The sequence below is a fragment of the Streptomyces sp. NPDC004561 genome, assembly GCF_053602155.1.
In genome coordinates this window covers 1-55,080 of record NZ_JBSGDB010000003.1, presented here as the reverse complement: position 1 = coordinate 55,080, position 55,080 = coordinate 1, and the positions used below count along the sequence as shown (strand labels likewise).

58 protein-coding genes and 4 pseudogenes (1 of these 62 only partly in view) are annotated in these 55,080 nt (G+C 70.1%); 22 read left to right on the top strand and 40 right to left on the bottom strand.

The window, feature by feature from the left end; all coding sequences use genetic code 11:
• Positions 1–2,968, top strand: the 3' portion of a protein-coding gene (locus ACWEN3_RS00955; RefSeq protein WP_452963983.1) for a phosphorylase family protein. 1,586 nt of this gene lie to the left of the window's left edge; the window shows 2,968 of its 4,554 coding nt (coding positions 1,587–4,554); its start codon lies beyond the left edge, outside the window; the stop codon is at positions 2,966–2,968.
• 699 nt (positions 2,969–3,667) lie between these two features.
• Here the strand turns inward: ACWEN3_RS00955 and ACWEN3_RS00950 are convergent.
• From ACWEN3_RS00950 to ACWEN3_RS00850, 21 genes are all read right to left on the bottom strand, one after another.
• On the bottom strand, positions 3,668–7,069 hold the full coding sequence (locus ACWEN3_RS00950; protein ID WP_452963981.1) for a LysM peptidoglycan-binding domain-containing protein: 3,402 nt from the start codon (positions 7,067–7,069) through the stop codon (positions 3,668–3,670).
• Between the two features lie 6 nt (positions 7,070–7,075).
• Positions 7,076–7,522, bottom strand: coding sequence for a TadE/TadG family type IV pilus assembly protein (locus ACWEN3_RS00945; protein WP_452963980.1), 447 nt, complete (start codon positions 7,520–7,522; stop codon positions 7,076–7,078).
• 8 nt (positions 7,523–7,530) lie between these two features.
• Positions 7,531–7,977, bottom strand: coding sequence for a TadE/TadG family type IV pilus assembly protein (locus tag ACWEN3_RS00940; protein WP_452963978.1), 447 nt, complete (start codon positions 7,975–7,977; stop codon positions 7,531–7,533).
• Entirely contained in the window at positions 7,974–8,393 is a 420-nt protein-coding gene (locus ACWEN3_RS00935; RefSeq protein ID WP_452963976.1) for a TadE/TadG family type IV pilus assembly protein, read from the bottom strand. The genes ACWEN3_RS00940 and ACWEN3_RS00935 overlap by 4 nt, the downstream gene beginning before the upstream one ends.
• A gap of 34 nt (positions 8,394–8,427) precedes the next feature.
• Entirely contained in the window at positions 8,428–8,616 is a 189-nt protein-coding gene (locus ACWEN3_RS00930) for a hypothetical protein (RefSeq protein WP_452963974.1), read from the bottom strand.
• Positions 8,617–8,634: 18 nt separating this feature from the next.
• The gene (locus ACWEN3_RS00925; RefSeq protein ID WP_452963972.1) at positions 8,635–9,528 is read right to left on the bottom strand and encodes a type II secretion system F family protein; all 894 of its coding nucleotides are present in this window, start codon (positions 9,526–9,528) and stop codon (positions 8,635–8,637) included.
• Positions 9,525–10,511: a type II secretion system F family protein gene (locus ACWEN3_RS00920; protein WP_452963970.1), complete on the bottom strand. Its 987-nt coding sequence runs from the start codon at positions 10,509–10,511 to the stop codon at positions 9,525–9,527. Before ACWEN3_RS00920 ends, ACWEN3_RS00925 begins: the two co-directional genes overlap by 4 nt.
• A 40-nt stretch (positions 10,512–10,551) precedes the next feature.
• Complete coding sequence (locus tag ACWEN3_RS00915; protein WP_452963968.1) at positions 10,552–12,159, bottom strand: CpaF family protein; 1,608 nt, start codon at positions 12,157–12,159, stop codon at positions 10,552–10,554.
• On the bottom strand, positions 12,152–13,027 hold the full coding sequence (locus ACWEN3_RS00910; RefSeq protein WP_452963966.1) for a hypothetical protein: 876 nt from the start codon (positions 13,025–13,027) through the stop codon (positions 12,152–12,154). The genes ACWEN3_RS00915 and ACWEN3_RS00910 overlap by 8 nt, the downstream gene beginning before the upstream one ends.
• 3 nt (positions 13,028–13,030) lie before the next feature.
• Positions 13,031–13,714, bottom strand: a complete 684-nt coding sequence (locus ACWEN3_RS00905; RefSeq protein ID WP_452963964.1) for an SAF domain-containing protein — start codon at positions 13,712–13,714, stop codon at positions 13,031–13,033.
• A gap of 47 nt (positions 13,715–13,761) precedes the next feature.
• The gene (locus ACWEN3_RS00900; RefSeq protein WP_452963962.1) at positions 13,762–14,670 is read right to left on the bottom strand and encodes an ATP/GTP-binding protein; all 909 of its coding nucleotides are present in this window, start codon (positions 14,668–14,670) and stop codon (positions 13,762–13,764) included.
• Complete coding sequence (locus tag ACWEN3_RS00895) at positions 14,664–15,275, bottom strand: hypothetical protein (RefSeq protein WP_452963960.1); 612 nt, start codon at positions 15,273–15,275, stop codon at positions 14,664–14,666. Before ACWEN3_RS00895 ends, ACWEN3_RS00900 begins: the two co-directional genes overlap by 7 nt.
• Before the next feature lie 515 nt (positions 15,276–15,790).
• Positions 15,791–18,418 carry an ATP/GTP-binding protein gene (locus ACWEN3_RS00890; protein WP_452963958.1) on the bottom strand — a complete coding sequence of 876 codons (2,628 nt, stop codon included), beginning with the start codon at positions 18,416–18,418 and terminating at the stop codon, positions 15,791–15,793.
• Positions 18,394–19,038, bottom strand: coding sequence for a hypothetical protein (locus ACWEN3_RS00885; protein ID WP_452963957.1), 645 nt, complete (start codon positions 19,036–19,038; stop codon positions 18,394–18,396). Before ACWEN3_RS00885 ends, ACWEN3_RS00890 begins: the two co-directional genes overlap by 25 nt.
• Positions 19,035–20,147, bottom strand: coding sequence for a C40 family peptidase (locus ACWEN3_RS00880; protein WP_452963955.1), 1,113 nt, complete (start codon positions 20,145–20,147; stop codon positions 19,035–19,037). Before ACWEN3_RS00880 ends, ACWEN3_RS00885 begins: the two co-directional genes overlap by 4 nt.
• Positions 20,148–20,182: 35 nt before the next feature.
• Positions 20,183–22,921, bottom strand: a complete 2,739-nt coding sequence (locus tag ACWEN3_RS00875) for a hypothetical protein (protein WP_452963954.1) — start codon at positions 22,919–22,921, stop codon at positions 20,183–20,185.
• Between the two features lies 1 nt (position 22,922).
• Complete coding sequence (locus ACWEN3_RS00870; RefSeq protein WP_452963952.1) at positions 22,923–23,273, bottom strand: hypothetical protein; 351 nt, start codon at positions 23,271–23,273, stop codon at positions 22,923–22,925.
• Positions 23,273–25,969, bottom strand: a complete 2,697-nt coding sequence (locus tag ACWEN3_RS00865) for an ATP-binding protein (RefSeq protein ID WP_452963950.1) — start codon at positions 25,967–25,969, stop codon at positions 23,273–23,275. Before ACWEN3_RS00865 ends, ACWEN3_RS00870 begins: the two co-directional genes overlap by 1 nt.
• Positions 25,966–26,547: a hypothetical protein gene (locus tag ACWEN3_RS00860; protein ID WP_452963948.1), complete on the bottom strand. Its 582-nt coding sequence runs from the start codon at positions 26,545–26,547 to the stop codon at positions 25,966–25,968. The genes ACWEN3_RS00865 and ACWEN3_RS00860 overlap by 4 nt, the downstream gene beginning before the upstream one ends.
• Positions 26,544–26,885 carry a hypothetical protein gene (locus ACWEN3_RS00855; RefSeq protein ID WP_452963946.1) on the bottom strand — a complete coding sequence of 114 codons (342 nt, stop codon included), beginning with the start codon at positions 26,883–26,885 and terminating at the stop codon, positions 26,544–26,546. The genes ACWEN3_RS00860 and ACWEN3_RS00855 overlap by 4 nt, the downstream gene beginning before the upstream one ends.
• Positions 26,882–27,772, bottom strand: a complete 891-nt coding sequence (locus ACWEN3_RS00850) for a conjugal transfer protein (protein ID WP_452963944.1) — start codon at positions 27,770–27,772, stop codon at positions 26,882–26,884. Before ACWEN3_RS00850 ends, ACWEN3_RS00855 begins: the two co-directional genes overlap by 4 nt.
• Before the next feature lie 733 nt (positions 27,773–28,505).
• Here ACWEN3_RS00850 and ACWEN3_RS00845 point away from each other — a divergent pair.
• The 3 genes from ACWEN3_RS00845 to ACWEN3_RS00835 all read left to right on the top strand — a co-directional run bounded on the left by ACWEN3_RS00845 (position 28,506) and on the right by ACWEN3_RS00835 (position 32,748).
• A complete protein-coding gene (locus ACWEN3_RS00845; RefSeq protein ID WP_452963942.1) occupies positions 28,506–29,966 on the top strand; it encodes a hypothetical protein in 1,461 nt (486 codons plus the stop codon).
• 990 nt (positions 29,967–30,956) lie between these two features.
• A complete protein-coding gene (locus tag ACWEN3_RS00840) occupies positions 30,957–31,397 on the top strand; it encodes a hypothetical protein (protein WP_452963941.1) in 441 nt (146 codons plus the stop codon).
• Positions 31,398–31,536: 139 nt separating this feature from the next.
• On the top strand, positions 31,537–32,748 hold the full coding sequence (locus ACWEN3_RS00835; protein ID WP_452963939.1) for a UDP-N-acetylglucosamine--N-acetylmuramyl-(pentapeptide) pyrophosphoryl-undecaprenol N-acetylglucosamine transferase: 1,212 nt from the start codon (positions 31,537–31,539) through the stop codon (positions 32,746–32,748).
• On the opposite strand, the gene ACWEN3_RS00830 is transcribed toward ACWEN3_RS00835, so the two are convergent.
• Positions 32,702–33,076, bottom strand: coding sequence for an arsenate reductase/protein-tyrosine-phosphatase family protein (locus tag ACWEN3_RS00830; RefSeq protein WP_452963993.1), 375 nt, complete (start codon positions 33,074–33,076; stop codon positions 32,702–32,704). The two genes, ACWEN3_RS00835 and ACWEN3_RS00830, sit on opposite strands and share 47 nt — an antisense overlap.
• A gap of 253 nt (positions 33,077–33,329) precedes the next feature.
• On the opposite strand from ACWEN3_RS00830, the gene ACWEN3_RS00825 reads away from it, so the two are divergent.
• Together ACWEN3_RS00825 and ACWEN3_RS00820 are read left to right on the top strand one after the other, a co-directional pair.
• Positions 33,330–34,682 carry an endonuclease domain-containing protein gene (locus ACWEN3_RS00825; protein ID WP_452963937.1) on the top strand — a complete coding sequence of 451 codons (1,353 nt, stop codon included), beginning with the start codon at positions 33,330–33,332 and terminating at the stop codon, positions 34,680–34,682.
• A gap of 342 nt (positions 34,683–35,024) precedes the next feature.
• A pseudogene (locus ACWEN3_RS00820) lies at positions 35,025–35,449 on the top strand (alpha-hydroxy-acid oxidizing protein).
• Here the strand turns inward: ACWEN3_RS00820 and ACWEN3_RS00815 are convergent.
• The 5 genes from ACWEN3_RS00815 to ACWEN3_RS00795 form a co-directional block, all read right to left on the bottom strand.
• Positions 35,389–36,087: an SDR family oxidoreductase gene (locus ACWEN3_RS00815; protein ID WP_452963935.1), complete on the bottom strand. Its 699-nt coding sequence runs from the start codon at positions 36,085–36,087 to the stop codon at positions 35,389–35,391. The pseudogene ACWEN3_RS00820 and the gene ACWEN3_RS00815 overlap by 61 nt on opposite strands.
• Before the next feature lie 693 nt (positions 36,088–36,780).
• Positions 36,781–37,695, bottom strand: a complete 915-nt coding sequence (locus tag ACWEN3_RS00810; protein WP_452963933.1) for a replication-relaxation family protein — start codon at positions 37,693–37,695, stop codon at positions 36,781–36,783.
• A 426-nt stretch (positions 37,696–38,121) separates the two neighbouring features.
• On the bottom strand, positions 38,122–38,826 hold the full coding sequence (locus ACWEN3_RS00805; RefSeq protein WP_452963931.1) for a hypothetical protein: 705 nt from the start codon (positions 38,824–38,826) through the stop codon (positions 38,122–38,124).
• Positions 38,827–38,951: 125 nt separating this feature from the next.
• Positions 38,952–39,299, bottom strand: coding sequence for a hypothetical protein (locus ACWEN3_RS00800; protein ID WP_452963929.1), 348 nt, complete (start codon positions 39,297–39,299; stop codon positions 38,952–38,954).
• Between the two features lie 25 nt (positions 39,300–39,324).
• Positions 39,325–39,573: a hypothetical protein gene (locus ACWEN3_RS00795; RefSeq protein ID WP_452963927.1), complete on the bottom strand. Its 249-nt coding sequence runs from the start codon at positions 39,571–39,573 to the stop codon at positions 39,325–39,327.
• Between the two features lie 223 nt (positions 39,574–39,796).
• Here ACWEN3_RS00795 and ACWEN3_RS00790 point away from each other — a divergent pair, with 223 nt between their 5' ends.
• The 9 genes from ACWEN3_RS00790 (at position 39,797) to ACWEN3_RS00750 (ending at position 44,424) form a co-directional block, all read left to right on the top strand.
• A complete protein-coding gene (locus ACWEN3_RS00790) occupies positions 39,797–40,324 on the top strand; it encodes an SMI1/KNR4 family protein (protein ID WP_452963926.1) in 528 nt (175 codons plus the stop codon).
• A 125-nt stretch (positions 40,325–40,449) separates the two neighbouring features.
• The gene (locus tag ACWEN3_RS00785) at positions 40,450–40,575 is read left to right on the top strand and encodes a DUF397 domain-containing protein (protein ID WP_452963924.1); all 126 of its coding nucleotides are present in this window, start codon (positions 40,450–40,452) and stop codon (positions 40,573–40,575) included.
• Positions 40,576–40,689: 114 nt separating this feature from the next.
• Positions 40,690–41,310, top strand: coding sequence for a hypothetical protein (locus tag ACWEN3_RS00780; RefSeq protein ID WP_452963922.1), 621 nt, complete (start codon positions 40,690–40,692; stop codon positions 41,308–41,310).
• Positions 41,311–41,479: 169 nt separating this feature from the next.
• Entirely contained in the window at positions 41,480–41,689 is a 210-nt protein-coding gene (locus ACWEN3_RS00775) for a hypothetical protein (protein ID WP_452963920.1), read from the top strand.
• Between the two features lie 5 nt (positions 41,690–41,694).
• Complete coding sequence (locus tag ACWEN3_RS00770) at positions 41,695–42,231, top strand: DUF6879 family protein (protein ID WP_452963918.1); 537 nt, start codon at positions 41,695–41,697, stop codon at positions 42,229–42,231.
• Positions 42,228–43,079 (top strand): helix-turn-helix domain-containing protein, encoded by an 852-nt coding sequence (locus tag ACWEN3_RS00765; RefSeq protein WP_452963916.1) that lies wholly within the window; start codon positions 42,228–42,230, stop codon positions 43,077–43,079. Before ACWEN3_RS00770 ends, ACWEN3_RS00765 begins: the two co-directional genes overlap by 4 nt.
• A gap of 86 nt (positions 43,080–43,165) precedes the next feature.
• The gene (locus ACWEN3_RS00760; protein ID WP_452963914.1) at positions 43,166–43,630 is read left to right on the top strand and encodes a hypothetical protein; all 465 of its coding nucleotides are present in this window, start codon (positions 43,166–43,168) and stop codon (positions 43,628–43,630) included.
• The gene (locus ACWEN3_RS00755) at positions 43,627–43,965 is read left to right on the top strand and encodes a hypothetical protein (protein WP_452963912.1); all 339 of its coding nucleotides are present in this window, start codon (positions 43,627–43,629) and stop codon (positions 43,963–43,965) included. Before ACWEN3_RS00760 ends, ACWEN3_RS00755 begins: the two co-directional genes overlap by 4 nt.
• Before the next feature lie 330 nt (positions 43,966–44,295).
• Positions 44,296–44,424 (top strand): hypothetical protein, encoded by a 129-nt coding sequence (locus tag ACWEN3_RS00750; protein ID WP_267133494.1) that lies wholly within the window; start codon positions 44,296–44,298, stop codon positions 44,422–44,424.
• Between the two features lie 97 nt (positions 44,425–44,521).
• On the opposite strand, the gene ACWEN3_RS00745 is transcribed toward ACWEN3_RS00750, so the two are convergent.
• Positions 44,522–44,725: a cold-shock protein gene (locus ACWEN3_RS00745; protein WP_452963910.1), complete on the bottom strand. Its 204-nt coding sequence runs from the start codon at positions 44,723–44,725 to the stop codon at positions 44,522–44,524.
• Positions 44,726–45,006: 281 nt separating this feature from the next.
• Here ACWEN3_RS00745 and ACWEN3_RS00740 point away from each other — a divergent pair, with 281 nt between their 5' ends.
• The 4 genes and pseudogenes from ACWEN3_RS00740 to ACWEN3_RS00725 all read left to right on the top strand — a co-directional run bounded on the left by ACWEN3_RS00740 (position 45,007) and on the right by ACWEN3_RS00725 (position 46,439).
• Complete coding sequence (locus ACWEN3_RS00740; RefSeq protein WP_452963908.1) at positions 45,007–45,219, top strand: hypothetical protein; 213 nt, start codon at positions 45,007–45,009, stop codon at positions 45,217–45,219.
• 137 nt (positions 45,220–45,356) lie between these two features.
• Complete coding sequence (locus tag ACWEN3_RS00735; RefSeq protein ID WP_067045490.1) at positions 45,357–45,548, top strand: hypothetical protein; 192 nt, start codon at positions 45,357–45,359, stop codon at positions 45,546–45,548.
• 176 nt (positions 45,549–45,724) lie between these two features.
• Positions 45,725–46,072 (top strand): annotated as a pseudogene (locus ACWEN3_RS00730) (Tn3 family transposase); the annotation flags it as partial.
• A 148-nt stretch (positions 46,073–46,220) separates the two neighbouring features.
• Entirely contained in the window at positions 46,221–46,439 is a 219-nt protein-coding gene (locus ACWEN3_RS00725) for a hypothetical protein (protein ID WP_452963906.1), read from the top strand.
• A gap of 54 nt (positions 46,440–46,493) precedes the next feature.
• Here the strand turns inward: ACWEN3_RS00725 and ACWEN3_RS00720 are convergent, their stop codons facing one another.
• Positions 46,494–47,411 carry an aminoglycoside phosphotransferase family protein gene (locus ACWEN3_RS00720; protein ID WP_452963905.1) on the bottom strand — a complete coding sequence of 306 codons (918 nt, stop codon included), beginning with the start codon at positions 47,409–47,411 and terminating at the stop codon, positions 46,494–46,496.
• Between the two features lie 202 nt (positions 47,412–47,613).
• Between ACWEN3_RS00720 and ACWEN3_RS00715 the strand changes: the two are divergent.
• Both ACWEN3_RS00715 and murJ read left to right on the top strand, forming a co-directional pair.
• A pseudogene (locus ACWEN3_RS00715) lies at positions 47,614–47,853 on the top strand (Tn3 family transposase); the annotation flags it as partial.
• A 150-nt stretch (positions 47,854–48,003) separates the two neighbouring features.
• Positions 48,004–49,710 carry a murein biosynthesis integral membrane protein MurJ gene (murJ, locus tag ACWEN3_RS00710; protein ID WP_452963903.1) on the top strand — a complete coding sequence of 569 codons (1,707 nt, stop codon included), beginning with the start codon at positions 48,004–48,006 and terminating at the stop codon, positions 49,708–49,710.
• A 74-nt stretch (positions 49,711–49,784) separates the two neighbouring features.
• Here murJ and ACWEN3_RS00705 read toward each other — a convergent pair whose 3' ends face one another.
• On the bottom strand, positions 49,785–50,156 hold the full coding sequence (locus tag ACWEN3_RS00705; protein WP_452963901.1) for a hypothetical protein: 372 nt from the start codon (positions 50,154–50,156) through the stop codon (positions 49,785–49,787).
• Positions 50,157–50,278: 122 nt separating this feature from the next.
• Between ACWEN3_RS00705 and ACWEN3_RS00700 the strand changes: the two genes are divergently transcribed.
• Positions 50,279–50,671: a nuclear transport factor 2 family protein gene (locus ACWEN3_RS00700; RefSeq protein ID WP_452963899.1), complete on the top strand. Its 393-nt coding sequence runs from the start codon at positions 50,279–50,281 to the stop codon at positions 50,669–50,671.
• A 13-nt stretch (positions 50,672–50,684) separates the two neighbouring features.
• Here the strand turns inward: ACWEN3_RS00700 and ACWEN3_RS00695 are convergent, their stop codons facing one another.
• The 10 genes and pseudogenes from ACWEN3_RS00695 to ACWEN3_RS00650 form a co-directional block, all read right to left on the bottom strand.
• Positions 50,685–51,260 carry a hypothetical protein gene (locus ACWEN3_RS00695; protein ID WP_452963898.1) on the bottom strand — a complete coding sequence of 192 codons (576 nt, stop codon included), beginning with the start codon at positions 51,258–51,260 and terminating at the stop codon, positions 50,685–50,687.
• Positions 51,261–51,317: 57 nt separating this feature from the next.
• Positions 51,318–51,497: pseudogene (locus ACWEN3_RS00690) on the bottom strand (site-specific integrase); the annotation flags it as partial.
• Positions 51,498–51,737: 240 nt separating this feature from the next.
• Complete coding sequence (locus tag ACWEN3_RS00685) at positions 51,738–51,872, bottom strand: hypothetical protein (RefSeq protein WP_452963897.1); 135 nt, start codon at positions 51,870–51,872, stop codon at positions 51,738–51,740.
• A 129-nt stretch (positions 51,873–52,001) separates the two neighbouring features.
• On the bottom strand, positions 52,002–52,136 hold the full coding sequence (locus tag ACWEN3_RS00680) for a hypothetical protein (RefSeq protein ID WP_452963895.1): 135 nt from the start codon (positions 52,134–52,136) through the stop codon (positions 52,002–52,004).
• Between the two features lie 156 nt (positions 52,137–52,292).
• Positions 52,293–52,619, bottom strand: coding sequence for a hypothetical protein (locus ACWEN3_RS00675; protein ID WP_452963893.1), 327 nt, complete (start codon positions 52,617–52,619; stop codon positions 52,293–52,295).
• Positions 52,620–52,757: 138 nt separating this feature from the next.
• Positions 52,758–52,997 (bottom strand): hypothetical protein, encoded by a 240-nt coding sequence (locus ACWEN3_RS00670; protein WP_452963891.1) that lies wholly within the window; start codon positions 52,995–52,997, stop codon positions 52,758–52,760.
• 63 nt (positions 52,998–53,060) lie between these two features.
• Complete coding sequence (locus tag ACWEN3_RS00665; RefSeq protein ID WP_452963889.1) at positions 53,061–53,399, bottom strand: hypothetical protein; 339 nt, start codon at positions 53,397–53,399, stop codon at positions 53,061–53,063.
• Positions 53,400–53,709: 310 nt separating this feature from the next.
• Entirely contained in the window at positions 53,710–54,081 is a 372-nt protein-coding gene (locus ACWEN3_RS00660) for a hypothetical protein (RefSeq protein ID WP_452963887.1), read from the bottom strand.
• A gap of 259 nt (positions 54,082–54,340) precedes the next feature.
• Positions 54,341–54,634 carry a hypothetical protein gene (locus ACWEN3_RS00655; RefSeq protein ID WP_452963886.1) on the bottom strand — a complete coding sequence of 98 codons (294 nt, stop codon included), beginning with the start codon at positions 54,632–54,634 and terminating at the stop codon, positions 54,341–54,343.
• Positions 54,635–54,851: 217 nt separating this feature from the next.
• Positions 54,852–54,980, bottom strand: a complete 129-nt coding sequence (locus tag ACWEN3_RS00650) for a hypothetical protein (RefSeq protein ID WP_452963884.1) — start codon at positions 54,978–54,980, stop codon at positions 54,852–54,854.
• Between the last annotated feature and the right edge of the window lie 100 nt (positions 54,981–55,080).

Below are 55,080 nucleotides of genomic sequence, written 5' to 3'. Positions count from 1 at the left end.
GGCGGTGGCCGGGGCGCTGGAGCTGCCGCTGCCGAAGCCGGCCGTGGTGGGCCTGGGGGGAGCCGCCGAGACGCTGCCGGTCGGCGATGACGAGTTCGTCGAGTTCGTCGCGGACTTCGCGGAACGCTACCCGGCCTTCTTGGAGTCGGTGAGGCTGAACGCCGCCCTGACGGCAACCGTTGCGCTGTATCAGACCCCTGGTCAGATCGACGCGGCATTGATCCTGGCGGAGAGCCTCAACGAGGCCTTCGCGCCGTATCGTCCCGGCTCCGCTGGAATGTCGGCGTTGGCGGCCCTGCGCGGACCGCGCTCGTCGGCGATCGCCATGGAGCTGGCGCGGACACTCGTCGTGAAGGCCGCTGACCAGGTCAGCCGCGTCTCCGGCTTCGACAGGGACGCCGCGCTTAGCCGCGCGGAGGGACTCGCCCTCGCGGCCCGCGGCCGCCGGCTGGACTGGAACGGCCCCACGGCCGAGGCCCTCACCCTCGCAGCTCAGGCGCGCGCGCTGACAGGCGATGACCGAGGCGCGTTGGCGATGCTGCTGCCACCCCCCGCAGGCACGGCCGAACCGACTGAGGCCACCTCCGGGCCCGTGGTACTCGTCGCCGCCGGTCTGGCCGCGCAGACCGGAACGGTCGATCTGGCTCTCGAACTCTCCGCGCGGATCGAGGACCCCGTCGAGCGGCGCCTCATGACCGCGCTCGCGCTCGCCCAGCGCGAGGACTCCCGCCGCGAAGCCGCCGCAGAGTTCCGCGCCGTCCTCGGCGAGATCGCGCCCCAGACCGGCACAGACCAGCAACTGCGGGCCCTGCTCGGTCTGTCACTGGTCGACGCACTCGATGAGACCGAACTGTCGCAACTCGAGGCGTTCGACACCGAAATCGCGGACCTCACCCGCGCCCAATCCCTGCTGAGGGTCGGAGACGTCGCCCAGGCTCAGATCCTGGCCCGCCGCTACCCCGACTCCGAGCGCGCCCTGCAGATCCGCGGCACCTGCCTCCTGCGCCAGGGCGACATCGCCGGCGCGGTCGGCGCCCTGGAGCGGTTCGCCGAGCAGCACAACCACGACGAACGGCACCGCCTCAGCGCGGCCCTTCTGGCTCACACGCACGGAATGCTGGACGACGCCGAGCGCCTGGCCACACGCTTGACGTCGAGCGACGACGCTTTCCGCCGCCGGACTGCCCGCGAGATCCTCCTCGACACCGCGGCACGTCGAGAAGCATGGACCGAGGTACTGGCGGAGACACGACGCCTCTTGGCCGACGACGAGATCGCCGAGGCGGACCCGAACCATGAGGCCAGCCGGATCAACTACCGGTGGGCAAGCGTCCACGCCCTGCATCAGCTGCGCCGGATGGACGAGGCCTACCAGGTCATCAGGTCTGATCCCAGGCTGAAACCCACGAACCGCAACCAGGCCCGGCTTCTTGCCTCCGTGCTGCGCACTATCGCGCCCTCGATCACGCAGGCTGACACCGACATCACGCAGGAAGAAGTCCTGTCCGCTGCCACGGAAGCCGCTCAGGCGTTCCCTGACGACGAGGAACTGGTCGCCACCGCGGTCATGACCGGCTTCGCGATGCCCGCCGCCTCGGACAACAACTACCGGCTGATGGCCAAGGCGCGCGACCTGCATCAGGCGTTTTTCGAGCGCTTCCCCGACAGCAACCTTATCGAGCAAGTGCCGGTCGACGACACACTGGACGGGCTGAAGACCTTCTTGCGCACCCGTATCGCGCCGACCGCGGATGCTGCGGCCCAGATGGAGAGCGATGCTGCCGCAGGACAGCTTCCGATCAGTGTTGTCGCCGGTGCGTTCGGCCACAGCTACGCCGACGCCCTGATTCGGAACATCGTCCGCTGCTACGTCGTCCGCGCCCGCGAGGTGGGCATCAGCTCCCAGGAGATCGACGCCGCGCGACAGGCGCGAAACGCGACGGTCGTCGTGGATACCTCAGCCCTGTTCCTGTCCCCGACCGTGCTCGGTGATGCCACGCAACTGCGGGAGCACTTCGAGCAGCTCCTCGTCACCGCGGCGCAGCGCGACGACATTCTGCAGGCGCGTTCCTCGCTGTCGGTGCGGAGCTCCGGATGGCTCGGCTGGGACTCGTACACCCAACGCCCGGTCTTCACGGAGTACTCGGAAAAGGTCACCCAGCGCTGGGCGGACCGGGCCGCAACACTCGCCGCCGCGCTCGGCGGCTGCGACGTCGTCCCTGTCGACCCGCCCTCCGACCACGAGGACGCCCGGCATCGGGTCTGGAGTTCGCCCATCCGGCTCGCTCGTGAACGCGGTGTGAGCCTGGTTGCGGACGACGCCGTGCTGCGAGCTGTGGCCCGCAGCGAGGGAGTCCCCGCGTTCGGCAGCCTGCAACTCCTCGAAGCCCTTGTCCAGGACGGAGCCCTTCCTACTGACGCGATCAGGCAAGCGCATCGCCGCCTGATGGAGCTCCCAGCAGCCGAATTGCCGGTGCTGGACCAACTGCACCAGATCGCCCGCGAGGATGACTGGAAGCCCAGCAGCTACGCCGCCTTCCTTCTCACGCGCGCTTCGACCTGGCAACCGGTCGCGAGCGGATGGTTCAAGTACAAGAAGGTAATCGAGGACCTGCCTGGGAAGGATCCTGAGCTGGCCGCGGAATGGTGCTTGGCTGCTCTGAGCGGCCTGCGCCAGGTAACCGCAGCCGAGACGCTACCGACTCTCGCCGGCGCTCTCATCGCCTGGACCCTGTTTGAAACGCATGGTGGAACGGCTCTGCCCCGTCTGCTCGAAAACGCCCAACGCATGGTCAGACACTCCGTCCCTCAGGCAGACCTCCTCGAGGAGGTGGTACGACAGCTGGTGATGACCGGACGACGCATCGCCCCTGCGGAGCTGGTCGGCTCCATCGTCGTGCCGCTGCTGTCGGGGCTGGAGAACGAGGAGCGCGTCCGTGCACTGAAGCTGTTCTTCACTATGCCGTGAAGCACGTGGCCCGGTGAACCGCTCCGGGCCACACGGCGCCCGCCGCACCCCCGTCCGCGCCGCCCTTGGCGTCTTCGCGAGAGATAGACGGCAGCGCCCGGGCCAGCACGTCCTGCTCGACCCCGCACAGTGCAGCCAGCATCCGCCGGCCGCCCTCGCTGAGCACCAGCTCCGCATCAGCCGGCGTTGGTGTCTGCGTAAACGGTGCTGGAGGGGGTTCCTCCCCTGGTGGGGGAGTGGCGGACGAATCGGACACCCGGCGGCGCGCGGCCCCCCAGACGCCGCCATACCGGCCACCTTCACCGCGAGCACACCGCCGTCGGCGAGGCGGCGAACACGGCCACCCGCTGTGCCACCGACGAGCCCTCCTGCACATCCATGGCGACAGACAGGGGATGGGACTCGCGCAGAACATCACTGCATGGGCCCTGGCGAGTACCGGGCGAGGCATCGTGCTGTACCAGATCCACGGGCCGGTCCTCGTCACCGGGCTCGCCCACGACGGGGGAATGGCCGCCCTGGACGGTGGCCTGGCTCCAGCACGCGCACGCGGTTGCGCAGACCGTACGCGAAACACTGGGGGAGTGGCACACCTGGCCGCCCGCGTCCAACGAGGCGGCCCTGAGCGAACTGCTCGCCTATGCGGCCCGTGACGTGGCCCAGCCGGTAGCGCGCGCTGCGGATCCTGCGCACGTGCCGTCACAGGGCCTTGCGCATGGTCGCACCCTGGCCATGGAGGAGTTCGTTGATCAGCTGTTCTGTCTCCGGTTCCAGGGATGCATCCAGTGCCCTGTTGATCTGTTGGACGCGGGCGATGGCGGTGTGCAGGCCGGAGCGGTTCTGGGCGGCGTGCTCTACCCTCATCCACGCCCTGTAGAGCAACTCGGAACTGTCGTCGACGTCGAGGCCGGTTGCGATGGCCTGCCGTGCTGCGCTGAGGTTGTGGTGGGGGCCCGCCGGGATGCGGTAGGTGGCGACCGTGTGTGCGACGTCGATGATCCTGGTGATCATCTCTTGTTGGAAGGGTTCGGCCCAGGGTAGCGGCCTGGAGCCGAACGGCCGTCCTCGCACCAGGCCGAGGGCTTTCTCCAGGTCTTGGAGGCCGGCCGGCCCCTGGGGCAGTGCGCGCTCGGCGATCTGGAGGAACTTCGTCCAGTCGCACCGCACGGCGGGGGAGAGGCGGTAGGGGTCGTCGCCGGTGCGGCGGCGTGGCACGTACGCGTTGCCGGCCGGGTCGTTGCCCCATGCGCTGCGCAGGCCCCGCAGGCGGGCGTTGAGGGTGCTCGCCTCCCAGGGGGTGAGCGGGTCCATGTCGGAGCACAGCGCATCGGCGCTGCGATTAGGACGGAAGTACATCAACGCGGCGAGCTGGGCGATGCGTGGACCGTGCCCTGAACTGGCCACGCCATCCACCTCGACCGGTCCCAGGACGCGGATCTCCGGTGCATGCAGGTCGTGTGCGTCGCCGGCCGCCGTGCCCCCGGCGCCGTGCGCTCCTGGGACCAAAGAGGCCGGAACTTCTGCTTCTTCGGTCTCTGGCGGGTCGGCGGCGAGGTCCTCTCCGGGATCCTCCTGCCCGGGATGTGACGCGGCAGGCAGCAGGCGCAGGCCGCTTGGATCGGCGGAGGCGGCCAGCAGGGCGGGGAACACCTCGCTGTCGGTCACGTCCCCCGTCACCGGCGCCGCCGCGGGCGCCTGGCTGCCGCTGTCCGAGTCGGCAGCGGGGTCGAGGCCGTCGAAGGCCTCCGCCATGGCGAGGTCGGATTGCCGTCCGGGGCCTGGCTCGTCGGGAACCTCCTGCCACGGTCCCTGGGCCGGTTCGGCCGGTTGCCCGGAGAGGGCGAGTGCCGTGGTGATCTGCTCGTAGGCGGCGTGTTCCAGGCGCTGCACGGTGATGTCGGTACCGATGGAGTCGAGGCGCTGCGGCGTACTGAGGGATGCGTTGAGGATTTCCGCTTCGGGGAAGTACGCCCCGGCGGAGCTGGCCGGGGCGATGAACGTGACCGGCACGCCGCCGGCCCTTGCGATCACGTCGGCGAACTGCCAGGCCGTGTCGGCGTCCAGGGTGGCCGCGCACAGCAGCAGATAGGGCTGGTTGCTGGCATCGGGCATCTGGTGGGCTTCCAGTAGCCGCTCGGTCAGGTCCCTAAGCGCATGGGCGGGCTGCCGCATGTGTGCGATCCGGCAGGTCGGCAGCAGCTGCGGCAGGTCCTCGCCGAAGCCGACGGTGACCACTTCGACCTCACTCGCCCACGGGCTCATCCCCAGCTCCAGGGCCAGCGATGTGCATACCTCCGTGATGTGCAGCGGATCGCCGTCCAGCAGCACGGCGGGCGTTTGCGCGAGGTTGAGCAGCACGAGTTCACCCAAGGCGGTGCTGCCCATGGTGACCAGGCCCGGATACGGGGCCGGCATCTCGCGTGTTTCGTCCTCGTCCAGAAGGTCGGCGTCGGCGGCCAGGCGCCACCATCCGGCCTGCCCTGTCGTGAACGGCGCCCGGGGCTCCTGGCTGCGGTCCTGCGGCAGGACCTCCAGCGAGCGGGCCCCGATCCGCGCGGCCCGCAGCACGGGCGCCTCTTCACCATCCTGGTCGGCCAGGTGCGCGAGGGTGTGCAGCGCCAGGTGCAGGCGGGCGGCACCAGCCGGTTCGGCGGCCGCTGCGAGCTTTGCCTCCGCGGGGGAGGTCTGCGGAGCGATGGCGATGGTCTCGCCGGGCTTGCGGCGGCGGCGCTGCAGCAGCCTGCGTACGGCGAGCGCCCCGGTGACCGCGGCCGCCAGCAGTGCGCCGGCGCCCAGGACCGTGCGCAGCTGCAGCGGGCTGCTCGCCGACGACGTCGGCGCCTGGGAGCCGGTTGCAGCGGGGGAGGAGCCGGGTGCGGACGCGGCGGCCGACGCCGGTGCGGAGGCGCTGGCAGAGGGCCGGGACATCGCGGGCGGCACCTTTTGCTCCAGAGCAGGCTGCGTGCCGGGCATGGAGGACGCCGACGCGCTCGAACTCCGTGCGGGTGCCGGCTGCTTGCCCTCGCTGTGCCCGTCGTCCTGCTGGTCGTGGGGAGTCGCGGTGGACGGGGGCGTGTGCGGGCGGCTGCCGGAGTTGTCGGCACGCCTACCGTCGGCGCGCTCGGTGTCCTGGGCCTGATCGTGCGGGTCGGATGGGGCGCCGGGCACGGTGATCTGTTGCCCCGGGTAGATCACGTTGGGGTTGGTGATGTCCGGAAGGCCGTCGGGTTGCGGTTTGCCCCAACTGGCCTCGTACAGTTGCGGCCAGGCGTTGCCGTCGCCGAGTTCCTTCTGGGCGATCTTCGAAAGGTAGTCGCCGTCCCGCGCGGTGACCGTGTGTTCACTCTTCTCGGAGACGGCTGGCGCACTGGCACTCAGCTGTGTGCGTACTCCTCCGGAGGCAGAGGCTTCGGAGTTGTTGTTGTCCGCTGCGTCGCTGCTGGCGGGGGGCCGGGCGTCGAGGGGCAGCTTGATGACCGCTGCTCTCGGCAAGTACTGGTCGCCGGCGGTCAGTTCGGGGATGTGGGGATTGAGGGCGGCGATGTCTTTCCAGCGCTGACCTTTGCCGAGATAGGTCTCGGCGAGGTCCCACGGGGTCTCGGTGGCCGACGTGACGGTGTGCGTGGGGAAGCGGGCATCGGCACTGGGCGTGCCGCTTGGCGTAGCCGCGGCGTTTGCGGCGGGGTCGGCCACGGTCTGGGTGACGGCGATGGCGGGTGTAGTAGTGGCGGCTGATGCAGCGGTCGGGGCCAGCAGCACGATGCCGCCGACCAGGAAGCCGGCCAGGGACTGCATGCCGCCCAGGCCGCGGATGCGGGGCGCGGAGCGACGACGAGCCACGGCGACGACTTCGAGAGCGACGCTGAAGGTGAACGCGGCCCAGGCGGCCCAGCCGATGCAGGTGAGTGCGACCAGCCACAGGGTGCCGTCGTCCTGCTCAAGCAGCAGGTCGGCCCCACCGGACAGCTCGGTGGGCTGGTGGCCAAGGGTGAGCAGGGCGAGAGGGACGCCGCCGACCAGCGCGATCAGGAGGATCAGGCCGGTCAGGGCACGCAACAGTGCGCCGGCGGCGCGCAGCGGCTTGGGGGTGCGGGGTGCCATAGCGGCTCAGCCTCCGGCTTGGGTCTGCAGGTGGGCCCTCGCGGTGCCGTCCACGTGGATCGTGCCCACGCCGAGCAGGGATGCGAAGTGGGTGGTGTAGGTGTCGTGCACGGTCACCGTCAGGGTCTGGCCTGCGTCGGTGATCTGTACGTCTCCTTGCACATGCGCGGCGGCGAGGTAGTCCAGGGCGGCTGAGCGCGCGGCGTCGGGGTCGATGGTGATGGCGGTGCCCTGGATCGCTTGGGCGGCATCGACTTGCTCGCCGGCGGCGCGGGCGGCTTCTTGCGCGAGGGAGGTGGCCCGGTTGGTGGCGTTGAGGGCGCCGCCGCCGTCGACGAGCAGCCCCATGACCATGAGGATGGCCAGTGCGGACAGCGCCAGGAACAGGGACATGGATCCGCGGTCGCCGCGGAAGGCGGCTTCGGTGCGGCAGCGGGCCAGCAGGTTCCGCACGGCATGGATCATTGCCGCCCCCGGTAGGTGTCGATCGGGCTGGTGAACGATGCCGTGAGGGTCTTGGACCCGGGCAGGCCGGGCAGGGCGATGTCCGACAGCCGCGCGGTGCACGAGATCGTGGCGGTCACGGTGGCGGCCTGGCCGACGTCGAGGGCGTAGCCGGAGGTGTCGACCAAGACGTCGGTGCTCTGGCAGGTGATGCCAGCGCCGCTGAGGCTGTCTTCGGCGGCCGACCTAGCCTGGGCCTGGGCGCTGGCAGCGTCGCGCTCGCGGGAGGCGGCCCGGGCCGCGGCGTGGGCGGCTGCGTCGACGGCGCCGTCGGCGTCGATGACACGGCCGAAGGCGATCATCAGGCCGAGCAGGGCGATGATGGCCGGAGCGATCACCACGACTTCCAGCGAGGCGCTGCCCCGGTCACGGCCCTCGCGGCGGCGCGTGCGGAGGCGGATCATGGGTTCGTCCAGCGTTCGATCGGGCCGTGAGCGTCCTGGCTGACGGTGAGTTCCAGTCCCGGAACGAGGGTGGCGACGTGCCCGGTGACCGTGATGTGGAGCTCCTCGGCCGTGCTGCCGGCGGAGGAGACGGACGCGCCGCGCACGCTGCCACCGAACTTGGCGAGGAAGCCCTGCGCCTGGGCGACGCCGTCGCCCGGGCTGGAGCCGAACTGGCGGCCGGTGTCGACGCCTTGCCTCGCGGCGGACTGCGCGACTTTGCGGGCGTGGTAGTACAAGCCGACCTGGATGATGGTGAAGACGAGCATCAGCACCACGACAGCCAGGACGGCGACCTCCACGCTGCCGTTCCCGCGGTCTGAACGCAGCCGGGCGGCCAGTGCCCGCCAGCGGCCGCTGCGCCTGTGCGCCTTCACCGTTCTTCTTCCCTCCCCTGGTCGGATCCGCTGCTCAGCCGCCGTTGATGATGCCGATCTTCTCCAGCACCTTGGTTCTGATGGCGGCGACCACGAGTCCGGCCACCACGATCAGGACGGCCGCCATGACGGCGAGTTCGGTGGTGGACTGGCCGGTGTCGCCGGCGTTCTTCAGCTGTTCCCATCGGGCCCGCAGCAGGGTCGTGAGGTAGGTGAGGTCCATCGTGCTTTTCCTTCTGTGTCAGCTGCCGAGAATGGTGATCGTCAGGGGGATCATCACGAAGGTGATCATGAGGATGACCCCGAAGGTGACCGGCAGGATCATGGCGGCGGAGGCCTCGTTTGCTTTGGCCTTCTGGTCGGACAGCAGCGCGATGCGGAGCTGGCGGGCCTGTGCCTGCAAGGTGGTGTAGACGGCGGCGCCGTCCCCGGCCAGGGCGAGGGTGTCGGCGGGCCGGGTGAGTTCGGGGATGTCGAGTTCCCCGCCGAGTTGCTTCAACGCGTCCCAGGGAGTGACGCCGGCGAGGTCGGCCTGGTGGAAGACCTGCCGCATCCGCTCGAAGATGAAGTTCTCGCCGACCCGGGCGGTGTCGGTCAGGGCTTGGGCGGCACCGGAGTTGGCGACCCGGGCCAAAGCGACGCGCTCGAGGTAGGAGGCGGCCGCGTGCCGCACGATCAGGCGGGCCTCACCAGCCTCCTTGGCGACCTCGCGCCCCGGCCACAGCCAGAACAAGGCGGCCAGAGCGAGGGAGAGGCCTGCCGGGACAACGTAGGGAAACGGCGCGCCGGCAAGGGCGAGCACGGCTTGCAGCAGCAGCGGAACGATCAGGCCGTACAGGGCGAACAAGAACCGCTTGCCGAGGTGTTCGGCCGGGCTGATGCGCAGCAGGTTCAAATCGCGCATCGGCAGGGCGATGCGCTCCCCGAAGTCGGCCAGAAGCCGGTTGCCGACCCGTTCGGGCAACGATCCGGTGGGGGCCAGAGCGTCGGTGGGCAGGGCAGCGGGCACCTTGCTGGCGTCCAGCCGGTCCAGGACGCTGGTCAGATCGGGCTTTGCGGGCCAGGCGGCGCGCACGCCCAGTCCGAGCAGGACGCCGGCCGCGGCCGCCGGGGCGATGACGTTCAGGGGGATCATCGTGCGTCCTCCGTCCGGGCGGCGGCCGCAGAGGCCCAGGCCTGCGGACGACTGTCGCCGGCGTCGAAGGCGTAGCCGAGAACGATCTCCCGTGTGCGGTGTTTGTCGATCTCGATCAGCCGTGGGTCGGGGGTGGTGCGGGCGATGCGGCGCAGCAGCATCAGCGTCCAGGCGAAGCCACCGCCGAGGAGGGCGAGCACGACCTGTCCGACCGGGGTCTGGTACCAGCCCGACCAGCCCTGGTTCAGCATGCAGCCCAGGACGACGATGAGCACGACGATGGACACCATGCGCGCGCTTTTGCGGACCTTGGCCCGGTCGGCCTCGACGTCGCGGGCGTCAGCGGCCTGCTGATGGATGGTGACGGCCAAGGCATCGAGCGCGTCGGCGAGGCCAGGGCCCTTGTAGACGGCGTGGGACTGGAAGAGCAGCACCACGTGGTCGAAGACGCCGTCGGCCATCTCGTCGGCGAACAGGTCGAAGGCGTCGTGGGCCTCCATGCCGGCGCGCAGCCGCTCGGACAGGGCGCGGACGTTCGCCGCGATCGGCGCGGGCGCGTTCTTCGCCGAGGCACGGATCGTGGCCGGCAGACCAATTCCCGCGGTGTGCACACCGGCGAGGTGGTTGAGCCACTGCGCGAGGGCCTCCAGGCGCTCGATGCGCGCCTGCGCGGACATGCCCGGGTTCAGCACGAACGGCAGGCCGAGGACCGCGGCCCCGGCGAGCAGACCGTGGACGGGCCAGCCCGTGTATGCCCACACCCCGAGCGTGACGACGCCGGCAATGGTGACCAGGTAGCGCCAGCGGGCCTGCCACTTCTCCGGCAGCTCGGCCCGCGCGCGCCGGATACGGGCGGCGACCTGGCGGCGCGGCTTGAGTGGATCGGGCGTGCGGCCGCGGATCTCGCGCACCAGGGCGATGACGGAGATGACGGCGAGCACCGCGAAGAGTGCGGCAGCCAGGGCGAGTTCGGAAATGGTCACTGTGCCTCCCCCGTGCGTGCCCGAAGGGCGACGGATGGCGTCATAACGAGGGGCCCTTTCGCTGCAGAGGCCCGCCCCACGCGCCGAGCGGATTGTCGGTCAGCCAGGCGCGGTGGAAACAAGGGCTGCCCTCGAGGTCGGGGAACCGCGACTTGTTCTCCAGCTCGCCGATGAAGGAGGGCATGTTCTTGAACACGGCGCGCGGCTCATGGGGGCCGGCGGGGCCGAAGATCTCGGTGGTGGTGGGGCGGCCGCCTTCGCCGACGACGTCGTGGACCTCGTAGACGTGGCTGATGTAGCGGTGCTTGCGGCCGCCGTACTTCACGTCGTCCCAGTCGTAGGCGATGTAGACAACGACGTCGATGGAGGCGGCGATGAGGTGGTGGGCTGCCTCGGTGGCCATGCCGGCCTCCGTGCACAGCTGCACCAGGCGGCTGATGATCGCGTGCGGGCGGCGCACGTGCATCGTGCACATCGATCCGGAACCGCCGGCTGACATGGCCTGCAGCATCGGGACGATCTCGGTGGAGCGGACCTCGCCGACGACGACCCGGGTGGCGTTGTAGCGCAGCGCGGTGGCGAACATGTCGGAGATCGTGATCTCGCCGGCCATCTTGTCGCCGAGGATCTCACCGTTGCTCTGCCTCGCCTCGAACGCGTAGGTGACGGGGCCGGGCCGGCCGGAGGCGGCCGGTTCGTCCAAGTACAGCTCGCGGTCCGACTCCAGGGTGACGAGGCGTTCGTCCGCGGGGATTTCCCGGCCGAGCGCCCGCAGCAGGGAGGTCTTGCCGGCGCCCATGTCGCCGACCACGAGCAGGTTCATCCGGGCCTGGACGCAGGCCCGCAGGAAGTAGGTCAGGATCGGGTTGAGGGTGCCCCACTGGCGTAGTTCGTCCAGGCCGGTGTCGCGCAGACGGTGCTTACGGATGACGACGGATGGACGGCTGGTGAGCATGGAGGCGGTCACGCGGGAGCCGTCGGGCATGCGAAAGCCCACCATCGGAGTGGACTGGGTCAGGCCGCGTTCGCCGTGACCCGACAGGCGGGCCATCCGGTTGACCCAAGCGATGAGCTCCTCATGGGAGTCCGCGACCCGCTCGATGGTGCGGCGCGGCCGGTCGAGGTATTCGACGTGCGCGCGCAGACCGTCGACCATGACGTCCTCCACGCCGTCCTCGTCCAGAAGGCTCTGCAGTCGGCCGCCGCGGTACATGGAGTTGAAGACCGCGGTGCCGATGGCCTGTTCCTGTGCCTCGGTGAGGGGCACGTTGGCCTGCGCGTACTTGGCGGACCAGTCCGCGACCGTGGTGGTGACCAGGGAGCGGGCGAGCGCCCGCCGGTCGGCTTCCTCCATGAGCCGCTGGGGGTCCCGGGCGGTCAGCTGCTTGGAGACCTTGGCCTGCAGCGTCTCGATGACCTCCCAGTCCACCGGCAGCTCACCAGGCAGACCAGACAGCCGGGGCACCACGGCGGGGTCGGTCCGGGCCGGCGGGACGACAGGCGGCGTCACCGGTGGCGCGGTGGGCACGGGGCGCGTCTCGGGCGCGGCGCGCTGGGTGAGATGCCCGGCAAGCAAGCCTGCGATGTCGTCGCGGCCCAGGGCCGGCTCATGGCCGTTGACGCCCGGACGCTGATGGGTGTCAGCCATGTGTCACTCCCCCATCGGTGTTCTGCCGGTTCAGCCGCTGCAGGATCCCTGCGAGCTGCGGAGCGGCAGGGGGGTACTGCTGCTGGAGGTGGCGGCGAGATGCTGCGGCCTCGATCTGCTCGGTGGCGGTGCGGGCGTGCCGCAGCAGCGGGCTGCGCCCGTAGCCGCGGGGTGTATTGCCGCCGCCGGTCAGGTAGTGGGCGACGTCGGGGGCGTAGGGCAGGACGGCGATCACCGGCGTCTGCAGGGATTCGCCGACCTGGTGGGCCCGGAAGGGACCTTCTTCGATCAGCAGCAGGCCGAGCGCGTCGGCACCGGAGCCCTGTTCATGCAGTGCGGTGCGCAATGGAGGGATGACGTGGCGGGCTAGGGCGAGGGACTGCTCGGTGCCCCGTACGACGAGCAGGACCAGGTCGGCCCGGTACAGCAGCGGGGCCGGAGTGAGGGTCGGGTGGAGATGCCCGGCCTCCAGGGCGAGCCGGCCTGCGTCGATGAAGACGTCGTGGCCTGCCTGCTGCGCCATGACGTGCAGGACATCGGCGAGAGCAGGCCAGGTGCGGACAAGGGCGGCGGCCTGAGCAGGATCGGTCAGGCCGGGCAGCAGCTTGCGGTGCCCGGCCTGGTCGAGGGGCCACAGGTGGGAGGCGAAGGCGTTGGCGAGGGCTTCAGGCCCGGTCCGCTCGGCGCGAGCAAGGTGGTAGAGGCCGAAACCGGCGCTGACCTGGCCTCCGAGCAGCCCGGCGCGGATGGTGCCGCCGGCCGGGTCGCACTCGGCGAGCAGGGAGGGTCGCTTGGAGGCAAGGGTGAGAGCGAGCGCGGTGGTGGTCACGCCGCAGGACTTCGCGGAGACGAGTGCGGTGACGGGCATCGGTCAGTTACTCCGGGGTTCCCGTACGAGCGCGATGCGGCTCTGGGAGGCGAGGCTGGCCAGTGCGGGGCCGTCGCTTGTGGCGACGGCGAGGTTGACGACGACCGCGCCGGAGGCGTCCGGGCGGGACACCGACACCACCACGGCGTCGATCGACGAGGCGCTGGGGTCGTCCTTCGTTGTCGTGGTGCTGCCCTGGGCGGGGGTGGTGACCGCGAGGACCTTGTCGCCGGGGAACAGGGTGCCGGCCGGTGCCTGGCCACGCTTGACCAGGACGCCGACCTGCTGCTTGTCGTCACCCAAGCCAGTGCCGGCAGTCAACTGCGAGGCGAGCAGCAGCCCGCCCTGGCGCAGGTCGGCGGCCGTCCGCTTCCCCACCACCGACGCCTTGTCCGACGCCGGCAACGGGCTCAGTGCCGCGTCGGCCGAGACCTCGGCGACGGTGACGTCCGCTGCCGTCAGGACCTGGCCGGCCGGAACATCGCGGGCGACGGCGAGCACCTTCGTACGCGAACTGGCGGAGTTGACGGCCCATGCCGCGCCCAGGGCACAGACCACCGCCAGCACGATGCATAAGGCCGCCACCGACCAGCGGCGTTCCCGCTTGACGGGCGCCGTGGTGGTGATCGGCAGCTCACCGTGGCTCGGACCATTCGGGCGCGGCACGGTCGGCGCAGCAGATTCCATGACGGGCAGTGACCTTTCGGGATTTCTCTCGTGTGCGGTGCGCTAGTTCAGTTCAGGACCTGTACTTCACGGACATCGACCGTGAAGGCGGACTGGCGGGTCTGGGTGAACTCTCCGTTCTCGCCAGGGCCTGCGGTGACCGTCCAGTCGACGGTCCAGGTAGCCGTCGCCGTGCCGTGGAATTTGCCGCCCGTCTCGCTGGTCGAGGCCTTGTCGTAGACGTGGCCGCAGTTTGGTGAAGGGGCCTTGCCCATGGATGCCTCGTACTTCGTTCCCGGTCCGTTGCACACGACGGCGTCGGTGCCGTCGCCCATGTCCCAGCTGATGGAGGAAACCTTCGCGGTGGCGGTGACGGTCACCCCGGCAAGTGAGGCGGATGCCGAGTTCGGCCCGTAGGTCGTGGGGCCCTGGTTCACCCACATCCACATCGGCATGCCGACGACGTAACGCCCTGCGGCGCGCGGGTTGGCGATGCTCGGACCGGTCAACAGCATTTTGTCGACTGCCTCGCGCGCTAGCTGCTCCGGGTCAACGTTGGCCTTGGGCGCAGCAGCTGCCCAGAAGGTTTGCGGCACGAGCGGGGCGCCGATCAGTGTCGCGGCGGCAGCTCCAGCTGCTACGTCGCCGACACACGCGCGCGTGTAAATGGCTCCGTCCCCGGGCTTGTGGCCTTGCCACACCGGATCGTCGGCGGGCGGCTGCGGGTCCAGGCGCTCAACGTCGCACAGCTGCGGCGCCGGTTTGCTGCTTCCCTTGCCGGATCCCTTTGCGGGGGAGCCGCCTTGTTGATGAGAACCGCCCGGCGAACTCGGCTGCTGTTCGCACACGGTCACGAACTTGTACGTGCCCGCGCAGTTCCCGCCGATGACCGGATCATCACTAGCGAACGTGGGCGATGCCGCCGCGCCGATCGCGGTCAGGGACAGCAGCATGGGCAACGCTACGCGTTTCAGCATGTGTGGTCCCCGTCAGGAGTCAGCTTCGTGATCATCCACTGCTTCCCCCACTTCTCCACCGCTGCCGTCGTGATGTAGCGCAGGGGCTGGTTCGAGGGGAAGGGCTGCACCTTGCCTGTCGCCTTCTTGATGATCTTCCAGTTCGAGATGTCCATGCAGTCCTGCACGGTGGCCTTGGGGATGCTGCCCGTGAGGGTGAGGGAGGTGACCTGCGTGCGATGCGTGGGGGCGCCCGTAGTGGCATTGCCCGCTTGCTTCATGACCAGTACGTCACCCATGGCGCCGCCGAGAGCGTCCTTCGAGGCGTACTTCTTCAGGTCCGTTCCTTGGATGTTCCCCTGCGCGTACGCCTTGACCTGCTCAGCCCAAAAGGCGTTGTAGGTCTTCAGAACCGCTGCCTTTTCAGCTGCGTCCGGGTCCGCTGAGGCTGTCGACGCCGGTGCGGACGACGCAGGGGGCGACGTCTGTGCGGAGTTCTTGCCGCCTTCGTCGGAGGAACTGCACGCGGACAACGTGAGTGCAGTGCACAGCATGAGGGACGGAGCAGCGAGATTTCGGAAGCGAACGGCGGTGAGTCCTGCTCGTTGTTGTGGTGCTCGTGTCACGTTGTCTCCCCGTACGACGCGGTGCGAGTTGACCGCTGCCCGGCCACCGACGACCGGCGAGCCAGGTCTGCGGACTGGTCCAGCTGCGATAATGCGTTTGCGTAGCCGCAAGGTTACGCATATGCCAGTCAACTTCCCAGCGTGATAGTTGAGTTCACTCGTACAACACGGGCCGTATCCAGCCACTTTCGGAGCCGGATGCGACTTGTAGTTCCGTGTCTTCGCTCGTCGCGCCCGCACACGGTCGGGACGCGTCCGCCGGGTTGAACGAATCTTGTGGGTCCGCTGTGCGCAAGAACGAGCTCTCGAGCTGGCGGTTCTTCTCGCGGCCGGCCTCGGTCGCGTTGGAGGCCACGGGACGCCTCTCGCCGAACCCGCGCGTGTCGAAGCTGGCCGCCGCCCCGTTCGACTCCTCGGCCAGCCCCCGGCAACGCCACGCTGCTTGGAGGGGGGCACCCGAGATTTGTCCCCGCGCTCGAGGGGGCGAAAGCTGCGGTCGTGTGGCTGGGTGCCGATCACTCGTATTCCTCCTTCGTCAGAGGCACGGGCGTGGCACCGGCGGGGGAGCGTTCCGCGAGGAAGGCGGCCACACGGCCGATCTGCCCGGCTGCGCGATCAATGAGCTGATCCAGGGGGAGTGCTCCGGCGTTCGCGAGGGCGGCCTGCTCCAGCGCGGGAACCTGCCGCGGCCGTGCCTGAGCGGCGAAGACCGCGTCGAGATGGGGCCCACGCAGCTGTACCGGTCCCACCCGGCGACCGTGGATGTTCATGGACACGTAGTGCTCGAACCGCTCCATGGTGGCCACCCGGTCCGGGCTGGGGTCATCTCCCCATTCGGCCGTGATCGGTACGACCGCGGACTTCGACCCGGCGGTCGTGGCGAGCGTGGAGGCGTTCTGCACCAGGGACAGCCGCACCGGCGAGGGAAGGCGGGCGAGCAGCTGGGTCATGCCGTGGACTTGGCACCTGTACTTCCGGAAGTCCTCGAACATCGCGGCGATGGTCTCCGGGGCGGCGCCCGTCAGCGTGATCAGCTCATCGAAGTACGGGCGGAACGGCACTCGCTTCTCCTCGGGCGTGTCCCGCCGGGAGCGGGCGGCCCGCAGCAGATCGCGGGCGAGCAGCGCGGTCAGGAGACGGTCGGTGGGCCCGTTGCCACCCGGGCACACCCACACGATCATCTTGGAGTCCATGGCCGCGCGGATGTTGTAGACGCCGACCGGCTGGCCGAGGAACGCACGGGTGACCGGGTTGGCGGCCAGTCGGGCGATCGGGTTGAGGACCACGGCGAACGCGTCGGGCGGCAGGGTCGGGAAGACCGCCTGCCACCAGGAGCGGGTCTCCTCATCCAGGCGGCCCGCCACCGTCGTGAGTGCTGCCTTGCGGAAGGCGGCGTCGGTGAGCAGGGCCCGTACGTGGAAGATCGTGGCCTGGTCCTCGGGCCGGCCGTCCTGGCAGGCCGCCTCGTTGACCGCGACCAGGACGGCGAGTGCGGCGGTGAGGATGGTGAGTGCGCGCGGCGCGGTCGCGTCGTCCCAGGCCAATGCGGAGGCATAGGCGTCGGCGATCGCTTCGACGACCTCGTGCGCCGTCTGGCCCTGGTGCATGGCGAGCGGATTCCACGAACTGACCCGCGGATGGGGACCGAGACCGTTGAGGTCGATCAGCGCGATCCGCGGCATCAGGATGTCGTGCGCCAGGAACGTGGTGGCTCGGGGCCAGGAGTCACGGTGCGGGTCGACGAACAGCAGCCCGCCCCCGGCATGGGCCCAGCCGATCGCCTGCGCCAAAGCCCGCTCGGTCTTGCCTCCGCCGGCCTTGCCCACCCCCACCTCGAACAGGGTCTCCTCGGCGTAGGTGGCGACCAGGCGCTCGCGGCCGTCCGGGCCCCGGTAGATGCCCTGCAGTAGCAGTTTCGGATCGCCGAACTCGAACGTCGGCAGTTCCCCGGCGAGCACTGGCAGGCGGCAGTGCATGGTGGGCGGCTTGAGCAGGCCGGTCAGTTCTTCCAGCCTCACCCAGTTGGCGCGGGGCGGCTGGCAGTGCCCCAGGGTCCAGCGGCGTTCGAACCCACGCTTGGTGGGCCATTGGTCGGCGCCGATCCGCCACGGTCCCAGCCGCCATCCGCGCATGGCCCACCTTGATCGGCCGCCGAACACGTCGAGGGCGGCCTGGAGTTGGGCGAGCCGGGCCTGGGCGCGGCCCTCGGTGTTCGAGGCGCACATCACCAGCAATTGAACCCGGACGAGGTGGTCGTCGTCGGCGAGCTTGCCCAGGGCCTCGGTCGGCTCCACTCGGCGAGGCACCGGCGGCATGACCAGCCGCCGTCCGGCGCCCGCAGCGGGCTTGTTGCTGAGCAGCTGCTGCAGCTGCCAGGTGAGGGAGTCCTCGATGCCGCTGGCGTCCTGCCGCAGCCAGCGCGCGGCCCGCTGGGGCTCGCGGCGTTCGGAGCGGCGCGCGGCGCCCATCAGCTGCAGGCGGCGCGCCCGCAGTGCCCACTTGGGGGCGCGCTGGATGTCGAGCCGGATCTCTGCGAGGTCGCCGAGCTCGGCGCGCAGGTCGGATACGGCGTCGACGAGCGGCTGGAGCGGGTCGGGGGTGAGGGGCACCTCGCGCAAAGGTGCGGTGGGCTTGCCGCGCAGGATGAACTCCGCGCGCACGGTGTGCGTCCGCGGCTCATCGGCGATCGGCCGGGCCCGGTTGACGGTGACGTCCGGCCCGAAGGGGGTGATGGACAAAAGCCGCTGGCCGCCGGCCGGGCCCTCGATGCGGTAGCGCAGCGGGCTGGAGCCGTCCGCGCGCAGCCTGATCTGCACGGCCTTTGCCCGGCGGGGCGCCCACCAGGGCATGGCCGTGGACGCGCGAGCGAGCTGGACGCCGCGGCGGAAGATCTCCTCCAGGCTGGGTGCGAAGTGTCTGTTGGGCACCAGCTCCAGGGCCATCCGCTCGGCCGAGGCGCGTGCCGCGAGTCGACGTACTACCAGCTCGCTCACGCCCCAGCACACGGCGATGGCCAGGGCGAGCAGGTACCAGCGGTCGTAGAGCCAGTCGGCGGCGTCGACGAGGCCGGTGACCAGGCCGGGTACCTGGCCAGTGGCCGTGTCATCGGCCCGGTCCGTCAGGTACGGGGCTGCGGAGTCCACGTCGCTGCTCCCTTCTTGATAGTGCGGGTGAAGAACCAGTCGGTGATGCGCAGGTCGGTGAAGGTGCCGCCGCGGTCCATGCCGGCCCACACCAGATGGACCACCGCCCTGTTCGGGCTGCTGTCGCGGCGGGCGATCGCGGCCTGGATGCGGAAGCGAGCGGTGGCGAACGCCGGGGCCACTGCTTGGCCTGAGTCGCCGAAGACCTTTGGCCACTTATCGCGGCCGACTCCGGTGGCGTCCGCGCGCAGCAGCGCGCGACCGGCGGTGAGCAACTCCTGCTCGTCGGCGGCGGGAAGGTCAGCGGGCCACGCTGCCTCCAGGTTCCGCTGGATGGCCCGGTCGCCGGCTACACCCTCGCCGTGTGGCGGCAGCGCGGGCTCGACACCCGACGGCGTCGATGCAGCGGGTGTCGCGGAGAGAGCCGTGCTGACGGCCGGATCGCTGACGGGAAGCGGAGCAGCCGCCGATGACGGATCCGTGGCCGCATGCGCGGCCGAGGCCGTGGCTGGGACTGTCGGCTCCTGACTGTGCGGCATGCCCAGCAGAGCGACGCCCGCGGCGGCGAGCAGCACGGTGCTGAGCAACAGCAGGTGCGGTGAGCGCGGGGTAGTGGTCAAAGCAGGCGTGCTCCTCCCGCATAGCCGGACATCGCGTTGACGGCGTCCAGGCGCACCACGGTGCCCGGGCGGGCGGCGTTAACCATCTGTCCGCTGCCCACGTAGATCCCGACGTGGTAGATCGTGGAATCGCGTCCCGGAGCGGTGGCGTAGAAGACGAGGTCACCGGGCTCGAGCACGCTCGTGCCGAGTCCGGCTGGGATCCGCTTGCCGACACCGGCCTGGGCGGCTGCGGTGCGTGGCAGGCTGATGTCGGCCTTCGCGTACGCGTACTCGGTCAGCCCGGAGCAGTCGAAGCCCTTGATGTTCGCGCCGCTCTTGCCGCTGGGCGAGCAGCAGAACCCGTACGACGGGCCGTCCGCGTTGCCCCCGCCCCACGAGTAGGGCACACCGCGCTGGGAGAGCGCGGCCTCGATGACGGTGCGAGCCCTGCCCGTGACGTACTTCAGGTCCGGGTCCTTGGCGGCCGCCGTGTACTGATCGATCCATCCCAGCACGTTGGCGAGGTACTCGCTCGAGTGGTTGTACTGCAGGATGGCGGCCTTCAGCTGCGACCGCTTCGTCAGGTCACGGCTGTTGCCGCACAGGTAGATCGCGGCGCCGAGCGCGGCGTCGTCGGCATTGTGCGGGTCGGCGATCTTGTCGCCGTTGGCGTCTTTGCCGTTTTCCTCCCACGTGGAGGGCAGGAACTGGAACGGGCCCACGGCCCTGTCCCCCTGCGAGGTGCCGTCCCACTTGCCCCCGTCACTGTCGGGGACCACGGTGGTGTTGCCGCCCTGGCCGGAGCCGTTGAGGAGCACCCCGTAGATCTTCGGGCGGATGTCGCCGTTATCGGCGATGCTCCTGCCTATGGCGTGGTTGGACTCGACCTTCGCGATCCCGGCCAGGATTGGCCAGCGCATGCCTTGGCACTTCGGCATGTATTTCCCGACCTGCTGGACGGCCTTCTTGTAGGCGGTCAGCATGCGGGCCGGGATGTCGGCGGCGCTGCCCCCTTCGGCGATCCCGCCGTCGTCCTGTACACCCGTCTTCAGCGCGACGTACGCGCTGATGGCGTTCCCTGCCGGCGCGGCACAGCACACGGCGGCGAACATCAGCAGCGCCAGCATGCATCCCCACCGCCCGACGCGGCGTCCCGGCAGCTTCACTCGTCACTGTCCTCGTCGCGCCGGCGGGCCCGCTCCCGGCGTAGACGTTCGGCCTCGGGCGCGGTCCGCCGCATCAGCTCCTGCATCCGGGCCCGGGCTTCGTCACGCGCCCGGTTGTGGGCGCTCCCGCCTCCGGGGAGAACGGGCCCGCCGAGATCGGACCGAGGCTGCGGCGTAGGGCCGTCCCGGCGCGGGAGCGGTGCCGGAGGCGGAGCTGCCGCGGGACCGCCCGCCGACGGAGCCGGCCGCGCGGAGGCAGGTGCCGGACCGCCACCCGAGGGACGGCCGGACTGTGTGGGACGCGCTGGCGGTGCCGGGCGCGGGGACCGCGCCGGCGGGGCGGCAGTCGGCAGGCGGCGGCTGGCGAATGGACCAGGTCCTCCGCTGTCGCTGTTCTCCCGCAGGACACGAGCTACGCGACGCCCCGTGTCTGCCCAGGCCCGGCCGTCCTCGCGGGCGGTGTTGCCCCATACCCGCACTTGCTGGCGGGCGTCCTGGGCGTAGCGCGAGCCCCCCGACCGCGCCCGGCGGACGTTGGCCGGCAGACCGACCGTCGCCCCGTACGCGACTCGGCCGCCGCGATGCAGGATGCGGTAGCCGCGGAAGCGGACCAGGCGGTTGTGGGCGCGGGTGGACAACAGCGTGCGGTCGGCGTTCTGGTCATGCAGCACCTGACCGGTGTTGCGGTCGATGACCTGGCCTTCGTCGTTGCGGTACCGGTCGGGCGGACCGCCGGGCCTGCGCGGACTGCTGCCGCCCGGGCCGCCCGAACCGTCGCCCGAAGGACCGCCGTCCTGCGGATCCCCGCCGGCGGTGGGCTTGCGCCACTTGGCCAGTTGATCCCTGTCCGGGCGGCGGCCGACCAGCAGCCACCAAGCGCCCTTCGCGCCGAGCCGCGTCCCCAGGCCGCCCACGGCCGCCGCCGCAGTGAGCGGGGCGAGTCCCCGCCCGGCCTCGGCGGTGGCATCCGAGAGCAGCCCGCCGGTGTCGACAGGCATGCCCGCACCGTCGAAGAACGAGGTGAGCGCACCCATCAGCCGCTGGCGGGTGCCGAGCATCCCGAAACGGCCGCCGCCACCGGCGAAGGCACGCAACCCGCCCCCGTAGCCGCCCAGTGCGGTGGGGGAGTTCATGGCGAGCGCGGCGCCGAGCTCGGAGGTGTCGCCCGGCATGTGGGTGCCGCCGATCTTGGCGTAGCGCATCCGCATGGCCATGCGCCGCCCGAAGGAGGAGACGGAGGCCAGCAGGCGACGGTGCCCGGCGGCGCCGGCGATGGCGAGGACATCGATCAGCAGGATCCGATCGACCATCAGGTCGGGCCCGTTGGTGATGGTGGCATCCACGGCGATCCCGAAGAACGGCACGAACGCGCAGATCGCAACCATGGCGAGCATGGCCACCCCCCACAGGGACAACCACTTCCACACCGACTGCCGGGGCGGACCGGGGAGCATGCCGGCGATGAAGGTGACGCCGCCCCCGGCAGCAGCCGCCACGCAGATGCCCTGGGTGCCGAGCAGCACGATCGCGCTCGACAGGAGCATGCCGCAGATGAACACAGCGGCAACCAGCAGCAGGGCGGCCCCGCCGACCCGCCACCAGGTGGGCTTTTCGGCGTAGTCGGCGCACGACGTGCCGACCGGGCCGGCCTTCTTCATGTCGGCGAGGAACGCAGCGAACGCCTGGTCTTCGTCGCTGACGATCGCGTTGGAAGAGTCGAGGAGATCTCCTCCGGGGGTGAGCTCCGGGAGATTGTGGCTCGTGCTGCTCGGTGCCCTATCGACGTCACGCTCGCAGTACTTCTTGGCCGCCCCGTGGATCATGCTGCAGGCGTCTTTCGCCTTCTGCGAGGGGGTGGAGGTCGGCATGTATCCGCCGGTGACCCATTTCAGGTGGACGGCGTAGGCCTTGCGGTCGGCGGGCTTGGCGGGGTCGAGGATGCGCCCGTATTCCAGCAGCATGTACGGCTTCACGATCAGCGCGTTGGTGATCGAGTCCTGGAGGGGCCGGGCAACCTCTTCCGCGGAGACCGGTCCTTCACCCTCCCGCTGTTCGCACTTGATCTCCGCGTTGCCGGCCGTGCCGTCGCACGGGCCCTTGCTGGCGATCTTTCCGCCCCAGTCGTAGGAGTTGACGGACTGCTGGGCTACTTCGGCGGCCACCTGCTGGGTCTGACCCAGCGGCCCGTCCTGCGTGAGCAGGTAGTCGGGGCGGACGAACGCAGAGGCGGCGAACGCCCCGATCAGCAGCGTCAGGAAGATTTCACCCAGACCGCGGCCGACCCGGCCCCGCACGATCATGAAACCGGCGAAGACGAAAGCCCAGGCCAGCAGCAGGCCCTTCAGCCCGAGGGTGTCCACGACGATGTTGTCGTAGGTGTCGGCAACCTTCTGCGCCGGGTGGATGAGGATCTTCAGCAGCGGGAACCGGAAGGCCAGCTCGATGGCCCACCCAGCCAGCCCGACCAGCAGCCGGATCAGCGTGAACAGCCCGGACAGGGCGAACGCCAGGGCCTGTCCCTTGAAGTTGACGATGGAGCCACCCGAAGCGTTCAGGTCGTAGCCGTCGATCGGCACCCCCTCGGAGGAGGTGATGTTCAGCGGGGCGAGCAGGTCACCGGTCTCACCGCTGCTGCTCGCCGCGTACACGACCTGGGTGTTCACCAGAAGGAACACGCCGGTGAGCAGAACGACGAAGCCGGCTGCGCGAAGCGTGCCGCGGTCTGGGCGCATCATCTCAAGGCCGCCTTTGCCCGGTGGTGTTCCGGCTTCGCCAGACCAAGAGGGCGGCCAAGCCTGCGCCGGGCGGCACGAGCCTCCACGCTGCCGCGGTGGCACCGTGGTGCTCGGCGGTGTTCTTGGCGCCGCGCTCGCAGTACGCCTTGGCCGGTCCCACGATCAGGTCACACGGGTTGTGGTGTGCCGCGTGGGCGTCGTTGGCGAAGGCCTGCCCGGTGTGCGGCCACCAGGCTTCCGGCACGACCATCGTCAGGGCCCCGACGAGTACGCCGGCGGCGATGGCGATCACCGTGAGGACGGTCGCGGCTGTGGCGATGCGCTGGGGGCGGCTGGGGGAGAGAGTGGTCATCAAAGGTGTTCCTTCGGACGGCCAGTAGTGGCTTGGCCGGAGTGCGGGGCAGACACGGCAGCCGGTGGCGATCCGGCAGGGGCGCGGCGTCCTGGTGTGGTGGTGATGGAGGTGGCGATACGCGCGATGCGGGGGATGACCGCCTTGATGCGGCCGGTGTTCTGCCGGGGGCAGGTCAGCAGGAACTCGCCTTCGCGGCCCTTGTGTCCGACGGGGGACAGGCCGGTGGTCACCAGCCGCACCAGTTCTTCGTTGGTGGAGTCCAGCCCGATGAACTCCAGTCCGCGGCGGGCGCGTTCGCGTTCGGCGGTGCGGGCGAGTGCACGGTAGGCCATCAGTCCTCGGTCGGGGCCGAGCTCTTCGGCGTCGTGGGAACCGGCGAGCAGGCCGGCGCCGTGCTTGCGACCGTCGTGGAGGATCTCGTGGACCAGGGCGGTGCCCTCGGCGGATGAAGTCAGCCAGTACAGCTCGTCCAGAACGACCGCGGTGAACCGCTCGGGGTCCTCGAACGCTGTCTGCCGGGCGATCGCCGCGATCAGGTACAGCACCGCGCGCCCGATGAGGGCCTCCAGCGGCTGCTGGTGCAGGACCTCGGGCTTGTCGAACGCGGCCTTGGGCGGCAGCCTCAGCCCTGTGGTCGTGATGACGATCATGTCGGAGGCGCTGGAGGCGTCCAGCCTGACCGGCGGCAGCGTCGGGTCGAACACCATCGCCGCCAGCGGGTTGGTGGCCACCACCCGGATGAGGCCGGCGAGGGTGGCGGCCGCGTCCTGCCGCTTGCCCATCTCGCGGGTGGCCATCTCCTCGAGGACCTCGATCACGCGGTGCATCGACGGGCTGTCGCCGGCGGCGGCCTGCTCGACGGCGTGGTGCAGGACCTCGCCGCTGGTGCTCATCGGGCCGATGCCCAGCTGCAGGGTGAGGTAGGACAGGGCGTAGTGGCGGCCCTCGGGCCCGTCGAACATCCTTAAGGGGTCGATGGACACCTCGGCCTGGGCGGCGTCGATGATCTGGCAGCGGCCCTTGGCGGCGGTGCGGGCGAACGTGGCCCACTCGCGCACCGGGGTGCGGTCGATGCAGATCGCGCAGCCGCCGCGCGCCCACACTGCTTCCGCGATTAGCTTCTCCAGGACGCTCTTGCCCGCGCCGAGATCGCCGACGATCCCCATGGAGGCGGAGGCGTCCTGCTTCGGTGCATCCGCCACGTTGATCATCACGGGGCGGGTGGTGCCGCAGTCCAGGTCGATCCCGAGGAACATCCCGTTGGGGTCACCGACCTCCGCAGCCGTGAAGGCGCCGCCGAGCGCCCAGTCCTCGGAGACCTGGTGCTGGGTGAACTCCCGTACCACGCCGGGCCGCACCGAGCCGGGCAGGCCCAGAGCGAACAGGGCCTCCTGCAGGCCGGCCGGGCGCACGGCCCGGTAGTCGGCGCCGCCGAGCAGCGCAGCCAGTGCCCGGGCGCGGGCGTCGCAGACGGCGGCGGTCGGCCCCCACACCGTGAGTACCGTGACGGACTGGACCTCGACCTCGACGGAGGTGCGCGACAGGCGGGCGTCCAGCTCGCCCAGGACGCGGGCGGCCTCGGTCAGTGAGGCGGGCATCCCGGTGGGCCGGGCGTCGTACTGGTCGGCCTGGTCGATCAGCTCGTTCTTCTTGCGCCGCACCTGCTCACGGGCCTTCTCCGCGGGCACCAGCGTGAGGTCGACGGTGTAGTCGACCGGAAAGTCGAGGCTCTCCAGCTGGGCGAACAGGTCGGCGGCGTCCTGGCTGACCGCGGGCGGGCACTCGGCCAGCGCCAACTGCGCCTGGTAGCCCACTCCCGTGTCGGACTCGACCTGCAGCCAGCGCCGCCCCAGCGGCGAGCCGGTGTTCACCCGCCACCAGGCCTTGCGACCCGACCGCGTGAGCCGCCCTGCGCTCTTGAGTTCGTCGACGTCGTCGAGGTCGCGGTCGATGCCGCCCTCTTGCAGGCGGACCTGGCCGAGGTCGGCGTAGCTGGGGGAGCGCAGTATGCCGTCACGGAGCTGCCCGCCGTACAGGTCGCTGGTCTCGGCCTCGGTGAGCAGGGGCTCGGCAAGGCCGCGGTGCAGGGCGTGCTGGATCATCCACACGATTTCCGCGGGGCGGGCCGGACGAAAGGCGATGCCGCCGGCGAGAGCGGCCTCCACCCGCGAGGCCTGCTCGCGGTAGGCGGTCACCTCCCGCCGGACCACCGGCGCGGCACGCATGCCCAGCAGCGGCGCGACGTCAGCCCACATGGCGCCCAGCGAGGCGGCCACCTGCCCGCCCGTACCATCTGTGTGCAGGGGCACGGCCAGCCACAGCGTGCGGCGGTGCATCTCCTGCTCGCTCAACAGGTCCAGGGTGGCTTCGACGTTCTCCACCCAGGGATGCACACCGTTGCCGGCCGTTGTCTCGCCGGCCTCGATGCCCTCGATCATGCGCAGCGCGATCTCGCCCGGGTCGACCTGGGCGCACAGCCCGAACAGACGCGGTGCCCCGGACAGGGAGCGGACCAGATGCGTGACCTTGGCGAGTTGCTCGTCGCGGACCGCGGCCGGCACATAGGTGCCCAGGACGGTCTCCTCGCGGCGGCCGTCTGCGTCCGGGCCGGGGTGCAGCCGGTAGACGGCCCAGACGCTGCCGTGCGTCGACCACACCAGGTGACCGGCGATGTGACGGATCGGCACCCTCACCGCGCACCCCCACTGTGCTGGGCGAGGGCGAGCAACTGCTGCACACCCGACACCGGCCCCGCCGGCTCCTGGCACGTACGCACTGCCGGGCGCCGCCGCGTGGACGTGCGGGATGCGCCGCCACGGCGCGGCCTGCGGTCCACAGCGGGCGGTTGGGGCCGAGCCAGCGCAGCCACGCAAGACGACGATGGTGCGGAGTCGTCCTCGACGGTGAAACCGCCGAGCAGTACACGGGCTGCGCGGTCCCGGGCAGCGCGCCCGCCGATGCGCCCGCCGGGTGGCTGCCAGGCGAGCAACACCCAGCCCAACGCAGCCTGCAGCGGGGCCCGGCCCTTGATCTTCGGCCGGCGCACCGTCCAGATGGCCAGGACCCACGCCACGATCGGGACCGGGCCCAACCACGACCACCACGGGATCGTCTTGATGAGAAGGTAGCCTCCGCCGACCGCGACCGCGATCTGCGCGGGCGTGTACGGGCCGAGCGGAATCTTCCAGTCGGCGACCTTCCCCAGCACCCAGGGGTGCCGGCGCGCGGCGGTGTAGAAACGGCCCACTCGCGCCGCGGCCGTCGCGCTCACAGCCAGCCTCCCGAGCCAGCGGAATGGTCACGGGCAGCGGAAAGGTCGGAGCGGACGATGCCGGGGACGGCGGGCGCGCCATGGGAGGGGTTCTTCACCTCGTCGGTGAACATGTTCGCCAGGTCATTGCGCGAGTTGTACAAACCGAGCGCGATCACCATCAGCAGAAGCGCGCCGATCCCCGCCTTGAGACTGAACCTCTGGATCATGATGACGACCACGAGGCAGACCAGACCGGCCTGCAGGCCCTTGGTCGCCCAGTCCTTGAACATGCTGATCCACGAGTTGCCGAGATCGTTGAGCTGCCCGGCGAGCACCAGGCTGTGCACCGTGTTCATCGGGCACCCCCGTCATGGGCAGTCCCGGACTCCAGAGCCGCGACTTCCCACCGGCCCGAGCGGGCCCTGAGGGTGAGCTCGTACGCCAGCGGCCAGCGCCCGGCGTCGTCCTGGGCCTGAACCTGCGCGAGGATGCGGACCGTGGTGCCATCGGCCGGGACGGACTCGGCGGCCGCTGCCTGCTCGGCAGCGAGGACCTGCTGGACGGTGACCGCCTGATACGGGGTGGGAGAGACCGGCGACAGCTTCACCCCGGGCGCGAGGTAGCGGTCCACCTCACCGGTACCGGTCAGATACGCGCCCAGGAACTGTCCGACCGCGGACGCCAGATCACCGCCGGACGGCACGGTCACCGAGTATGCCGACTTCGCCACTGCCGCCCGCGCCGGTCCGGCCACCACGCCGGGCGCGCCGGTCACCGTGAACGAATCACCGGCCGGGTCGGTGGCCACGGGGACGACGAAGTAGCGCACGCGTCCGTCGGTGTACTGCGCAGCCACCGTCACCGCCCACTGGCCGGCGTCGTGCTGTGCACTGCGCACCGCGGTGACCGACTGAAGCCGCGATTGCGCACCGGCGCCAGGGGCGGGCAGATCAACGTCCGGCGCGAAGGACTGCGCAAGCCGCGCCTGCGCCCTCGTGGCGTCGTCGGTGCGGCTGCGCAGCCACGCGCCGACGAACAGCTGCGCATAGCCCGCCGGGTCGGCCACGGCGGCTGCGGTGCGCACGGCCGTGGGCCTGGCCCCGGGGGCAGCCGCGACCGTGGTCGGGCCGGACAGCACGGCGACGCCCAGGGCGACGGGCCCGGCCGCGATCGCGGTGAACAAGGCCAGACGCGACAGGCGCACGCGCCGCCGCATCTGCTCCAGCCGGACGCCCGCGGCCATCTCAGCAGCGGCCTCGCTATCCGAAGCCTGCTTGCCAGGTGACATGGTCAAACTCCCAGGTCAGAACGGGTACTTGCTGACCTTGAGAAAACCCGCAGGACCCGACCCGACCACCGACCATGAAGGCCCGACCACGGTCACGGTGGGGACACAAAACCCGTGGTCGGGCTCATGGTCGCCCCGACCACGGGTTGGACAAGGGGCGTGCCTGAGCCAACGGCCGCGGTGGGGAGTCCGGTGCCGGAACGAGCCATGGACAGCACAGACGAGAGGCCGCCGACGGATCAGGCGCGCGTCCCTCCAGGAGGCAGCCGTAGCTGAACGGTTGAGCATGCTCTGCCGGGTGCGCAGACCGAAGGATCGACCGGCGCCTTCCGCTGTGCGCAGTGGAGTGCACCTGCCGACTGCGCAGGACCCCGGCCGCGTTGCGCAGCCGCCTACACAGCGAAGTCCGCCCCGTTGCGCAGCGGCGATTGCGCATCCCCACCGGACGCCGGCGCGGCAGCCGTGGTCGGGCCGACCATGAGCCCGACCACGGCAGACGAGTGCGCATGTTGCCGGATCGTGACCGGTGGTCGGGGGCTGTGGCCGCCAGCCTGGTCGGGGCTGCCGGATGAGCTGGCGGCATGGATCTCGCGCACGTCTCCTCACTCAGCGACCGCGGCCGCCTCGCGCTTGCACGCTCGCCCCAGGGCTTCAGCGACGGCGCGCTCATGGCGTGTGAGGGATCGCGATGAGCCGCTTCGGGGCGGGGATCCGGCGCGGGGTGATGGCGGCCGACCAGTTCACGCAGATCGCCAACGGCCTCTTCCGCGATTCCCGGTTGTCCTTCAAGGCGAAGGGCTTATTCGGCTACATCAGCACTCACGTCACCGGCTGGCGCGTGACGGTCGCCGACCTCGTGAGAGCCGGGCCCGACGGGCGGGACGGCGTACGCGCCGGATTGACCGAACTGCAGCGGCACGGCTACCTCATTCGCGAACAGCTCCGGCACGACGACGGGATGCTCGGCGAGATCGTCTACTCGATCACGGACCGACCAGCGGTCATGGACACCGACTTCGTGCACGCGGCCGGTACGGCGTTCGCCTCCGTTTTGGCCGGCGAGGCGGGGCGCTGCTTGGGGGCGGGGATCCGGCGCGGGGTGATGGCGGCGGACCAGTTCACCCAGATCGCCAACGGCCTGTTCCGCGATACCCGGCTGTCCTTCAAGGCGAAGGGCTTGTTCGGACTGATCAGCACGCACCGGGACGGCTGGCGGATGACCGTCACCGACCTGGCGCGTCGCGGCCGCGACGGCGAGGCTGCCGTGAAGAGCGGGGTCAAGGAGCTTGAGAGGCACGGCTTCCTGCTCAGGGAACGTGAGCGCAACCCCGATGGCACCCTCGGCGCGGCCGCGTACTTCATCACCGACCTGCCCAGCCTGCAAAACAGCAGGTCGCAACCGATGTCGGGTTTTCCACCGGTGGATAACCCGACGTCGGTTCATCGGCCCACTAAGAACACCAACAGAAAGAAGACCAACAAGCAGAACACCAGACACCTCCGTCCGTGCGGCCGCAGCGAAGCGATGCGAGCACCTGGACAGACGGACGGGCCGGATACACCGAAGCTTTCGCCGACCGTGCCGGCGGCGGATGAGATGCACCCGGGGATCCAACTGCTGCTCGAACTCGGAGCGGCTCGCCCGGAGCTTCTCCTGACCGGACAGACGCTGACCGACCAGGGCCGCGTCGTAACCGTGATGCTGGAAGCCGGCTGGAGTCGCGAGCAGCTGCGGCACGTCATCGCCGACCGGCCGCTGCCGAAGCCGGTACGTACCTCCGTCGGCGCGATCATCGCCGCCCGGCTCCGCGCTGCCCAGGCCTACCCGCCACCCGCCACCACCACCGCCGGCGGCCAAGAGGAGCCCTTCTTTCAGGAGCCGTTCGTGCTCCCGGCCCGCCGGTCGTCGGCGGCTCCGGCGGCCCGCACGGTGAGCGAAGCCCTCACCTACCGGGCCCTCGTCGAGTGCGCAGGCTGCGGTAGGCCCGGCACTGCCCCCGGCGAAGACCTCTGCCCGGCCTGCCTCGACTGGCCCCTGTGCCGCACCTGCCCCGGGCCGACCCCTCGCCGCGCTCACCCCGGCGGCGACGGCCGCTGCACCACCTGCACCGCCGCCCTGCCCCATCCTCTGGAAGCGAGCACCGAATGACGGCCACGACCCACACACCACCCTGGATGACAGCCCAGCCGCCTCTGCGTCCCTTCGCCCGCAATCCCCGACGGTGGGAGGCCGAACAGGAGCGTGCGCTGCGCACCGGCCACGTCTGCCGCGACACCGGATGCACCGGCACATGCGAGCCCGCGCTCGTGTACGAGCGCACCGGATGGGGCTGGCTGGCCTGGACCGTGCCCGGTGACGGCACCATGCCCGAACGCCCACAGGAGATCGGGGTGCTCACCCCGGGCGCGACGAGGACACAGCGGCTGGCCGCGCGCTGGCTGACCAGGCGCCCCGCCCTGCGCATCGCCCTGACCCGTACCAGCCCCGTGTCCGTGCGGTTCTCCGCCGCCGCCGTGGGGGTCATCAGCCTCTTCGCAGCCCTGTTTGCCCTGAACCGAGGCGTCCCCGCCGACACCGTGCTGCCAGCGATGCTGTTCGCACCCCTGCTTGCCGAGCACCTGCCCGACCGGATCGACGAACGGGCCGGCGAACACCTTCGACGCGTCGAAGACGCCGCTGCCTGCCAGTACCTGCAGCGCCTGGCCGCTCTGCACACCTACCTCGTCCAAGCCGCCGCCGACAACGACCGCTACGAGCTGCGCCGTTCGGCCGAGATCGGCCAAAACCTGCTGTGGGACGCCGCAGGCCTGCTCCAGGACCAGGACACCCGCACGGTCTCGGCTCAACTCATCGACCGCGAAAGGCTGATGGTCCAGCTCGCCGACCAAGTCACCCAGACCCTGGAGCGCATCCGCACCCAGGCCCGCTCCGGCGAAGCGAACCAGCCCGGCGGCCGCGAGGGCCCGTCGGGCCCGTACCCGCCGGGCAGCCAGCCGGCCACACCTCGCCCCACACCCGGCACCTCACCACTGAAGGGAACTGCGTCCATGCAGCGCCAACCGCACCACGGACGTCTACTTCCTCTTCGCGCACGAGCCGTACTACCCGGGCCCCGGCGCCCAGGAGATCAACACCACCGTGGTGGCCGCTGCCTCCCTGCTGCACCCACAGGTGCGCCAGCCCGACGGCGCGCGCATCCACGACCTCCTCACCCGCGGGCGTCGATCCGGCGAGATCATTCCGCTGGCCACCCTCACCCACGAACTGAGCGGTGGTGCCGACTGGCCGAAGGTCGGCGACTGGGAGGGCGTCACCGGCGACCTGGTCCAGCTCGTCCACGCCGGCCGGTGCGACGCCCTCAGCCTCGGCCTGCCCGAGATCGCGCGGGCCCTGCTGTGCACCGGGCCTCACAGCCACGTCCGCGCCTACGACGCGGCGGGCGATGACTTCCTTGTCTACGGGGCCACCGAGCGCGAGACGGTCCTGGCGGAGGTCGGTATGTACCTGGCCGAGCTCGTGGCCGAGCAAGCCCTCTGGCCAGGAGATGGTCTGCTGCCTCCGCTCGTCGACCATGGCTGATACCACGAAGGCCCTGGCACGGGGCGAGCCCACCCGTACGGACGCGTGGCGTGGATTGGCGGGAAGGCGGGCGAGCGGTGCTGCCGTAGCCGCTAGGGTGGCGGCTCGCCTGATTGCCGTTTCGCCGAGGAGCAGCCCGATGCACAGCGCCCCTTTCCGTCTCGTCGTCACAGGCGGCGGGACTGGTGGACACACGTATCCCGCGTTGACCGCGGTGCGCACGTTGCAGGCCCGGCTCGCCGCCGAGGGGCGGGCGCTCGAAACTCTGTGGATCGGGACGGCTGACGGGCTGGAGGCGCGCGTCGCCCCGGCCGAGGGCATTGCCTTCACCACGGTGGCGACCGGCAAGATCCGCCGCTCCAAGAACCCGATCAAGCTGGTGTCACTGACCAACGTCAAGGACATGGCGCGGGTGCCGCTCGGCGTGCTGCAGGCGCGGCGGGCCATCGACCAGTTCCAGCCGGATGCCGTCCTCGCGACGGGCGGCTACGTGGCGGTCCCGGCCGGTCTGGCGGCGCGGATGTGCCACCGGCCGCTCGTGCTGCACGAGCAGACGGTGCGCCTGGGGCTGGCGAACCGCAAACTGGCTGCGTCGGCCGCGCGGATCTGCGTGTCGTCGGAATCGACGCTGGAACTGCTGTCGCAGTCGGCGCGGGCGCTCGCCGTGGTGACTGGGAACCCTGTGCGGCCCGAGGTGCTGTCCGGACACGCGGAGCGGGCTGTCCAGGCACTGGGCCTGTGGGGCTTTGAGCGGAGTCTGCCGACGGTGTACGTGACGGGCGGGGCGCAGGGCTCGCAGCAGATCAACGAGCTGGTCGGCGAGTCGTTGCCGTGGCTGCTGCAGCGGGCGAACCTCATCCATCAGTGCGGTCCCACCAACGAGGCGGCCCTGCGGGCGCGGGCGGCGGAGCTGCCGGCCGAGCTGGCGGCCCGCTACCACTTGGCGGGGTTCGTCAGCGGCGAGCTGCCCGACGTCCTGGCCCTGGCGGACGTCGTGGTGTCCCGAAGTGGGGCGGGGACGCTGGCGGAGCTGACCGCACTGGGCAAGCCGGCCGTGTTCGTGCCGCTGGCGTCGTCGGCGGGGAACGAGCAGGTCCACAACGCCCGGCACCTTGAGCAGGCCGGGGCGGCGGTCGCGCTGACCGGCGAGGTGACGCCGGACCAGCTGCAGATGGCGGTGGGCCCGCTCCTGGCCGATGCCCACGTGCGGCAGGCGATGGCGGAGCGGGCCCGTGCGCATGGCCGAGCGGACGCGGCGGACAGGCTCGTGGACGAGATCCTGGCCGCCGCGCAGGGGCAGCCGGTCACTGCTGGGGCTGGCCGACGTGGAGAGCCGTCCCTGCCTCGATGAGGACGGCGCACGCGTTGAACGCCTCCTGATCCTTGCCCATCGGGTCGGGGACGTCGCGGTCGCCCAGGTACAGGGCGAGCTTGGGCTGCACGTGGTCGTCAGCGATCTCGCGGAGGACGTCCAGCATGGAGGCATCCATGGCCAGGACGCTGTCGGCCCAGTTGAGCATCTCCCGGGTGAGCTGCTGCGCGCGATGGCCGGTGAGATCGAGCCCGAGCCGCCTGGCGGCCGCGACCATCTGCTCGTTGGCGGGCTGGCCTTCCCACTTCCCGATCAGTCCGGCGGAGCACACCTCGAGCTCACCGGCGCCCCGTTTGGCGAGTGCCAGGGCGGCGAACGGGCTGCGGCAGTAGTTGCCGATTCTTGGGATACGGGCGAGGTGAACCGGCTGCCCTGCGGTGCGGCTGAGCAGCTACTGCCCGGACTGACGGTGCACAGGCGGCTGTTTCGCACCGCCGATGGTCCTGAGGCCGGCACGCTGCTTGTCCACTTTGTCTTCCTGGACCGCCCGGTACGAGCACGTTGTGTACGCAAAGGCGGCCCCTATGAGCATGTCGGGGTGGTGCCGTTAGCCTGTCGGTATGCCTGAGCGTGTCATTCCGGGGGGCAGCGGCGGCCTGATCCCGTTGGGTGCTGCGGACGTTCTGTGGGTCGGCTTGACGACCGACAGCGCTGTGCCGACGGCTTCTGCGGCGTTCACCTGTTCTCCTGCCGATGCTCGGGTGGGGTATGTCTTGCTCGGCGGCCGTGTGGTGGCGACGGTGAAGGCAAGCGGCGGCCAGTGGAGTGTTTTGGAGAGTGAGGTGCGCCGGGCGGCAGCGGAACTGAACGCGGTTGAGATGGACTGCCAGGACCTGCTCCGCATCGGTCCGTTTGGTGGCGCGCCGAAGAGGGAGGGCAACGAGACGACGCTGCTGCGCTGGCGCCAGCGCATCGCCCGGGAACTGCAGGAGCTGGGCGAGCCCGAGCGGGCAGCACGACGTGAAGGCGGCCGGCTGTCCCATCTGGCGGGGATCGACTGGCGGCGGATACTCGTGGAGCAAACTCGCGATGGGACGGCGCGGACTTGGTGGCTGCCGCGCGCCGTGGTCAGGCTACTGGATGTGGCCGAGCACACCGAAACGCAGTGGCTGCAAGCCGCGCGGACCTGCCAGGGGAACACGGCTGTCACCGAGCCGCCCGCCCAGGGCTGGCAGGCCCACACCGCCGACGGCCGGCAGACGACAAGCTCCGACTCCTCAACCGCCTTGCTGCGCCCGTACAACGGGGAACTGCAAGGCCACCTGTACTCGGCACTCACGCGGAAACCCGGCACCTCCCGCAAGGTGGCTGGGTGGGCGTGCGCCCTCTGCCGTACCGCACCCGCCGCCGTACTCGACCACTGCCACGAACACGGCTACGTCCGCGCCCCCGTCTGCAACTCCTGTAACACACAAGAACGACCCGACCACCTGTACAGCAACGACATCCGCGTGGCCAACCACTACACACGCCTCTTTGACACCCACACCGCCGACTGGCTCCGCCACTGGCACCGCTGCCCCGGCTGCCGCGCCCGCACCACCCTGCCGCTGCCGCACCTCGCCGCTTGGACGGCCTACGTAGCGTGCCGATCGCTGCGCCCGACCCATCGCGATGCCCGCGGCTCTCGCGCGCGCAAACCCTGTGGTGTGCTGCGCGTGTCTTGGACGGGCAGTCACAACGCGCCCCGTTCCTGCTTGCTCACTGTCGCCGTCGACTTCTGCCCTTCCGGCGAGCACCGTGTCCTGGCGCAAGTCCCCTACCGCGAAGCCGCCAAGCGGTTCAGCACCTGGCTGGCCGAGACCGCCCCCGACGTGGCCGCCGCGGCCGGACCCGACCGCCTGGACGACCTCCCCGCCCGGTTCCGGCCCGTCATCGCGGACACCAGCGGTGAGGGCCTGGCGCTGTTCTGAGTGAACGGGCGAGCTACGACACCAAGCTCAACCCACAGCCGCCCGGGGCCGGTTCGCAGTCCGCCCGGACGCCCACGCAGCCTGCTGCTTCCTTCACCAACGTCAGAAGAAGCCCACACTTCAGTCGTCTCCGGGACCCGCCGCGCCCCGGGGTTTGGACCGGCGGCCTGACCAGCGGTGGGCAGTCGGCGCGGGCCCGCGCCGGCGGTGTTCGACTGTCGTCGCTGCTGTGCCGTTCTCGGCTCTGGCGCTGATCTTGTGACGCGGTAGGTGTCAGTGGACATCGCCGCCGCGGCCACCGGCCCGCTGTGGATGCAGTTGTATTGACTCAAGCGCCGTTACCTGATCCGCCGGGCCGAGGCCGCCGGTTTCCGCGCGCTGGCCCTGACCGTCGACGTGCCCAGGGTGGCGTTCCGTCCGCGGGACGCCGCCAACGGGTTCGCGGTGCCCCGGGCATCCGGGCCATCAACGTGGCGCACGACGTGATGGCCGCCTCGCACGGCAGCCGGGACGGGGAGCCGGCCATCGCCCGGCAATCCAAGGAGCAGTTCGACGCCTCGATCACCCGGGAGGATCTCGCCTGGCTGCGCGAAGTGACCTCCCTGCCCCTGGTACTTAAGGGCGTGCTCACCCGCCTTCGGCCTGCACCGTGTGGTACGCGGCGGGGCCGAAGGCGCCCTGTCGTACGGTCGTTGGGAGCGCGGTGTCAGCCGACCTGTCCGGTCGGCCGCATGGTGATGTGGTTGATGTCCACGCCCGCGGGCTGATCGACGGCGAAGACGATCGTGTCCGCGACCTGCTCGGCGGTCATCACCGGCGCCGCCTCGGGGGTGCCGCCGCGCTCGTCCCAGAACGGGGTGTCCACCACCCCGGGAGCGACGACCGTGACGCCGACCCCCTCCTTGCCGACCAGCAGCCGGGTGTTCTCGGCCAGTGCGTGCGCGGCCCACTTGGTGACCGAGTACAGGTTGCCAGGCGTGTTGCGCACCCCGGCGACCGAACCGATGATCACGATCCGGCCCTTGGACTCCCGCAGGTGTGGCAGGGTCTCCCGCACCAGCAGGGCCGGGCCCAGGACGTTGGTGAGGACCATGGCGCGCATGTCCTCGGGGGCGTGGCTCTCCAGGTTGCCGGGCAGTGAGAATCCGGCATTGGCGATGACGTTGTCCAGTCGGCCCCACGCCTCCACCACGCGGCGCACGGCGGAGGCGACGTCGTGCGCGTCGCTGGTGTCGCCGGTGATCGTCAGCAGCCGCTCGCCCGCTGCGGCCGAAGCAGCGAAGGCGGCCAGCTTGTCCGCGTCACGTCCGGTGACGGCCACGCGGTGGCCCTGCTTGAGCAGGGCGCGGGCGGTGGCGGCGCCGATTCCGGTCGAGCCACCGGTGATCAGCGTGACGGGTTCCATGGGACGGCCTCCTCAGCGATGTGGTCATCGGGGCTCCGCCAGGGCCCCGGATGTCGATGAACACGAGGTGGCGCGTGAGGTCGGCCGACTCCAGGTCGCCGGTTCCCCGAAACGCCTGCACTATACCCAGCGATCTTCCCGCTAAGCCGGTACGCCATCGCTGACCGGCCATGATGCCGCACGAATGGGGCCGAACCCGCGCTGCTGGCCCCCTGTTGGGAGCTGCGCGGCGCCCAGGTCCCAACAGCGTCACAAGATCAGCGCCAGAGCCCCGTTCTCTGCTTCTTTTCGCGCCGCTCTTTCGGGCTGGGTGGTTATGGGGGGCGTTTCGCCGGGGGTTCGTGTCCTGTCGGGGTTCGTCGTCGCGCTGGTGATGGGTCTGGTGGTTCTGGTCGGTTGGCTGCTGTTGCGGGGTGAGGGATCGGGCTGCGTCGCACTCGATGCAGGCTGCTGTGCGGGGTTGACGAAGCGCGGCAAGGGCCTCTTCCCGGGTGAGTGTCCGGGACCAGGCAGCCGAGCAGCCCTTCTGGCCGGGCGACGGACTCCTGCCACCGCTGCGCCAGAGCGCCTGACAGCAACGTGGGACCAGCACGCTGATCAAGCGACCACGACGGTTCAGACAAACGCCTGCCGCCCCAGGACCGGTGTCCTGGGGCGGCAGGCTGATCAACACTTAACGCTCGCGCCGGCGACTCACAGGTCCGTCCACGGGCGAGGCTTGCCACCGACCAGAGGCATCCACACGTCCTGGCCGGGACCGTGCTGCTCCAGGTCTTCCAGCACGGCGGCTCCCAGCCGAACTTCGCGGGCGAAGCCCGCCACGAGCGGGTGCTGAGCCACCATCGCCTGCAGATCGCTCATCCGATTCTCCAGCCTGGCCCGAGAGGCACCGGTGAGCACGAAGAGCACACGGGGAAAGACCGGATACCAGCGCAGCCAAGCAGGGCCTACGGACGCCTGCCTGCGCCGACCGACAGGCTGGGCCTCGTACTGGAACAGGCGGGCGTACTCGATCAGCTTCACGGCCAGCCGCTCACTGCTCATGGTGCTGCGATCGACTTCCATGAAGGCACGGAGCTTTCGCCGGTCTTCGCTCTCGATGACGGTGTAATACATGACCGCGTCGGCCACGATCCGCTCGCCCTCTCCGATGGAGTGGGACACCTCAGGAGTCCAGTCCCAAGGGCCGTGCTCGTGCCCGAACAGGCGGGCGTCTGCGGCGAAAGCAAGGTGAGCGCGAACGACGGCGAGCGTGTGCGGGGTCTTCAGCGACGCCGCCGTGGCCGAGGTGATGGGGTAGGGCGGCCGGCCTCGCAGGACGGGCAGGTCCCGGGTCAGCCGCGCGCCCTCCTGCGTGAGGTACCAGGCGTGGGTACGGGTCCGGTTGGCGTCCGGCAGCACCGTGCAGTCGACGAAGCCGTCGGAGCGCAGCCTGTTCAGAACACGGGACATCAACTGCCGCGAGCCGTCCGGGCGCAGCATCCGGCGCAACTGGCTGGTGGTGGCGATGCGGTGCTGGGCGAGCCCCGCCAGCACCTGGTGGGCCAAGGGCTCAGCGGGGCTCGGGGCCAGTTTCGTCGCCCGAGTTTTCCGCGTGGCGCTGCTCATGAGACGTTTCCTTCCGCGGCCGTGGCGGTCTCCGCAGGAGACCGTTCGGTTGCTGCTTCAGGAAACCCGGGGGCCCCGACCAGCCCCCCGACCACGAAGCCCCGACCATGGTTACGAAGTCGAAACTGCATCGCGCTCTACGTCTTTGCTGAAGTCCCTGGCCCCGACCACGGCCGCGCCCGCGGGCCAGAGCAGTTGGCTCCTGCCGGCGAGTTCGCCAGCCGTACGGCAAGGGGCTGGGGGGAGAACCAGGAAGAGGGCGGCCCCAAGAGAAGTTCGGCGATGGCCGGTCCGCAGCAGCAGAGGGCTGCTGCGGGGCGTGGTGGCGAGCCACGCCATGCCGGCCATCGTGCGACACCCGGCCCGCAAGGGACCAACGACCCGTAACCGGATGCCGCGCCTATGGGGCGGTGGGCGAAGGGGCGCTCACCGCCGGTTTCTGCCCCGGGGTTGGGCGGCCTGCTTGAGGATCCGCCGGCGGGTCCACCGTCGGCGCCCGCCCTTCTCCGTGAGCGCGTCGGGGGTTTCCAGCAACGGCAGATTGCCCTGGGACAGGCTGCTGGAGAAGGAGTTGACGCTCTTGAACCCCAGCAGTGCCGCGGCTTGAGTCGCTCCGAGGAGCTCGTCGGGGTCGCCGTCAACGGGCACGTCGGGCAGTGCGGGCGCGGTGCGCTTCGCGTCGGCTTGCCTGCCGCGGCCGGGCCGGGTGGCCATCCAGTCCAGCAGCGTCTGCACGCGCCACATCTGTCGGCGGTAGGGGTTTTCGGCGGTGCCCAGCTCTTCGACGACGTCCGGGTCGGGGAAGTACCCGGGGTGGTCGCGGACGAAGGTGGTGACCTGGTTGGGGTTCTTGTAGCCCAGGAACCTCGAGGCATCGGCGGCGTTCAGCAGGTCCTGAGGGTCACGGGCGGGCGGTTTGTGCTCGCGCAGTCGTGCCGGTGGGCGGTTCGCGAACCACTCGGTGACCTTCGCGTGGTCCCACAGGCGGGCGCGGCCGCGCATGCCGGCGATTTCAGGGAAGCCGTTCTCGGCGCGGTCGTTGTAGAGGCCGCTGATCCGTGCGGGCGTCAGGCCCTGCTCAGCCGCGATCTCGGCAGCGTCGGCCAGGCGAGGCTCACGGCGCGAGGTCATGGCAGAGGTGTCCGTCCTGTCGGAGGTGAGCCGGCCTGCCCGGCTCACAACTCACATAATGGCAGGAGCTTGGGGTGGGGGTCCAGCACGCTACCCAGGGTTTCCCGGCCAGAGCGGGGAAGAGGTCACTCCTCCGGGATCAGGCACACACCGCGGCGAGCCGCGTCCTCGGCCATCTCCGAGTAGGCCAGGGCCGCCGGAGTCATCTCCCACTCGGCCAGGGCGAGCAGCAGGACCAGCTCGTCGCGGTCCTGGGTCGCGTCACACGGCATGCCGGCCGCGGTTGCGGCCGCCACCAGATCCTCGCCGGACAGCCCGGCGAAGCGGGCCGCCACCGTGTCGCGCAGGTCTGCAAAACCCTGCTGGTACAGCTCGCTCGCATCGCGCAAGAGCAGCAGGAGGTCCTCGTCGTGGCTGGCCGGTGCGGCCGCGGCGAGGTCGAGGAGGCGCTGGGTGGTCGTCGTCGTCATCATCAGCAGTATGCCCTTTCAATAAAGATCAGAGGCTTGTGGGAAATCTCCGAGCGGAGCGGCACAGCCGTCCCACGGCGAGCGTCGGGTCCGCCGGGCCAGGTCGGGGCTCCTTGCGGGGTTCCTGCTCAAGCGCTGCGCGGACCTGCTCCTCGAGGGCGGTGAACTCAGGGCCGTCGTCCGGACAGACCACGCCGGGGTCGGGTGCTCCGCAGGCCGCGGCGTGCCGGATGAGATCGGTGATGCGCCAGTCGGCGCGGAAGCTGTCGCCTCGCACCCGATCGACCTCGGCGTACAGTTCGGCCAGCCGCGGCCGCCGGGCGATGGAGAGCAGCACATCGTGGCGGGAGGCGAAGACACACAGCGAACATGAGCAGCTTTTCCGGACTAAGAGGGACCCACCCCGTGCACGAGGCCCTGGCCGCGGCGGCGAAACCGCGCTCTCCGTGGACATCTCCGTCGCCAGGGCCGTTGTCAGTGGCCGCGGCTAGCCTGCGGGCATGATCGAGACGACCGGTGACGACCGCCGCTTGCCGCCCGCCCTGGCCGCCGTCGCCCAGGTGGAGTTTGACTACGACGACGGCGAGGGCGTGGACTTCGAGCCCTACGACGCCTTCGACTCCGCAGAGGAGACCACCGACTGGATCCGCAACTGGACCGGCAACCACGAACTGGACGGCGACGCCTACCGGGTCTTCGGACAGGACGGCACCGGCGGCCTCGTCGCCCTGTGGCGTGTGCGCCCGGGCCGGCCTCTCGCCGAACAGCCCGTGGTCTTCCTGGGCTCGGAGGGCGAGCGTGGCGTCGTGGCCGGAAACCTGTCCGACTTCCTGTGGCTGCTGGCCGACGGCCTCGGCCCGATGGAGGTCGTCGAGTACGAGCAACGCGAAGCGCGACCGAACCCGGCACTGACCGAACTCGCCGAGCGCCACGCCACCACGGCGCGCCGACCCGCCCGGGACATCATCACCGAGGCACAGGCCGAGTTCCCGTCCTTCTCGGAGGACCTGGACAAGCTCTGCCGCTGACGCGGTCCGCTCTCGCGCTCAGCGCCACTCGACGGCGAACGCCCGGGCGGGGTTCTCGGTGAGGACGGGGTTCATCAGCTCCTCACCCAGCTCCAGCGCGAGCCGCGGCCGCACCCCGCAGCTGCGTGGAATGGGCACGGCCCGGCTTCGGGGCCCTGATCCGCGACACCAAAGACCGAGAGACCGCCACGGTGCTGGTCTCGGCGCCCGCGTGGCAGAGCTTCATTGGCTGGGTGAAACGAGACCAGTAGGTGCCCGGCTACTTCGGCGTCCGAACTGACCAATAGCACCACACGCCGAGTGCCTAGGCCCCCTCCTCGGTCCTCGAGTGTGGGGGCCTTTCGCGCGCTCGTAGACTTCCGGGCATGGAGGGCTGGAAGTTCTGGTGGGGAATCGCTGCCTTCTTTCTGGGCGGCCTGGCAACGCAGTTCACCGGTTGGCTCGCGTACAGGCGACAGCGGGCGGAGAGGGTCGAGGATGCTGCGGCAGCCGCCGCACAGCGGCGGGCCGACTTTGAGCTTGAGCACTTGATGGCGACGAACCAGAAGCTGCACGACTACCGCGAAAGATTTCTGGAATTCTCCGCTGCCGCCATGGAGGTCGGCTCGTCCGCTGACCAGGAACATGCCGCCCGCAACCAAGTTCTGGAGGAGGCCAACGCAACACTGAACGTCTGCGAGGTCGCCCTCTACGCGCACATCGGCTTCATCCTCGATGACGTAGTCCGGGCGTCAGTACTACGAGCCACCCAAGCAATCGAGGCAGCAGCGACCCTCGCCATCGGCGGAGGAGCAGTCGACTACCCCGCAGTGAATAGAGCCGTCAGCGAGGCTTACGACACGCTCTCGGCTCGAGTCCGCCAGTTTGTACGCCGACAGTGCGAGGCGATGACCTGCTACGTGACGGCCGGCGGTCGCACAAAATTAGCGACGACTCCCACAGCCCTGGGGGCTTCGATCGGCACGCCTTCGGCTCGGTCCTCATGACCGCGCAGGGGGCCTTGCTTCATGTCCGTGGCTGCATCACGTCAGAAGCCGTTGCGCGCAACGGGCCGGAGAGTCGACGGCCGCCGTGCAATTCTGCGCAATCTGGCTGCACGGCCCCGCTATCCACCGCATCCTGGGTGCTCATCGACGGCACGAGAAGGAGACGGCCATGGCCCTGCAGCTCCGCATGCTCGGCACCACCAGCGACGACGGAAAATGCCCCACGCTGTACGAGGACGTGGCAACCGGAGACATCGTCGTGCAGGGGTACACCGTCACGGGCCCCGAAGACGTCGCGCAGCTGCAGAACGTCCTCGACGGCGAGTCGTTCGTGCGCGTCCCACGCGAGCTGCTCACCCGCTTCGCCCCCAAGGAGTAGGCCGCGTGCCGCAGTACATCGACGACAGGACGTTCGGCAGCTACTTCGAGACGTTCGAGCACACCGCTTGGAGACTGGAGACCCGCCGCGGCTACGGCTCTGACCGGGCGGGCGAGAAGTACTGCCGCTACCTCGAAACCGGCACTGTGCCCGATGACTCTGACCGCCCTTGGTGCGTCAACGTCCGCGCGCAGACGTCCCAGGGCAAGCGGTTCGAGCGGGTGAGGATCGTCGACGCCCCGCCGACCTCGGAACAACTGTTCCTGCTCGCCTCGGCAGCCACCAACAACGAGGCCGGCGAGGACATCCGGAACCTGTGGCGGGCGGACGCCGAGAAGCTGCGGCTGCCCGCCGTGGACTTCTGGCTGTTTGATGCACGCTGCGCCCTGGTGCTCCACTTCGACGACGCCGACGGCTACCTCGGCGCGGAACTCGTCGAAGACCCGGCCAGCATCGCGGCGTTCTGCCAGGTCCGTGATGCGGCCTGGCACTACGCGATCCGGCGCGAGGAGTTCGCGGCGCAGGTAGCTTCGAGGGGGTGAGCACCGACTACCAGCAGGCCCGTGAGGCGCTCGGTGCGCGGCTACGTGAGCTGCGCACCGAGGCCGGCCTGAACGGCAAGGAGTTCGCCGAGCGGATCGGCTGGCAGCGCTCGAAGATCAGCCGACTGGAGACCGGCAAGCAGACCGCCACGGCGGTCGACGTCGAGGCATGGGCCCAGGCCGCCGATCAGCCCGGCGCGGCCGAGGAACTGCGGCGCAGCGTCGGCGGCCTGCAGCGGCTGGAGACGGCGCACCGCAGCTGGAAGCGACAACTGGCCGCCGGCCACCGCGCCGTGCAGGAAGGCCACGCCGTCCAAGAGGCGCAGGCCGAGACGATCCACATCTTCGAGTCCGGCGTTATCCCCGGCATCTTCCAGACCCCGGACTACGCCCGCGGCGTCCTCACCGACGTCTCCAACCGCCTTGGTACGCCCCGCGACGTCGAGGAGGGCGTGCGGGCCCGCATGAAGCGCCAAGAGGCCGTCTACGAGCCAGGGCACCGCTTCCACGTGCTGATCTGGGAGGCTGCCCTGCACGTCGTGCGGTGCGCCCCGGAGACTATGGCCGCGCAGCTCAACCGGATCAGCGGGTTCATTGGCCTGGACACGGTCACCCTCGGCATCATCCCGCTGGGCGCGCGGACACCGTTCTCCCCGAAGCACGGGTTCTGGATCATTGATGAGCGACTCGTCGTCGCCGACACCTGGAACGCTGAGCTGTGGCTCGACGCTGCGGATGACGTCGCCTACTACCGCAAGGTGTGGAGTCTGATGGAGGAGTCCGCCGTCTTCGACCACCAGGCACACCGCCTGATTGCCCGCGCGCGGGCTGGTCTGACCCTCTCGTGAGCAATCCCCGGCAACGCCCCTGACTGTGCGCGCAATCCCGCGCAATCGGCGCGCAGGGCCGCAATCGCCCTGCATACGGTCAGGTCATGGCCCACTCAATGCGCTTCGCCGCACTGTACGAGGCCGGGGATACGTGGCTCGCCGACTGCAGCGAACACCCGGACCTCGTCCGCGCAGCATGGGACGAGGAACGCCTTGCCCCCATCGTCTCCGGCGCTCACTGGCTCGTCGCCGAGTCCAGCCTCACCCGGGGATGGCCGGCGGCCTCGAGGATCCGGAACGCACCACACGGCCCCGTCCTCGCCGACCCCGACGCCAACAAGATGTTCTGGCTCATCGAGCCGAGGGCCGCCGAGGAACTCGCCGACGTCCGCCAGCTGACCGTGCGCCCCGCGGGCTGGTCGCTGTCCTGCCCGCACACCGGCTGGCAGGTGGAAGGACAGTTCTGGCTGTGGCGCCCCGATGGGACCGGCCACCTCAACGACCCCGCTCTCATCGCTGCCGCCTTCGGTCCCGGCGGCTACAGCACCGACGCGGAGGCCCTCACATGACGACCGCCGAAACCCGCGCCCTGATCGACATCCCTGACAATCTGCTCCCGCTCATCCTGCTGCCTCCGCTGGAAGTCCTGCCCGACGCCAGGGCTCGCGGCGCCGAGTGCGTGTGGGGCGGCGAACCGCTGTCCACCGCGACAGCCATCGACCTCGGCGAGCGCGAGACCGAAGGCGGCCACTGGTTCCCTCGCGCCTGCCGGCCCTGCACCCGCCGCGCCGTCCTGGCCGCACGCAACGACCACCCCGGCCGGTGCGAGCAGTGCACGGACGACGCCACGATCTGCGAGACCCGCCGCGCCCTGCACGCCCTCGCCCTGGAGCTACGCCGATGAACTGCGCACGCTGCACCGAGACGATCTGGCCCGACGAGGAGACCGAGGAGATCCACAACGTCGGGGCGACTGCTATTGGCTCTGTCATCGTCGTGCATGCGCGGACTTGCCGACGCGCTCCCCAGCAGACGGCGCCGAGACAACCCTGAAAAGGGCTCCCGCTCCCAACGCACGCCGATCGCGTCGGGGGCAGGTAGGACTCCAGCGGCCTCCCCGACGGCGGATCGGGAGCGAGGTCGTCCGCTGGAGACGTGGTCGTCCCCGCCCCCGTCGGGGACGACCACACAGCACCATCAATGCCTAGGCTGCGGGGGCACGAAGGGAGGCCGCATGCCCGAGTGGATCGACCCGCGGCACGCGGATCTGGTCGCTGCGTGGAAGCGCACGCAGCAGCCGGACTCGCGTGACCCGGAAGAGCCCAGGCCAGCGAGGGGCTTCATCGTCCCGAGCGAGGGCTGACAGGTAGGGCGGCCCCGGCAGGCGCAACCGGCGGACGGGAACGAAGAAGCCCCAGCCGGGATGTACCCACCAGCTGGGGCCTCTCTTGCGTGTGGCGTTACACGGGGCGGATGTTCTCCGCCTGCGGGCCCTTCTGGCCCTGCGTAACGTCGAACTCGACCTTCTGGCCCTCCTGCAGCTCGCGGAAGCCCTGGGCGGCGATGTTCGAGTAGTGGGCGAAGACGTCCGGGCCGCCACCCTCCTGCTCGATGAAGCCGAAGCCCTTTTCCGCGTTGAACCACTTCACAGTGCCCTTGGCCATGTACCTGTCTCCTTCGAGGGGACTCGTATCGGGTCCCGCACCGTGCGGGTCCCGGAGGTGATCGCCCTGGTCCGGAGAGGCGTTGAACAGCAAAAACGCCCGCGATGCGATCACGGGCGAACGGGACTTCGGAACCACGACTGCTGATTACGACGCTACACCGGCTGGTGTAGCTCGGCCACAAGACACCACGACGACAACGCGACCCCCGTGGGGCAACCGCCGCCACTGACAGCCGTCCCCCGAATGCGCCTCACCTGCCGTTAGGCGAGGCTGAGGCTATGGCTGAGCGTCGCGTGATCGTGTTCCCGCCCGGAGAGGGTGGCGGCCGTCGCATCCACGTCGGCAGCGAGACGCTGGGAACCGCATACAGCCTGCATGACCTGAGCGTGTTCCTGGAGCGTGCCGGCCTGGAGGGGTTGGACGTGGTGGACCTGGTGAACTCGCCGCTGATCGAGTGGCACGGTGGCGGCCCGGAGGTATGGGTGCGCTGAACGCCCGTCGGTGGGCTGGCGGCCGTCGTCACCTGTTCGACGCACAGCGGTCGCTGACGCACGCGGGTTCGCGTTCGCTGGGAGCGAGCCCGGCATGCGACCGGAGCTCGCCCCCCTCAAGCCAAGGAGACACAGCCATGGACCAAGGCAAGATCCATGAGTGGAACGCGGACCCGGGTGAGGGAAGCATCAAGAACGACCAAGGTGGTCCCGTGCTGTACTTCACGGTAGACGACCTCGTGATCGACCCCGACGAGATCCATCCCGGGGACACCGTCTCGTTCCAGATCCAAGGACCGGGACGCGCGGCCAAGGTCAACAAGGCCTGAGTCTCGACAGCAGCGCGCGGCAGGCACCACGGTGAACGGGTGGTGCCTGCGTGGGTTTCTGGGCCGTGCAGATCAGCCGCGGCCTGGTCGTGAAGGAGCTAGGCACCTCCAGCAAGCCCGCTGAGTGATAGCGCCTATCCCTGCCGTGCCGCACCCGTCCAACAGGCTGTGTAGTCGCCCGTGGCCGGGTCGACCTCGCCCGGATCGAACGGCAGTGGGAGGACATCCTGCGCATCATCGGCTCCATCCACACCGGCGCCGTCCGCGCGTACGACGTGATCCGGATGCTGTCCCGGGACGGACGTCCGACCCCGCTTGGGGACGCGATCGCGCACTACGGGCGGATCGCCAAGTCCCTGCACATCCTGCGTTTGGCCGACGAGCCCGGCTACCGGCGCCAGATCAAGGCGCAGGCCAACCTCCAGGAGGGCCGCCACGCGCTCGCCCGAAAGATCTTCCATGGCCGCTCAGGGCAGCTCTACCAGCGCCACCAGGACGGCATGGAGGACCTGTTGACCGAACTACTGGGGTGTGAGCCGACGAGTCCCCGGAGATCGACGCCCACTTCGAGCTGCGGAAGGTCGCGCTCGGCGTCTGCGCACGCGACTTCGGCACCCCCTGCGTCCACGAACACGCCCCGTCCTGCGGCCCGATCTCGAGCAGATGCCCCGCTTGGAGGAGATCCACGCGAACCTGCTCGACCGGCTCCAGGAGGCCAAGGAACAGGGGTGGCTCGGCGAAGTCGCCGCGATCGAGGCCAGCCTCGCCGCCGCCGAGCAAAAACTCGCTGTGATGCGCGACCTCGCCACCCGGCATCCCACCGTCCATCTCGGCATGCCGGACTTCCGCACTGCCGCCGGCAGGATCACCCCCGAACCGAGCGAGGAATGAAGCCCTCAGAAGTTCAGAACTGCTGGTTTGGATGTTCTGTGACGGTGGGTGGCTTCAGTGGCGGGCCGCCTCGATCAGGCGTCGAAGGGCGGTATGGGCGGGTGGGCCCCAGGTGGGTTTGCCGCCGGGGCGGCCGTGGATGCCAGCCTCTCCGATGAGGATGCAGGCGAGGGCTTTCAGCACTGCCCAGCCGCGGGCGCGGCGCAGGGTCGCCGGGTCCGGGGCTGGCTGGTAGGCGTCATGGAAGCGGGCGGCGGCGCCGTCCGGCAGCAGCATCCACGCGGCGGCGAGGTCGCAGGCCGGATCGCCCGCGCAAAGGTCGCCGAAGTCGATCACGCCGCAGAAAGTGCCGTTCTCGGTGAGGACGTTGGCCGGATGCAGGTCGCCGTGGAGCCACAGCGCCGGCCCCCTCCAGTCGGGCGCGGCGGCAGCGTCTTCCCAAATGGCGCGGACGGCGTCCGGGTCGGGGATCAGCCCTGAATCGGTGGCCGAGGCCAGCGCCTGGGCGAACCCCTCGGCATGGTCGGTCAGCGGCCCTCCACGGTCGCGGCCGGTCGGCGCCCCGTCGGGGGCAGGTCGGTGTAGAGCGGTCAGGAAAGCGGCCAAGGTGTCGGCCGCCTGAGCGGCGCGCGTGGCGGGGGCGCGGTCGGCGGGCGTTCCCGGCACCCAGGTGGTGACGATCCAAGGCCGCGGAAACCGCTCGGAGGGCTCGCTGAGGCGCTGCGGGACGGGGACCGGCAAGGGAAGATGTGGGGCGAGAGCGGGAAGCCACTCGTGCTCCTTGCGCAGCAGCGCGTCCGCGGATTGCGTCGCCCAGGGCAGCCGGACGGCGAGGTCGTCGCCGAGCCGCCACAGCTGGTTGTCCCAGCCGCGCGCGCCGAGCCTTACAGGGTGCTCGGCCAGGTCCGGGTGCTGGTCGCGGAGCAGATCCCGGACCAACTCCGCGGTGATCTCGATCTCGGTGTGGGTCATGCGGAGCAACCGTAGTCGGGCGCCGACCCACCGCTGACAAACCTCCCACCGTCGCTGAACGTCCTAGATCAGCAGTTCTGACACATCAACAGCCCGCGACTCACCCGACGTTGTCGGTCCACCGAACTTCTACACAACTACTTTCCGTGGCGAATGAGGACGGGAACGGCAACTCGCCGCCAGGCTGGGCTAGTTCGGATAAGACCAGATCGGCGCCCTCGGCCTGGTCCTCAACGCCGTCGTCCTCTTCAACACCCGGTACATGGATGCCGCGGTGAACCAGCTGCGCGCAGAAGGCTTCGACGTCCGCGACGAGGACGTGGCCCGCCTCTCGCCGTTTGTACGGCAGCACATCAACATGCTGGGGCGGTACTCCTTCCAGCTTCCTGACCTGCCCGGCGGACTGCGGCCCCTACGCGATCCGGATGCCAGCGAGCAGTGAGGACCTTCCCGGCCTGACGTACCTGAGTACTGCATGACCCCACGGCCCGGAGTTTCCATTCGCCGCAGTGCATCGACTGGGGACTGCGGGCCGACCGGAGAACCCGGGGCAGTGCCCATGATGATGATCTCTACGCCGTAGGTTAGGCACATGGTGGAGGGAACGCCGGGCGCGGCGAGAACGCAGTTACCGGGGAAGCAGAAGCGAGGGCGGCACGCCGCCACGAAGTCCGGCGCGGCAAAGGGCGGGCTGATGCGCTCGTCCATGCTGATGGCGGCAGGGACGGTGGTGTCTCGGGCGACGGGCCTGCTGAGAACAGTCCTACAGGCCGGGGCGCTCGGGACAGGGCTGCTCGCTACGACGTACAACCAGGCCAACGTGGTGCCGGCGAGCCTGTACTTCCTGCTCATCGGCGGTGCGCTGAACTCCGTGCTGGTTCCGCAGCTGGTGAGGGCCAGGATGGAGCAGCCGGATGGCGGACGGGCCTTCGAGCAGCGTCTGGTCACCCTCACGATGTCCGTGCTGGGAATCGGCACGCTGCTGGCCGTCTGGGCGGCGCCGCAGATCATCAGCCTCTATCAGAGCGACTCACCGGCCAACCACGAAGCGTTTCAGCTGACGGTGGTCTTCGCGCGGTTCCTGCTCCCGCAGATCTTCTTCTACGGACTCTTCAGCATCCTGGGCCAAGTGCTCAACGCCCGGAACAAGTTCGGTGCGATGATGTGGACCCCTGTCCTCAACAACGTCGTCCTGATCACCATGTTCGGCGTATACCTCGGCATGATGGCCGTCCCGGACTCAGTCCAGGACATCACCCAGACCCAGGTCACGCTGCTCGGCGCGGGCACCACACTCGCCCTCGCGATCCAGGCGCTCGCCCTGATCCCCTTCGCCAGGGCCGCCGGTTTCCGCTTCCGCCCACGTTTCGACTGGCGCGGCACAGGGCTCGGCAAAAGCATCAGCGCGGCCCGTTGGACCCTGTTGTTCGTCCTCACCAACCTCGTAGCCAGCACGGTGGTGACCCGCTACGCCTCCGCCGCAGACACGGCACTGCCCAATGGCGGCGTGGGCTTTTCCGCCTACACCTACGCACAGACCATCTGGTCGCTGCCGCAGTCCGTCATCACCGTCTCGCTGGTCACCGCCCTGCTGCCACGAATGAGCCAGGCCGTCGCCGAACACCGCCTCGACGACATGCGGGGTGACCTCTCCCGAGCACTGCGGATCAGCGGCGTCGTCATCGTTCCCGCCGCCTTCTTCTTCGTCGCCCTCGGCCCGCAAATGGCGCAGGTGGTCTTCGCTCACGGAGCAGCCCATCCGGCATCCATCGTGCCGTTGGGCCAGATGCTCCAGGCTTTCGGACTCGGCCTGATCCCCTTCTCTGCGCAGTACATGCTGCTGCGCGGCTTCTACGCCTTCGAGGACACCCGGACCCCGTTCTGGATGGCCGTGTGGATCAGTACCGCAAACATCGCCCTGGCCACCGCCTGCCATCTGCTGATGCCCCCGCGATGGGCCGTCACCGGCCTGGCCGGCGCCTACGCCGCCTCGTACGCCATCGGCCTGCTCATCACCGCGACGCTGTTGCGACGACGCCTCGAAGGCCGCCTGGACGGCAAGAGGCTGTGCCGCACCTACGGCAAGCTGACGGCCTCTGCCCTCGCGGCGGGAACGCTGGGCTGGTTCGTGGCCCGCTCCTGCTCCAGCACCGTCACCTCGACCACCTGGGCACCCGCTCTGGGCCTCGCCGCGGGGGGCCTCACGATGCTCCTGGTGTTCGTGCTGCTCGCACGAATCTTCAAGATCAGCGAGCTGCGGAGCCTGCCGGGCCTGGGGCGAGCGCCCGGTCTCGGCTGAGCACCCGCGGCAAGGGGGCTGGATAGTCCGTGATGCGGATCTATCCGGGCCCGCGCCGACGCCTGGTCTGACGGTCAGACAGCGCGCAGTCGAGGGGGGTCAGGCTGCTCCGGCTCGACCTCCGCAACTACCGTGAGGGGAACGGGGGTCTCGGCGTCGGTGGTCTCCTCCGCCCGGCGGCGCAGCTTCGACTTAAGGCTGATCAGCCCGCTCTTGACGTGAGGCGCGGCCTTCATCGCGGCGGCCCCCAGCGCGACGCCCGTGCCGAGGATCACCAGGGCCGTCTTGGTCCCGTCGAACAGCACGGCGTGCGTAACGAGCGTGTTGTCGTCATCCCGCGCCAGCGGGCTCTCTCCGCCCGGAGTGCTCGACTTCGAGAAGCGTGTGTCGGAGGGACGCCTCGTCAGCATCAGTTCCCAGATCCAGTCACCCCGGTTGAACTCCATGACGCAACTGTAGAGGCGGCCAGGCACGCCGCGGCCCGGAATGCCATGTTCTCCACTTTGGTCAACGGACGAGGACCCGAAGAACCTTTGCCGAGGGCTCCGGGGCGAGAGAGGATGCGTCCATGATCGACACGGATGAGAACCCCGAGGAACAGGTCGCGATCGCTGCGGCGAAGGACGGTGAACTGCGCCTGCACGACCCCGCCGTCCGCGCCTCCGCAGTCGGCGTCCGGCTGTTCGACCCAGAGTTCGTCGAGGTCGGTGCCTCCGGGCGGCGCTGGACGTACGAGGAGATGGTCGCGGACCTGCCCACCCTGCACGGCGGAGCGGACAGCCCGCACATCGAGGCCTCCGGCATGCGCGGGGTGCTCCTCGCCCCGGACCTCGTGCACCTGACGTACGAGAGCGTCATCGCCGGCCGCCGGGCCCGCCGCAGCTCCCTGTGGCGCAAGGGCGAGGGCGACACCGGATGGCGGCTCTACTACCACCAGGGCACCCCCGTCCCCGAGGGCTGAACCGTCCCCGGCTCTACTCCTGAACGAGGTCGTAGACAGCCCGTTGAGGGTCGGTTTTGACGATGAGCCCGTCTGCGCACAGGTCGCGCAGGATCAGCCGGACCCGTTTCTCCGCTGCCCGTTGGTCTTCCCACGTGTGACCGTGGTCGCCGAGAGCCTTGATGGCGCGCTGCGGATCCCAGGTGCCGCCAAGGGCGCGAATCGCCTGGGCGAGGACGTGCCGGTCGGGATGATCCTTCTTACGGTGGTTGGCGATGCTGGCAGGGGCGCCGCTGTAGTTGCAGTCGGCGCACTTCTCCCACGAGCAGTCCGGATCGGTGACGGCGGCGTGGCGGACGGAATGGTGCGAGCCGAAGCCGTGGGCGTGGAGCAGTTGAGCGACGGACCCGTCGTACTTGAGGGCCATGAGTGCTGCTTCGGCGATTTTGTCGTGGCCGGCGGCGAAGAACTTGCCCAGGCCGACGTCCTTCCCGCAGCCGCACCAGCACTTGCCGGTCGGGATGAGGCGAGGCTTCTCATTGCTTGGCATGAACTCAAGGTAGCAACCCTTGGATTGAAGCCAAGGAATGAACCCAAGGATGCCGTTCAAGGGTTGCGTCGGCGCTATCAGGCGTACAGCCGCAAGCCGACTTCATGCACAGCAGGGTCAGCGGCGCGCGTCGCCGGGGGCGAGCAGGCTGGTCAGCTCAGAGATCGCCTCAGGGGACGGCTTGAAGTACCGGCGGACGTTCTCCGGCTTCTTGTGCCGGGACTTGGCCATCAGCATCAGCAGGGAGGCGCCCTGCTCTCCGAGGTGGGTGAGGGCGGAGTGGCGGTACTCGTGCAGGAACACCTCCTCGGCGAGCGCCGCCTCGCCCACCGGCACGGCCATCGCCGCGGTGCGGGTGTGCCTGAGATCCGGATCGTCCTCGGTGCTCGAGAGTGCCGCGACGAACGGGCTCCATCCGACGTGCATGCCGTCCGCGGTCCGGCGCTCCGTCGTCGTGAAGTACGCGGCGACCGCGGGGCGGCCGTCGCCGGGCTGCTCCGTCACGAACTTCAGGACGCGGTCAACGACAACCTGCCGCTACGCCTCCTCGGTAGCCGAAAGGGCTTCGGTGATCAGCGCGTCCAGAGACCTGGGTGCAAGACGGCGGAGCGCGTCGCGCACCGGAGGCTCGGTCGGCGCGGCCAGCAGTTGGGCCAGGTCGAGGGGCTTCATCGGTGGTGTCCTGCCTCGCGTGATGCTCGGGGTGGCCGGCTCGCCGTCCGGGCTCCCGCATCGCCAGAAATATCAATAATAGTGGGTATTGGGCGAGTGCGAACCCACCCTTGACCTGCCGTTTGGCCGCTAGTCGCAGTCCCGGCGCGGCGGCAGGGGGAAGCTGCACCGGGGGTCGAGCCGCACCCACCGCTCGCAGTACGCGGTCACGCGGTTGGCGGTGCACTCGCCCCACTGGCACTCGAAGGCCTCGCGTGGCCGCACAGCAGGCACCGCCCAAGGGCGGTCCCGTGCAGCTCGCACGGTACCCTGCGCTTGCGCTGCGGCAGGAGTTCAAGGGCGGGGCGGGGGCGCTCGAGATGGGCGGGCTCGGCGGCCGGGAAGGATTCGTCCCCGTCGCGGACCCAGCGTGGTGACAGCTCATCGAAGCCGCTCGGGCGTGGTGTAGTACGGCTGGCCGGCCGGAGTAAAGACCATGGACAGGTGGCCGTCGGAGACGAGCGCCTCCAGGCGGCGGTGGCTGAACTCCCGCATCAGGGAGAGCATCTCGTGCTGGCGCAGGCTCCAGGCGTACCCGTACCGGCGCAGGATGCGTCGCTCGGTGGCCGCCGGGCCGCTCTGGGCGGCGTCGAGTGTCTCCACGGCCGCAATGGCGGCAGTGGGGTTGGAGGCCAGTTCGCGCGCTGCGTCCTCCACGGCCGGGCGGGTGGTGTGGCTGCTGAGCGCGTACCAGTGGAGCTGGTCCACGACCTGGTGGGCTCCCTCGTGCCCGGTGGCGGCGTACCGGGCGGGCGGCCGGGGGGTGGCGTCGGGGCATGACGGAACTCCATCCGTGTAAAAGGACCTGCGGGATCGGGGCAGTTGCCCGGTCGGGGAGGGCGGCGGTCAGGCGGTGGGCAGCGGCGTGTAGGAGGAGAAGACGTAGTGGCCCAGGTCGCGCAGGGCGCTGGCGGTGAGATCCACGGCCGCGGGGCTGCTGTCGGTCGGGCAGGTGTACGCCTCGATCTCACTGTTCCAAGCGAATCCCTGGAGGGTGAGGGTCTCCTCGGTGCCGGGCGTGAGGTCGTCAGAGGACCTGGGGGCGGCGACCAGTCCCTGGGCGGGGTCGGGTATGACGAGGAACACCGGGTCTCCTTCCGGCGCGGGCCACCCGGACGGGGCGGCCCGCAGGTCAGGGCGGACGGCTGGTCAGTGAGTGACGGTGACGGTGTAGTCGGCGTCCAGGACGGCGAGCGCGGCACGAATGACGGCGCGGGTCTCCTGGCTCGGTACCGAGCAGGGGAAGTCCAGGGCGTGCACGGCGTCGTCCAGGTCGAGGTCGCGCATGGGCAGCGTGTATCCACTGCGGTAGAGGGCGGTTGCGGTGGCGACGCGGCTGCGGTTGTAGGCGATGGCCTCCTCGGCGGTGATGTCGGTGCCGAGCGCTTCGCGCGCGGTGGGCGGCAGTGCCGCGATCCCGGCGCTGAACCGGCGGGCGGGAATTCGGAGGCGTGCCGATCGCAGGGCGCGGCGCAGCGTTCGAAGCATGGCAACTCCTGGGACTGGAAGGGGGAGGGGCCGTCACGGGATGGGGGAGGTGACGACCCCGAGCTTACTGCTAATAATAGTGTGAGTCGTGAGGGTGTGAACCCACCCCTGACCTGGTCGTTCACTCCCGCGCGGGTTGGGCGAACGCAGCCAGCATGGAGATCACCCGTTCGGGGCGGCCGGACGCTTCGACGGTCACCGACTCCCCGGAGGCTCCGACGATTGCGCACACGCTGTCCACTTGGACGGGGCCTTGCTGTCCGGGCGGGCGGACGTCGTGCTGCCAGATGATCCGTGTACGCCGGTACTGCTATTCGATGCGGGCGCCGGGGAGCGCGCCGGCCACAGCATCGGCGACTGCGGCGCGGGCGCTGGCCTCCGCCTGCTGCCGGGCGGCGATCTGGGCGGTCAGTTCGGCGGCCTCGGCGTGCAGCGGGTGCAGCCGCCGGGTGATCTCGCGTGCCACATGGCGGGCGCTGATCGACGTGACCCCGATCGACGGGGCCTGCACCTGGGCCTCGTCCGGGAGGGCCGCGTAGACCTTGAGCCTGCTGGGCTGCCCGTCGTCGGGTTGGCACAGGCGTACGGCGGCCGTCGCCGTCGACGATGAGCCGTGCCAGACCGCGGGCGTACTCGGGCAGCGGGGCGGTCCGGCAGTGCGTGCCCAGCTCCCGCGCCACATCGTCGGCGAATGCGTCGAACTGCTCCTGGGTGGTCAACTCCTGTGGCATGGCGGCGTCGTCACTCCTTCGGAAGGGTGGTGGGGTGACCTGCTCGGTGCGGTGCGGTCGCGTCCTGGTCGCGGGGCTCGGCGTCTCGTCGGAAGTCCTCGGCGGTGTAGCCGGTGTCGCAAGCCGACTTACAGAACTGACCCGGTGCTGCGCCGCACGTCTCGCACCAGTCGTCGAAGTCGTCGGGGCGCTACGGCTGCGGCAGGCCGGTCACGCGGGGAACGCCCGGATGTGGTCGACGACCGCCCGGGCGGACAGGACCGCAGGCCGGTGCATCGGCTCGGTGCACTGGGCCTGCCAGATACTCGCGGGCCGGGACGGGGTGATCTGGTTGCTGGTGGCCGGACTGATGCTCCACTCGCGGCCGTGCGCGTCGGTGGCGGTGTAGGTCAGGAACTCGGGGTTGTCCTGGCGGCCGTTGTCCGTCCAGGAAAGGCTGGCGGCCGTGAGGGCACGGCTCAGCTGGGCGCAGCGCTCGCGGGTGATGTGACTGAAGGTGGCCAATGCGCGGTCCCTTCTGTGGGTGGCGGCGGTGTGAGGCGGGCAGGCGGCCGGTCAGGTGCGGCCAGACGGCTGGGGCTTGCGGTACCGGAGGCGCTCGGTCGGCCCTTGGGTTGCGGGAGGGGTGGTGTGGGGAGATAAGCCCACCCCGCAATATTCATAATAGTGTGACCTAGGGTGGTGGGAGCCCGCCCTTGACCTGCGGCTTTCGAGGCCGAGATCAGCGCATGAGCATGCGGGGACCGGCGGTGACCGCGTCGGGCGGCTGGTAGTCGCGGTAGTCCGAGACCTTCACGTACCCGCCGGGCATGGTGTCCAGCCGCAGACCGGGCCCGCAGTCGTTGGTCACCTGCTGGGGGGGGTGCCCCTATGTCTTTGGTCAAGGTGGTCGGGTCGGTGTCGGGTGGGGTCTGGCAGTGTGGCTGTCGTGAGTGATGACGCGCCTGTTC

Coding starts and splice junctions, on each gene's coding strand:
- ACWEN3_RS00950 (WP_452963981.1), bottom strand. CDS start 7,069: ATGGCACCCCGCACCCCCAAGCCGCTGCGCGCCGCCGGCGCACTGTTG.
- ACWEN3_RS00940 (WP_452963978.1), bottom strand. CDS start 7,977: ATGATCCGCCTCCGCACGCGCCGCCGCGAGGGCCGTGACCGGGGCAGC.
- ACWEN3_RS00930 (WP_452963974.1), bottom strand. CDS start 8,616: ATGGACCTCACCTACCTCACGACCCTGCTGCGGGCCCGATGGGAACAG.
- ACWEN3_RS00925 (WP_452963972.1), bottom strand. CDS start 9,528: ATGATCCCCCTGAACGTCATCGCCCCGGCGGCCGCGGCCGGCGTCCTG.
- ACWEN3_RS00915 (WP_452963968.1), bottom strand. CDS start 12,159: ATGGCTGACACCCATCAGCGTCCGGGCGTCAACGGCCATGAGCCGGCC.
- ACWEN3_RS00910 (WP_452963966.1), bottom strand. CDS start 13,027: ATGCCCGTCACCGCACTCGTCTCCGCGAAGTCCTGCGGCGTGACCACC.
- ACWEN3_RS00905 (WP_452963964.1), bottom strand. CDS start 13,714: ATGGAATCTGCTGCGCCGACCGTGCCGCGCCCGAATGGTCCGAGCCAC.
- ACWEN3_RS00900 (WP_452963962.1), bottom strand. CDS start 14,670: ATGCTGAAACGCGTAGCGTTGCCCATGCTGCTGTCCCTGACCGCGATC.
- ACWEN3_RS00880 (WP_452963955.1), bottom strand. CDS start 20,147: ATGCTGGCGCTGCTGATGTTCGCCGCCGTGTGCTGTGCCGCGCCGGCA.
- ACWEN3_RS00875 (WP_452963954.1), bottom strand. CDS start 22,921: ATGATGCGCCCAGACCGCGGCACGCTTCGCGCAGCCGGCTTCGTCGTT.
- ACWEN3_RS00870 (WP_452963952.1), bottom strand. CDS start 23,273: ATGACCACTCTCTCCCCCAGCCGCCCCCAGCGCATCGCCACAGCCGCG.
- ACWEN3_RS00855 (WP_452963946.1), bottom strand. CDS start 26,885: ATGAACACGGTGCACAGCCTGGTGCTCGCCGGGCAGCTCAACGATCTC.
- ACWEN3_RS00850 (WP_452963944.1), bottom strand. CDS start 27,772: ATGGCCGCGGGCGTCCGGCTGGAGCAGATGCGGCGGCGCGTGCGCCTG.
- ACWEN3_RS00845 (WP_452963942.1), top strand. CDS start 28,506: ATGAGCCGCTTCGGGGCGGGGATCCGGCGCGGGGTGATGGCGGCCGAC.
- ACWEN3_RS00835 (WP_452963939.1), top strand. CDS start 31,537: ATGCACAGCGCCCCTTTCCGTCTCGTCGTCACAGGCGGCGGGACTGGT.
- ACWEN3_RS00825 (WP_452963937.1), top strand. CDS start 33,330: ATGCCTGAGCGTGTCATTCCGGGGGGCAGCGGCGGCCTGATCCCGTTG.
- ACWEN3_RS00815 (WP_452963935.1), bottom strand. CDS start 36,087: ATGGAACCCGTCACGCTGATCACCGGTGGCTCGACCGGAATCGGCGCC.
- ACWEN3_RS00810 (WP_452963933.1), bottom strand. CDS start 37,695: ATGAGCAGCGCCACGCGGAAAACTCGGGCGACGAAACTGGCCCCGAGC.
- ACWEN3_RS00805 (WP_452963931.1), bottom strand. CDS start 38,826: ATGACCTCGCGCCGTGAGCCTCGCCTGGCCGACGCTGCCGAGATCGCG.
- ACWEN3_RS00800 (WP_452963929.1), bottom strand. CDS start 39,299: ATGATGACGACGACGACCACCCAGCGCCTCCTCGACCTCGCCGCGGCC.
- ACWEN3_RS00790 (WP_452963926.1), top strand. CDS start 39,797: ATGATCGAGACGACCGGTGACGACCGCCGCTTGCCGCCCGCCCTGGCC.
- ACWEN3_RS00780 (WP_452963922.1), top strand. CDS start 40,690: ATGGAGGGCTGGAAGTTCTGGTGGGGAATCGCTGCCTTCTTTCTGGGC.
- ACWEN3_RS00775 (WP_452963920.1), top strand. CDS start 41,480: ATGGCCCTGCAGCTCCGCATGCTCGGCACCACCAGCGACGACGGAAAA.
- ACWEN3_RS00760 (WP_452963914.1), top strand. CDS start 43,166: ATGGCCCACTCAATGCGCTTCGCCGCACTGTACGAGGCCGGGGATACG.
- ACWEN3_RS00755 (WP_452963912.1), top strand. CDS start 43,627: ATGACGACCGCCGAAACCCGCGCCCTGATCGACATCCCTGACAATCTG.
- ACWEN3_RS00750 (WP_267133494.1), top strand. CDS start 44,296: ATGCCCGAGTGGATCGACCCGCGGCACGCGGATCTGGTCGCTGCGTGG.
- ACWEN3_RS00745 (WP_452963910.1), bottom strand. CDS start 44,725: ATGGCCAAGGGCACTGTGAAGTGGTTCAACGCGGAAAAGGGCTTCGGC.
- ACWEN3_RS00740 (WP_452963908.1), top strand. CDS start 45,007: ATGGCTGAGCGTCGCGTGATCGTGTTCCCGCCCGGAGAGGGTGGCGGC.
- ACWEN3_RS00735 (WP_067045490.1), top strand. CDS start 45,357: ATGGACCAAGGCAAGATCCATGAGTGGAACGCGGACCCGGGTGAGGGA.
- ACWEN3_RS00720 (WP_452963905.1), bottom strand. CDS start 47,411: ATGACCCACACCGAGATCGAGATCACCGCGGAGTTGGTCCGGGATCTG.
- murJ (WP_452963903.1), top strand. CDS start 48,004: ATGGTGGAGGGAACGCCGGGCGCGGCGAGAACGCAGTTACCGGGGAAG.
- ACWEN3_RS00705 (WP_452963901.1), bottom strand. CDS start 50,156: ATGGAGTTCAACCGGGGTGACTGGATCTGGGAACTGATGCTGACGAGG.
- ACWEN3_RS00700 (WP_452963899.1), top strand. CDS start 50,279: ATGATCGACACGGATGAGAACCCCGAGGAACAGGTCGCGATCGCTGCG.
- ACWEN3_RS00685 (WP_452963897.1), bottom strand. CDS start 51,872: ATGAAGCCCCTCGACCTGGCCCAACTGCTGGCCGCGCCGACCGAGCCT.
- ACWEN3_RS00665 (WP_452963889.1), bottom strand. CDS start 53,399: ATGCTTCGAACGCTGCGCCGCGCCCTGCGATCGGCACGCCTCCGAATT.
- ACWEN3_RS00660 (WP_452963887.1), bottom strand. CDS start 54,081: ATGTGGCGCGGGAGCTGGGCACGCACTGCCGGACCGCCCCGCTGCCCG.